The organism is Umezawaea endophytica (assembly GCF_025061645.1).
In the GTDB taxonomy this organism is placed as follows: domain Bacteria; phylum Actinomycetota; class Actinomycetes; order Mycobacteriales; family Pseudonocardiaceae; genus Umezawaea; species Umezawaea endophytica.
On sequence record NZ_JANYMP010000025.1, the window covers coordinates 112,341 to 157,359 of the forward strand.

A 45,019-nucleotide genomic window follows, 5' to 3' on the forward strand; every position below is an offset into this window, starting at 1 on the left:
CGCCGGGTTCGCCGAGGGTGGGGTGGATACGTGCCAGGGGGATTCCGGGGGGCCGTTGGTGGCCGGGGGGAGGCTGGTCGGGGTGACCTCTTGGGGTGAGGGGTGTGCTCGGGCTGGGAAGCCTGGGGTTTATGCGCGGGTGGCGGCATTTGGGGCGGTGCTGGCGCCGGAGTTGGTTGAGGCTGGGTAGAGGGCTCGGGTTTGGGAGGGGAAGGCGGGTTGGAGAGGGGTGGAGGGCGGGGGTCGGTCGTCACCCCGCTCGCTTGATTGTCTCCATGCCCACTTTGGTTTGTCAAAGCGGGAAAGATGCCTTGACAAACCAAAGTGGGCATGAGGGCGCTTCGGATCGGGGTGGCGCCCTGGGTGTGGGTGACTGGTGGGGTGCGTGCGTCCGGTCGGGTTGCGTTGGGGGCGGGTGTTCTAGAGGACCAGTCCTACCGACATGGTCAGGAACACGGCTGCGCACACGGCGTCTAGTGCGGTGGTCACGCCTGGGCGCTTGAGCTTGCCCGCTACGCGGCTTGCGGCGATCACGATGAGCAGTTCCCACAGTGCCGCCAGGCCCAGGAAGACGACGGCGAGCATTGCCAACTGGGCGGTGGGGTGGCCTTGGCCGATGAACTGCGGCAGGAACGCCAGGGAGAAGAGCAGCATCTTCGGGTTGGTGATGTTGGTCAGGAAGCCGCGGCGGAACGGGCGGTCGGCGACGGCCTCCAGTGGTTCGTCCGCGGTGTCGTGGCGGTGCAGGAGGCCGCGGGCGATCGTGAGTGCCAGCCACAGCAGGTAGGCCGCGCCGATCCAGCGGAGGGCGACCAGTGTGACGGGGTAGCGGGCCAGGACCACGCCCAGGCCGGAGATCACCACGCCCACCTGGACGAAGCTGGCCGAGTGGATGCCCGCCAGCGCCCACAGGCCCGCGCGGGTGCCGGAGCGCATCGAGGTGCGCAGCAGCAGGAACGCGTCCACGCCAGGGGTGAGGACGACGACCGCGCAGGCGATCAGGAAGGCCGGTAGTTGACCGAAGTCGAGGAACACGCGTAGACCTCCCAGATTTCCGGACAGACCGTTGTGATCTGTGCGATACGTCGTTAAATCTCCGGCAACATGGAACTCTAACAGGACGATCTGCGGTATTAGTCCCGGCCGCGTGGCTTTCCGGTGGGCCGCTACGGTGGGTAGTCGTTCGTCCACTTGCCGTAGAGGAGTGCTCCATGAGGACCACGACGTCCTTGGTCGCCGCCATCGCGGCCGTGTTCGCGTCCGCCACCCCGGCGCACGCGATCGTCGGCGGCACCGAGGCGCCCGCCACGCCGTGGGCCGTCGCGCTCACGGACGCGAACGGGCAGTTGTTCTGCGGGGGCGCGCTGATCGCGCCGGACCGCGTGGTCACGGCCGCGCACTGCGTGACCGAGCGGTCGGCCGTCGGCGGGCGCGGTCGGGCGCCGGAGTCCATCCGCGTGGTCGCGGGGCGGTCCGACCTCCGCGTCAAGGGCACGTCCGCCAAGGTCGCGAGCGTGTGGCGGCACCCCGCCTTCCGCGACGTGACGGGCGGCGACGACGTGGCGGTGCTCACGTTGAGCGAGCCGCTGCCGCAGGCGCCCGTGCCGCTGGTCGACGCTGACGACACCGCGAGCTACGCGGAAGGCACCGAGGCGACCGTGCTGGGGTGGGGTCGCACGGCGGAGGGCGCGGCGCCGTCGCCGACGTTGCGCCAGGTGAGCGTGCCGATCGAGGCGGATTCCGACTGCGCCAACGAGGTCCAGGGCTTCCGGGCGGACGGGATGGTGTGCGCCGGGTACCCGCAGGGCGGGAAGGACGCGTGCGAAGGCGACTCGGGTGGTCCGATGGTCGTCCGAGGCAAGCTCGTCGGTGTCGTCTCCTACGGCAAGGGCTGCGCGCGTCCGGGCGAGCCGGGGGTCTACACGCGACTGGCCGCGTACCGGTCACGCCTCTGAACCACCCGCCCTGTGATATCCAGGCGGATGTGCGCACATCACCGTTTCACGCCACCCTGCGCAGGCAGTGGGCGGCAGACCTGACCACAGCGCAGCTCTACGCGTTCCTGCGTCTGCGCAGCGAGGTCTTCGTGATCGAGCAGTCCTCCATCTACCGGGACCTCGACGGCCGCGACCTCGAACCCGGCACCCGCCACTTCTGGCTGGAGGTCGACGGCGAACCCGAGCCGTTGGCCTACCTCCGGCTGGTGGAGGAGCCCGACGGCACGTTCCGGATCGGCCGGGTCGTGACTGGACGGGCCGCGCGCGGCCGCGGCTACAGCCGCCGGCTGGTCGAGGCCGCGCTCAGCGAGGTCGGCAGGGTGGACTGCGTGCTGGACGCGCAGACCTACATCGCCGACTTCTACGGCTCGTTCGGGTTCGTGACCGAGGGGGACGAGTTCATCGAGGACGGGATACCGCACCTGCGGATGCGCCGGTCTCGCTGATCACCCGCACCGCGCGGTCGACGTCCGCGTCGGACAGGTCCGCGCGGGCGGTGAGCCGGAGCCGGGACACGCCGTCCGGGACCGACGGCGGGCGGAAGCAGCCAACGACGACGCCGCTGGTGCGGCACGCCTCGGCCCAGGTGAACGCGGCCTCGGCGGACGGCGCCTGCACGGACACGACCGCGGCGGCGGGCGTGCTGGCGCGCAGACCGGCGGCGCGCAGCCGTTCGGCCAGTTCCTGGGCCACGGCGACCACCCGCGCGGGCCGGTCCGGTTCCTCGCGCAGCACCTTCAGCGCGGTCAGCGCCGCGGCGGCGCTGCCGGGGGCGAGGCCGGTGTCGAAGATGAAGCTGCGGGCCGTCTCGACGAGGTGCCGGATGACCCGGCTGGGTCCGAGGACCGCCCCGCCCTGCGCGCCGAGCGACTTCGACAGGGTGACCGTGGTGACGACGTCCGGCGACTTCGCCAGGCCCGCCGCGTGCACCGCGCCCCGCCCGCCGTCGCCGAGCACGCCGAGGCCGTGGGCGTCGTCCACGACCAGCGCCGAGTCGTGCTCGCGGCACGCGGCGACGAGCTGGTTCAGCGGCGCGAGGTCGCCGTCGACGGAGAACACCGAGTCCGTCACGACGAGCGCGCGGCGCTTGCCCCTGGTCGCCAGGGCGTGCGTGACCTGGGGGACGTCGTTGTGGCCCGCGACGACGACGTCGGCCTTGGACAGCCGGCAGCCGTCGATCAGCGAGGCGTGGATGTACTGGTCGGCCACGATCGCGGTGCCCGGCCCGGTCAGCGCCGTGAGCGCGCCGAGGTTCGCCGCGTAGCCGGAGGAGAAGACCAGCGCGGCCTGCGCGCCGCAGAAGTTCGCGAGCTCGTACTCCAGCTCCATGTGCAGCTCGGTGCTGCCCGTGACCAGCCGCGACCCCGTCGAACCCGCGCCCCAGCGCATCGACGCGGCGGCGGCTGCCCCGGTCACGCGCTTGTCCCGCGCCAGTCCGAGGTAATCGTTCCCGGCGAGGTCGAGGTCCGTCGAGGACGCCGGTCGCGGTCGAAGCCTGCGGGTCAGTCCGGCCTTGGCGCGGGCCTCCGCGCGGGTGTCGATCCAGTCGAACACCGAGTCACCTGTGCTCACGCTCACGGCGGCAGTCTCCCACCGGCCGGATACGGTCCTGGCGTGCGGACCTCCCAGCTCGACCTCTTCGGGGCCGACTTCACCGCCGATCCGCACCCGGAGCTGCGCCGCCTGCGGTCGGAGAGCCCGGTGCACCACGACCCGGCGACGGGGTTGTGGCTGGTCAGCCGGTACGCGGACGTGCGGGCCGCGCTCGCGGACCCCGAGGCGTTCCGCCCGGACAACGCGCTGACGGCCGTGACGCCGATCTCCCGTCCGGTGCTGCGCGTGCTGGCTCGGGCCGGGTTCTCCCTGCCGCCGACGCTGGCCAACAACGGCACGGACACCCACACGGGCCTGCGGCGGCTGGTCGCCGGGTTCCTCACGCCCGCGCGGGTCGCCGCGTTCGAGGACCGGATCGCCGAGCTGTGCGAGGAGCGCCTCCGGACGCCCGCCGACCTGCACGCGGAGCTGGCCCGCGACCTGCCGTGCGTGGTGCTGATGGAGGTGCTCGGCATCTCCGACGTCGACGTGCCCGCGCTCAAGGCGTGGAGCACGGCGTCGCTGGAGCTGTTCTGGGGCAACCCGTCGCCGGAGCGGCAGCACGAGCTGGCCGTCGACGCGAGCGCATTCCACCGCTGGCTGACCGCGCGGATCCGGGCCGCGTCGCCCGGCGGCGACGACCTGTTCAGCGCGCTGGTCGCCCACGGCACACCGGTCCGCGAGGCCGCCGGGCTCTGCTACTTCCTGCTGATCGCGGGCCAGGAGACGACGACGCAGCTCCTCAGCACGCTGCTGGACCGGGTGCTCCGGCACCCCGACGTGTGGCTGCGGCTGGCCGACGGCGAACCCGGCCTGGCCGCCGCGTGCGTCGAGGAGGTCCTGCGCCGCGAACCGCCCGTCACGACGTGGCGGCGCGTAACCAGCCGTCCGGTCGCGCTCTCCGGCGTCGACCTGCCCGCGGGCGCGCCGCTGCTGCTGATGCTCGCGGGCACCGGCTCGGACCCCGACGTGTTCGCCGAGCCGGAGTCGTTCTGCCCCGGCCGTCCCGGCGCCCGCAAGCACCTCGCGTTCGGCTACGGCAGGCACTTCTGCCTGGGTGCGGGCCTGGCGCGGCTGGAGGGCGAGGTCGTGCTGCGCACGGTCGCGCGCCGCTTCCCCGACCTCCGCCTCGCCTCGCCCGAACCCCCGCCGATGCTCGGGCTGCTGTCGTTCCGCGCCCCGCTCGGCGTGGCCGTCGTCTAGGGGATCAGGAACGTCTTGCCGGTCGTGGTCCTGGCCTCCAGGGCCCGGTGGGCGGCGGCGGCCTCGGCCAGCGGCCAGGACTCGCCGAGCACGGGGCTGAGTTCGCCGGACGCGCCGAGCGCGAACACGTCGGCCAGCAGCCCGGCGGCGTACGCGGGGTCGCCCGCCAGGTTGCGCAGGCCGATGAGGCCGACGCCCTTGCGCACCAGGTCCTTCACGGCGATGTCGGCGAACGAGCCGGACGCGGTGCCGTAGACGACCATCCGGCCGACGCCGTCGCGCAGCAGGTCGAAGGCGGAGCGGGTGACGGTGCCGCCGACCGAGGACAGCGCCACGTCGACCGGTTCCAGCCCCGAGGTCCAGTCCGGGGTGGAGTAGTCGACGGTCTCGTCGGCGCCGAGTTCCTTGGCGGCGGCCAGTTTCGCGTCGCCGCGCGCCAGTGCCACGGCGGTCGCGCCCGCGCGGGTCACGAGCTGCACCAGGAGGCTGCCGACCCCACCCGCGGCGGCCTCGATCAGCACGCGTTCGCCCGCCTGGATCCGCGCGGCGTCCATGAGGCCCGCCGCGGTGACGCCCTGGAGGAACAGCGCGAGGGCCTGCCGCGCGTCGAGGCCGGGCGGGACGGGGACGGCGCCCGCGGCGGGCAGCACGGCGAGTTCCGCGTAGGCGCCGCGGAGGGCGAAGCCGACGACCTCGGTGCCGACCAGGTCGGTGGACACCTCCGGGCCGACCTCGCGGACCACGCCCGTCACCTCGACGCCGGGGATCACCGGCAGCGCCGGTTCCGGGTACCAGTCGTACAGCTCGCTCGACGCCCTCGACCGCTGGAGCGTCTCGCCGTAGTTCAGGCCGATCGCGGTCACCTCGACCAGCACCTCGCCCTGCCCGGCGACCGGGTCGGGAACCTCGTCGACCCGGAGCACCTCGGGCCCGCCGAACTCGTGGAAACGCACCGCGCGCATGGAAGCCTCCCGCTGTAGCGGACCGTTGGTCCGTTTCTGTCTGCGCTACGATACGGACCAGTAGTCCGGTTCTGTCAAGCCGAGGAGGGCGGGGATGGTCGAACGGGCGGACGCGGCGCGCAACAGGGAGGCGATCCTGGCCGCAGCCATGCGGCTGATCCGGGAGCAGGGGATCGACGCGGTCTGCATGGACGACGTCGCGGTCGCGGCGGGTGTCGGCAAGGGCACGGTGTTCCGGCGCTTCGGCGACCGCGAGGGCCTGGTCGAGGCGCTCGCGCTCCAGGCTGGCGAGAGCTGGCGCGTCTTCGCGACCGACGTGCTGGCCGACGAGTCGACGGACGCGGCCGAACGGGTGGTCACGTTGACGCGGACCCTGTTCGCGCACGTCGTGGAGACGTTGCCGCTGGTGCGGGCGTTCGAGCAGGTCACGCGCAAGCGCGGCTGCGACGGCGGGTTCGAGCCCATCCGCGACGGGCTGATCCGGCTGATCGGGGAGGCCGCGCCGGACCTCGACGCCGAGTTCCACGGCGAGGCGCTGCTGGCGAACTTGCGCGCCGAGCACGTCCACTACCTGGTTGAGCAGTGCGGGATGTCGGTGGAGCGGGTGCGCGCGGGTGTGATCAGACTCGCCGAGGGGTTGGTAGGCGCTCCGCGGGATGCGACGATGCGAACGCTGTAGGGGTGTGCGAGGAAGCCGGTGCGAATCCGGCGCGGTCCCGCCACTGTGACCGGGCAGGAGATCCGGGAGTCAGGAACTCGACCCCCGAGTCACCACCACCGGACACGGGCGTGGACACCCGAGGAAGGACCTCCCCGCATGACCTCGCGCTTCCCCTTCTCCGCCGTCGTCGGGCACGACGACCTGCGACTGGCCCTGCTGCTGAACGCCGTGCACCCCGGTATCGGCGGTGTGCTGGTCAGGGGTGAGAAGGGCACCGCCAAGTCGACGGTCGTGCGCGCGCTCGCCGCGCTGCTGCCCGAGCTGGCCGTCGTGCCGGGCTGCCGGTTCGGCTGCGACCCGCTGGTCGACACCGGGTGCCCGGACGGCCCGCACCCCGGCGACGCGGCCGAACGCCGTCCCGCCAAGCTCGTCGAACTGCCCGTCGGCGCCACCGAGGACCGCCTGGTCGGCTCGCTGGACCTGGAGCGCGCCCTGACCGAGGGCGTCCGCGCCTACCAGCCGGGCCTGCTGGCCGCCGCGCACCGCGGTGTCCTCTACGTCGACGAGGTCAACCTCCTGCACGACCACCTCGTGGACCTGCTGCTGGACGCGGCGGCCATGGGCCGCGCGCACGTGGAGCGCGAAGGCGTCTCGATCTCGCACGCGGCGTCGTTCCTGCTGGTCGGGACGATGAACCCGGAGGAGGGCGAGCTGCGGCCGCAGTTGCTGGACCGCTTCGGCCTCACGGTCGCCGTGCGCGCGTCGCGCGACGTGGCGACGCGCACCGAGGTCATCCGCCGCAGGCTCGCCTACGAGGCCGACCCGGAGGGCTTCGCCGCCCGCTGGGAATCCGTGGACGCCGAACTGGCGGAACGGATCGTGACGGCCCGCGCGGCGCTGCCGACCGTGGTGCTGCCGGACTCCGAGCTGCGCCGGATCGCGGCCGTGTGCGCCGCGTTCGAGGTCGACGGCATGCGCGCCGACTTGGTCGTGGCCCGCACCGCGTCCGCGCACGCCGCGTGGCGGGGCTCGGAGGTCGTGGAGGAGGCCGACGTCGAGGCCGCCGTTCGGCTCGCGCTGCCGCACCGCAAGCGCCGCGACCCGTTCGACGAGCCGGGGTTGGAGGAGGAGCAGCTCTCCGACGCCATGCGGCAGGCGGCCGAGCACGCCGACGAGGAGCCGGACGACGAGCCCGAACCGGACGGTCCACCCGAGCCCGACGGCCCGGACGGCGGCGGTCAGCCCGGGCCGGAGGACGCGCAGAACCCGGAGAACCCCGCGCAGCAGCCCCAGGGCGGGGGAACCGGTTCCGCGGATCGCCCTCCGGCCGTTCCGGCTTCCGCGTTCCGCGCCCGGCTGCTCCAGGTGCCCGGCGTCGGCGAGGGCGCTCCCGGCAGGCGGTCGCGCGCCCGTGCCCGCACCGGCCAGGTCGTCCGCTCGTCCACTGTGGACGGTTCGGGGCTGCACCTGGTGGGGACGCTCGCCGCCGCGGCGCCGCACCAGAACTCCCGTGGCCGCAGCGGTCCGGGACTGCTGCTGAAGGCCGGTGACGTCCGGCTGTCGGTCCGCGAGGGCAAGGAGGGCAACCTCGTCCTCTTCGTCGTGGACGCGTCCGGCTCGATGGCCGCCCGGCAGCGGATGTCCGCCGTCAGCGGCGCGGTGATCTCCCTGCTCCGCGACGCCTACCAGCGGCGGGACAAGGTCGGCGTGGTCACGTTCCGCGGCTCCTCCGCCGAGGTCGCCCTGCCCCCGACGACGTCCGTCGACGCGGCGGCGGCCCGCCTCCGCCGGATGCGCACGGGCGGTCGGACGCCGTTGGCCGACGGTCTGCTCAAGGCCCGCAGGCTGCTGGAGGTCGAACGGCTGCGCGACCCCCGCCGCCGTCCGCTGCTGGTGCTGCTCACCGACGGCCGCGCCACCTCGACCGGCGCGGGCGGCGACCCGATGCGGGACGCGCTGCGCGCGGCGGGACTGCTGGCCGCCGACGGCACCGCGTCCGTCGTCGTCGACTGCGAGCACGGCCCGATCCGGCTCGGCCTGGCCGCCAAGGTCGCCGTCGCGCTCGACGGGGCCTGCCTGCGCCTGGAAGAACTGTCCGCAGACCAGGTCGCGGGCGTCGTCCGCGCGGCCCGCGCCGCCTAGGAGGTCCCGGTGCCCCAAGGACAACCGACGTCGGTGCCGAAGGACGGCCTGACCACCAGGCAGCGGCGCAACCGGCCGCTGCTGATGGTCCACACCGGCGAGATGAAGGGGAAGTCGACCTCGGCGTTCGGCCTCGCGCTGCGCGGCTGGAACCAGGGCTGGTCGATCGGCGTGTTCCAGTTCGTGAAGTCGGCGAAGTGGAAGGTCGGCGAGGAGGAGGCGTTCAAGGCGCTCGGCCGGGTGCACGACGAGACCGGCGCGGGCGGGCCGGTCGAGTGGCACAAGATGGGCGAGGGCTGGTCCTGGACCCGCAAGCAGGGCACGGAGCAGGACCACGCCACTGCGGCGCTCGAAGGCTGGCGGGAGATCTCCCGGCGGATCGCCGACGGCGTCCACGGCCTGTACGTTCTGGATGAGTTCACCTACCCGATGCACTGGGGGTGGGTGGACGTCGACGAGGTGGTGGCCACGCTCAGGGACCGGCCCGGTCACCAGCACGTCGTGATCACCGGCAGGTACGCCCCACCCGCCCTGCTGGACGCCGCCGACCTGGTGGTGGAGATGTCCAAGGTCAAGCACCCCATGGACGACGGGCAGAAGGGCCAGAAGGGGATCGAGTGGTGAATCGGCTGGTGGTCGCCGCCCCCGCGTCGGGCAGCGGCAAGACCACCGTGGCGACCGGGCTGATGGCCGCCCTGCGCCGCTCCGGCAGCAGGGTCGCGCCGTTCAAGGTCGGCCCCGACTACATCGACGCCGGGTACCACGGCATCGCGACCGGCCTGCCCGGCCGCAACCTCGACACCGTGATGGTGGGCGAGCAGAAGGTCGCGAGCCTGTTCGTGCACGGCTCGCGCGGCACGGACATCGCCGTCATCGAGGGCGTGATGGGCCTGTTCGACGGGCGGGTCGACACCGAGGGCGTGGGGTCGACCGCGCACGTCGCGAAGCTGCTGGCCGCGCCCGTGCTGTTCGTGGTCGACGCGCGCGGCCAGTCCCGCAGCCTCGCCGCGCTGCTGCACGGGTTCCGCGGCTACGACCCGACCGTCCGGATCGGCGGCGTGGTCCTCAACCAGGTCGGCTCCGACCGGCACGAGCAGGTGCTGCGCAGCGCGTGCGCCGAGGTCGGCCTGGAGGTCATGGGCGTGCTGCCGCGCGACCCGGCGTTCTCGCTGCCGTCGCGGCACCTCGGGCTGATCACGGCCGTGGAGCACGGCCCGGAGGCGCTGGCCGCCGTGGAGGCCATCGCGGCGGCCGTGGCCAAGCACGTCGACCTGGACGCCGTCCGCAGGCTCGCCGCCGTCGCCCCCGCGATGGCCGTGCCCGCGTGGAACGCGTCGGCCGAGGTGGAGCGGGTGACCGGGGCGCCGGTCGTCGCCGTCGCGGGCGGGGCCGCGTTCACCTTCGGCTACGCCGAGCACGTCGAACTGCTGCGCGCCGCGGGCGCGGACGTGGTGACGGTCGACCCGCTGCGCGACGAGGAACTGCCGGAGGGCACGTCCGGGCTCGTGCTGCCGGGCGGCTTCCCGGAGCAGCACGCGGACCTGCTGTCGCAGAACGCCCCGCTGCGGGCCGCCATCGCCTCGCTCGCCGGGTCCGGCGCGCCGGTGCACGCCGAGTGCGGCGGGCTGCTGTACCTCGCGCGCACGCTCGACGGCCTGCCGATGTGCGGCGTGCTCGACGCGGACGGGTCGATGTCGCCGCGGCTGACGCTGGGGTACCGCGACGCCGTGGCACCGGTCGACTCGGTGCTGGCGCTCGCCGGGCAGCGGATCACCGGGCACGAGTTCCACCGCACGGTGCTCACCCCTTCGAGCAGCGCGCGGCCCGCGTGGCAGTGGCGCGGCCACGACCGCCGTCCGGTCGCCGAGGGGTTCGTGGCGGGAGGTGTGCACGCGTCATACCTGCACACGCACCCGGCCGCGTCACCCGATTCGGTGGTTCGCTTCGTCCGGGCGTGCGCGACGGCGGAAATGCCGTATGAGGCCACTCGATAGTGGAGCGAGCCCGGACGGTACGGTCGGGTCTTCTCCCTGAACACACACTGTCCCCACAGGAGTCACCCGTGATGCCAGGTCGGATCTCGTTCGTGGGCGCCGGACCCGGCGCCGCCGATCTCATCACCCTGAGGGGCGCCAAGCGGATCGCGGAAGCGGACGTCGTCGTGTGGGCGCCGAGCGTGGTCGACGCCGAGTGCGTCCGCGAGCACGCCCGCCCCGAAGCGGAACTGGTCGACTTCTCCCGCGTGCCGGCCGACGAGGTCGTCGACGTCTACCGCCGCGCCGCCGCGGGCAGGCTGAAGGTCGTGCGGCTGCACGCGGGCGACCCGTCGCTGTGGGGCGAGGTCCAGGAGCACCACGACACGTGCGGCAGGCTCGGGCTGGAACTGGAGGTCGTGCCCGGCGTGTCCCAGTTCTCCGCCGCCGCGGCGGTGATCGGCCGCGAGCTGACGACGTCCGACGTGGCCCAGTCGCTCATCCTCACCGGCCCCGAGGGCAGCGAGCACCTCCAGGAGTTCGCGGGCCACGGCACCACGATGGCCGTGTCCCTGTCCGCCGCGCGCACTGGCCAGCTCGTCGAGAAGCTGCGCGCGGGCGGGTACGCCGAGGAGACGCCGATCGTGGTGGCGTACAAGGTTTCCTGGCCGGACGAGACGGTCGTGCACACCACGCTGGCCTGCCTCGAAGCGTCCGTGAAGGAGCACAAGCTCTACCGCACCACGCTGTTCCTCGTCGGGTCCGTGCTCAAGCCGACCAGCCGCGTGCGCGGCGCCGGGTTCCGCAAGTCCGACAGGCTCACCGAGCCGACCGACGAACCCGTGCGCAGGGCCCGGCCGTCGAAGTGGTCGACGCGGGCCGGGCGCTACGGCCGGAGCGCCGCGCGGCCCGAGGTCGTGGACGTGCCCGAGGTCGTGGTCGAGCCCGCGCCGGAGTCGGAGACGTCCGCCGCCGCCTGGTCGGCCGTGCACGACTGGCAGGAGAGCGCGCGCCGCCCCCGTCCGGAACCCGTCGCACCGCCGGTCGCCGCGGTCGAACCGGTCTCGGCGGTCGTGTCCGTCGTCGTTCCCGACGACTCGGAGCCCGCTCCCGACCCGAAGCCGCGCGCCGTCGCGGCCGCCACCCCGATCACCTCGGTCCGGGCCAGCACCACGCCGCGCAAGCCGACGGCGCGGGGCAAGCGGACCAGGCGCACGAGCTGACCCATGGCTGATCTCCAAGCGCTCCAGCGGTTCGTGGCCGAATCAGGCCGGTCGTGGGACAAGACCACCGTCCTCGACGAGGGTTTCCCGGTCGAGCACGCGCTCAACCTGTGCCGCGCCCGCTCGACGGTGTTGGTGCGCAACGCATCCGTCGCCGAACTGGCCCAGGGCCTCGCGGGCTGGCGACGCACCCTCGTGGTGGCGGAGAACCTCGGCGGCCCGACCGAACGGAGGTCCACTGTGGACCCGGCCGACGCGGTCGTCCGCCCGTGGCGCTCGCCGGAGCTGTTGTGCTTGGCGGACACGGAGTTCGCCGTCGAGCCGGAGGGCTGGGCGCTCCCGGACGACCGGTTCGCCAACCGCGACGGCATGGTCGCCACGACCGAGGTCCGCGCGCTGGCGCTGGCTCGGCTGGCACCCCGTCCCGGCGTGCTGGTGTGGGACGTCGGCGCGGGCCCCGGCGCGGTCGGCATCGAGTGCGCCCGCCTGGGCGCCGCCGTGCTCGCCGTCGAGCGCGACCCCGTGCAGGTCGTCCGGATCATCGCGAACGCCGCCGCCCACCACGTGGACGTCCGCATCGTCGAGGAGGAGCTGGCCGCCGTGATCGTCGGCCTGCCCCGGCCGGACGCGATCTTCGTCGGTGGTGGTGGACCCGCCGCCGTGGCCGCGTGCGCGAGGGTCGGCGCCAAGCGGATCGTCGTGGCGATGCCGGAACTGGACCGGGCCGTGCCGTCGCGGGACGTGCTGCGGGACGCCGGTTACACCGTGGAGGGCAGCCTGCTGTCGTCCGCCAGGCTCGTCGGCAGCGTCACGACCGCGACCAACCCGGTGATGGTGCTCTGGGGGACCAAGAGGTGATCGGCCTGTTCGCGGCCACCGAGGCCGGTCGTCGCGACCTGGTGGAGCTGGGGCCCTTCCTCGGCTCGGACACCGTGGTCCCCGACGGCCCGGTGCGCCCGGCCCTGCACCGCCTGTGGCCCCGCCTGGAGGCCGCGGTGATCTTCCTCGGCCCGTCGTCCGCCGTCCGCCTGGTCGCACCCCTGTTGCGGGACAAGCGATCCGATCCCGGCGTCGTGTGCGTGGCCGGGGAGTTCGTCGTGTCGCTCGGCGCGGACGCGTTGGCCGAACGCATCGCCGACGTCCTCGGCCGCACGGCGGTGCTCTCGTCGGAGGGCGAGGACGGGCCGCTGGACGAGCTGATCGAACTGCTGGACGCCACGGCCGACGGGGACCTGGCAGGCTGCTCGGCCGCACTGGCGGCGGGGGAGCACGTCCTGCTGGTGAACCCGCTGGGGTTCCCGCTGCCCGCGCTGCCGGACACGGTGCTGTCGCACGGCGAGGCGGACTGGAAGATCGTGATCGACGACCGTCTCCCGGCGGCCACCAGGGCGGACCACGAGGTGCGCCTGGTGCCCCGCACGCTGGTGGTCGGCGTCGGCTCCGGCAGCGGGGTGTCCACGTCCGCCGTGGCGTCCGCGCTGGCGGAGCTGGAAGCCGGGGGCCTGGACCTCCGCGCGGTCAGGGCGTTCGCCACCGCCGACCGGAAGGCGGGGGAGCAGGGGATCCTGGAGGCCGTGGAGGACTGGGGCTTCTGGCACGGCGACACGTCCGCGCCGCTGCTGACGTTCTCGGCCGAGGTGCTGGCGGCCGTCCCCGTGCCCAACCCCAGCTCGTCGGTCGACTCCCTGGTCGGAACGGCCAGCGTCGCGGAAGCCGCGGCCCTGCGCGGAGCGGCGGACCTCGCCTGCGGCGGTCCCGTCGAGCTGGCGGCGCAGAAGGTCAAGGGGGACAACGTGACCGTGGCCGCCGCGCGGGTGCTGCCCCGTGGCCGACTGGCCCTGATCGGGCTGGGGCCGGGGTCAGCCGACCAGCGGACCCCGCAGGCCGACGCGGAGTTGCGCCGGGCGGCGTTCGTGGTCGGCAGCGCCGACTCGGTGGACCAGGTCAGGCACCTCCTCCGGCCCGGCACCGGGATCCACACGCACGGCGCGGTGGAACTGGCGTCCTCCGGGCTGGCGGTCGCGTGGATCGCTTCGGGCGCGGGCCCCGACGCCCCTCCCGCGGGCCGGGACGTGGAAACGGTTCGCGTACCGGGCGTCGCCGCGAGCTGACCCCCGAACGTCACACCTTCGGGTGAAAGCGAAGCGGACTTCCCCGGCCAAACCGCCTGCGTCGAGCGTCCCAGGTGGTGGATCCCCACCAGTTTTCCTACCTTCGGCTGGTTTTCCGCGTGCGCGCGCCGACTAGCGTCGCTCCGCACACGGCCCGATCCGTTCCGGGTCCCTGCGTTTCTGGAGAGCATCTATGCGCCTGCGTCGCCTAGTCGCCGTGGCCTGTTGTGCCAGTGCGGTATCCCTGTTCGGCGGAGTCGCCCAAGCCGCACCGGAAACCCCCGCCGACCTCCAGCTCGTGGCCACGCGCGACTCGCTGCTGGCCAAGCACTACTGGTACGCGCAGACGTTCGAGGGCAAGCCCGTCCTCGGCGGCTACTACGCGAAGCACGTGGACAAGCGCACCCGCAAGGAGACCGTCCAGGACGGGCGGATCAAGGTCGAGGGCCTGGCGTCGACCACGCCGTCCGTGGCCACCGAGCGCGCCGACGCGACCGTGGACCAGCAGGTGGCGGGCGACCGGGCCGCGACCGAGCTGTCCGTCCTGCCCGGCGCGCAGTCGAAGCTGGTCTACGCGGTCGTGTCGCGCACCGACCGCGGTTCCGTCAGGACGATCGTCGACGCCGCCTCCGGCGAGGTCATCAAGACCGAGGACATCGTGAAGCGGGCCGAGGGCACCGGGAAGGTGTTCTCGCCCAACCCGGTGGCGTCGTTGCAGGACGCGACCCTGACCGACCAGGACGACGCCGACGCCGCGGTGCCGAAGAGGGCGTACAAGTCCGTGCGCCTGTCCGATCTGGACACCTCCGGTTACCTGACGGGCAAGTACGCGAAGGTGGTCGGCCCGACGAACGAGCTGGCGTTCGCGAAGAACCGCAGGTTCGAGTACACCCGCTCGGACGACCGGTTCGAGCAGGTGATGGCGTACCACGGCATCACCGACGCCCAGAGGTACATCCAGCGGCTCGGTTTCCGGGACGTCAACAACGAGGCCCAGGACGTCACGACCATCGGGTTCGAGGAAGACCAGTCGTACTACGACCCGTCGACCGACCAGATCACGTTCGGCACGGGCGGGGTGGACGACGCCGAGGACGCGGAGATCATCTGGCACGAGCTGGGACACGCCATCCAGGACGCGCAGGTGCCGAACTTCGGGCAGAGCCTCGACGGCGGGTCGATCGGCGAGGCCTTCGGCGACTGGTGGGCGATGATCATGTCGGTGCCGGTGCAGAAGGACTCGGCCGCGGCGCCGCTCGCGTGCATCGGCGACTGGGACGCCGTCTCGTACACCGAGGAGGCCCCGCACTGCCTGCGGCGCGTCGACACGGACCTGACGGTCGCCGACCGCGAGGGTGAGGTGCACTTCGACGGCCAGATCTGGTCGCGGGCGCTCTTCGACGTCTACCAGGCCCTCGGTCGCGACGAGTCCGCGCGGATCGTGCTGGAGGCCCAGTTCTCCTACACGCCGGACACGACGTTCGCGCAGGCCGCCGAGACGACCGTCGCCACGGCGAAGGCGCTGTGCGGCGACCGGGTCGCGGCCAAGGTCAAGGCCGCTTTCGTGGCTCGCGGAATTCTGTAGGACATCTGCCCGTAATCAGTCGATTGCGGTGCGTCAACGGTCAAAACGGTCAGCAAAGCCGATCGGGGGTTTCCCCGGTCGGCTTTCTGCCGGTAGCCATTGGAGTTCCTGCACCTTCTGTGGAAGGACTCCAATGGCGAAAACCCTGCATCGCCTGGTGAAGGCCGTCGTCGTGACCGCCATCGCGGCCGTGGTCGGCCTGCTGACCACCGTGCCGTCGTCGGCGGACGTGACCCCGTTCGTCGTGGGCGGCACCCGCGCCACGATCAGCGAGTACCCGTGGACGGTGTACCTCGCGAGCACCAGCGGCTCCCAGTTCTGCGGCGGCACCCTGGTGAAGGGCAACAAGGTCGTCACGGCCGCGCACTGCGTGTCCGGCCGGTCCGCTGCCAGCACGCGCGTCGTGTGGGGCCGTGAGGACAAGCAGAGCACCGCGGGCATCACCGCCAGTGTGACCCGCATCTGGGTGCACCCGTCCTACACCAGCGCCAGCAGCGGTTCCGACGTCGCCGTGCTCACGCTGGACAGGTCCATCACCTCCGCCTACCTCCCGTTGGCCACCCCGTCCGACACGGCGCTGTACGCGGCGGGCACCAGCACCACCATCCTCGGCTGGGGCACGACCTCCTCCGGCGGCTCCGCGTCGCGCTACCTGCTGAAGGCCACCGTCCCGGTCACCTCGGACGCCACCTGCAGGACGGCGTACTCGAACTACAGCAGCACGTCGATGGTGTGCGCGGGCTACCCGCAGGGCGGCACCGACACCTGCCAGGGCGACTCGGGCGGTCCGATCGTCGCGGGCGGCAAGCTCATCGGCGCCACCTCGTGGGGCCGCGGCTGCGCCCTGGCCGGTTACCCCGGCGTCTACGCCAGGGTCGCCACCTACTACGACCTGCTCACCACCCAGATCAACTCCTGATCGGGCACGCCCACGACCGGGTGGTTGACCCGGTCGTGGGCACGGCCGGTGTTCGGTCGAACCATGCCTCAACGACTTCTCGCACTCATCGCCGGATTCGCCCTCGCCGCCGTCCCCACCACGGCCGTCGCCGCGCCGAGCCAGTTGCGCGACTGCGGCACCCAGGTCAAGCAGTCCGTCGGCACCGGTTGGTGCCAGGGCAGCGGCACCTTCACCATCAAAGTCGCCTGTGACGACGGGACAACCGTGACAGGCTCCTGGATCAGGATCTCCAGCGGCTACGGCATCCGCATGCTGTCCTGCTCCAACGAGGCACTGGCGACCAGCGCGGCCATCGTCGAAGCCCCCTAGGAACGCCCGCCACCGGACCGGCGCGAACTCCACGCCGGCCCGGTGGCGTTCCTGGAATTCTGGCGGGTTCATGAATGATGAAGACGCAGGTGGGGGCTGCGATGGCGGCTTCACTTGAGCCTCAAAGACCCGATTGTTCACTGCAAAGAATTACGGCGGGCATTTCTTGACCGTCCGGAAATACACTCGCCCGCATGGATGACCTGGCACCGATGCCCGAGGACTGGACGACCGCGTTGGCGGTCGTGGCGCACCCGGACGACCTGGAGTACGGGGCGTCCGGTGCCGTCGCCCGCTGGACCGCGCAGGGCAAGGCGGTCACGTACCTGCTGGCCACCCGAGGGGAGGCGGGGATCGACTCGACGCCTCCCGAGGAGGCCGGGCCGCTGCGGGAGCGGGAGCAGGTGGCGAGTGCGGCGGTGGTGGGGGTGACGACCGTCGAGTTCCTCGACCACCACGACGGCGAGATCACCTACGGGCTGCCGCTGCGGCGGGACATCGCGGCGGCGATCCGGCGGCACCGGCCGGACGTGGTGATCACCGGGAACCACCACGCGACGTTCGACGGAGGGGGCCTCAACATGGCGGACCACCGGGTCGTCGGGCAGGCGGCGATCGACGCCGTGCGGGACGCGGCGAACAGGTGGGTGTTCCGCGACCTCGACCTCGAACCGTGGGGCGGGGTGCGGTACGTGGCCGTGTCCGGGTCGCCGCGGTCGACGCATGCGGTGGACATCACAGACACCCTGGACCTGTCGGTCGCCTCGCTGCGCGAGCACGCCGTCTACCTGGCCGCATTGAGCGGGGACATGGCTGACGCCGGGGGATTCCTGCGCCGGTTGGCGGAGATGACGGGGCAGCGGTTCGGCGGTCGGCCCGCGGCGGGCTTCGAACTGCTCGCGATGTGAACGCCCGAGTTGGCCGGGGCCGCCCGCATGTGGATGCTGTGACGCATGCACGGTGAACAGCACTACCTCGTGGGCCTCGACCTGACCGGGCGCCGCGTCGTCGTGGTCGGTGGCGGCACGGTCGCGCAGCGGCGCCTGCCGCGCCTGGTGGCGGCGGGAGCCGTCGTGGACCTGATCTCCCCCGAGGTGACCCCCGCGGTCGAGGGCATGGTCGACAGCGGGGAGGTGACCTGGCACGCGCGCGGCTACGCCGACGGCGACCTGGACGGAGCCTGGTACGTCCTGGCGTGCACGTCGGTCACCGAGGTCAACGCCCGGATCGCCGCCGACGCGGAGGAACGCCGGATCTTCTGCGTCCGCGCGGACATCGCGACCCTCGGCACGGCCGTGACGCCCGCCGTGGGCAGGCACGACGGGCTGCTGCTCGGCGTGCTGGCCGGGGGCGAGCACCGGCGGTCGGCGCGGGTGCGCGACAGCCTGGTCTCCGCGCTGCGCGACGGGACCGCGGTGGACGACCACCACGAGCCGCTGGCGGGCGTGGCGCTGGTCGGCGGCGGCCCCGGCGACCCGGACCTGATCACCGTGCGCGGCCGTCGGCTGCTGGCGCGGGCGGACGTCGTGGTGGCGGACCGGCTCGCGCCGCGGGAACTGCTGGATGACCTGCCGCCGCACGTGGAGGTCGTGGACGCGTCGAAGATCCCGTACGGGCGGGCCGCGTCGCAGGACTTCATCAACACCACGCTGGTGGAGAACGCGAAGGCCGGGAAGTTCGTGGTGCGCCTCAAGGGCGGCGACCCGTACGTGTTCGGGCGCGGGTTCGAGGAACTGCTGGCGTGCGCCGAGGCGGGTGTGCCGGTGAGCGTCGTGCCCGGCATCTCCAGCGCGTTCGGCGTGCCCGCGATGGTGGACATCCCGGTGACCCACCGGGGCGTGGCGCACGAGGTCGTCGTGGTGTCCGGGCACGTGGCGCCGGACGACGAACGGTCCCTTGTGGACTGGACCGCGCTGGCGCGGCTGCGCGGGACGCTGGTGATCCTGATGGGCGTGGAGAGGTCGCGGGCGTTCGCGGACGTGCTGATGGCGGGCGGCCGTCCTGTCGACACACCGGTTTCGGTGATCCAGGAGGGGACGACGCGAACTCAGCGGGTGGTGCGGTCCACTCTGGACAAGGTCGCGGACGACATCGTGTCGGAGAACATCCGGCCGCCCGCGATCATCGTGGTGGGCACCGTCGCGGGGCTGGCCACGCACCTCTGAACGGGAGAAGGCCCCCTCCGGCGAACCGGAGGGGGCCTTCTGCGCGTTCGGATCAGTACGAGCGGGCCGGACGGGGCCGACCGGCGCCCGCACCGGCACTCGCGGTGGCGCCACCGCGGTAACCGCCTTCACTGCGACCACCGCTCGCGCCGCGCTCGCTGCGACCGCGACCGCCGCGGAACTCCGAGGTGCGTCCGCCGCCGGAGCCGAAGGGGCCTCCACGACGCGGGCCGCCGCGACGACCGCCGCGCTCGGGGATCACGGGCTCGACGACCGGCTCACCGCTGGGCACGCGAGCGCCCGTGATGCGGATCAGGTCCTCGTTGCCGGGAGCCACGCGGGTCGACTCCGGACGGATGCCCGCGCGGGCCGTCAGGCCCTGCACGGCGCGACGCTGGTCGTGCGTGACCATCGTGACGACCACACCGGACTGCCCGGCGCGCGCCGTGCGACCGGCGCGGTGCAGGTAGTCCTTCGAGTCGGCGGGCGGGTCGACGTGGACCACGAGGCTCACGTCGTCGACGTGGATGCCGCGGGCGGCCACGTCGGTCGCGATCAGCACCGGCGTGGTGCCGTCGCGGAACTCGCCCAGGACCCTGGTGCGGGCGCTCTGCGCCTTGCCGCCGTGCAACGCACCCGCGTGCACGCCGACCGAGCGGAGCTTCTTCGCGAGGCGGTCCACGTGGTGCTTGGTGCGCACGAACATGATCGTGCGCCCCTCGCGGGCCGCCACCTCGGTGATGACGTTCTGCTTGTCATCGGCCGACACGAGCAGCAGGTGGTGCTCCATGGTGGTGACGCTGCCCGTGGGCGGTGCGACCGAGTGGGTCACCGGGTTGTGCAGGTACTGGCGGACCAGCTTGTCCACGTCGCCGTCGAGCGTCGCGGAGAACAGCATGCGCTGGCCGTCCTGCGGGGTCAGGTCGAGGATGGCGCGGACCTGGGGCATGAAGCCCATGTCGGCCATCTGGTCGGCCTCGTCCAACGCGGTGAAGCGCACGTCGGACAGGTCGCAGGTGCCCTGGCGGACGTGGTCCGACAGGCGGCCCGGCGTCGCGATCAGGAGGTCGACACCACGGCGCAGCGCGTCGATCTGACGCGGGAACGACGTGCCGCCGACGACGGTGCGCGCGGACAGGCCGAGCGACCGGGCGAACGGGGTGAGGGCTTCCTCGACCTGCATCGCGAGCTCACGGGTGGGCACCAGGATCAGTGCGCGCGGCATGAGCGGCTTGGCCCGCTGGCCCGCGAGGCGGGACAGCAGCGCCAGACCGAACGCCAGCGTCTTGCCGGAGCCCGTCTGGCCGCGACCGAGCACGTCCCGGCCCGCGAGGGCGTCGGGGAGCGTGGCGGCCTGGATCGGGAAGGGGGCTTCGATGCCCTGCGCGGTCAGCGCGCGGAGCAGCTCATCGGCGAGGCCGAGTTCGGCGAACGTCGGCAGCGGGCCCTCCGGCACGGTGCTCTCGACGTGTTCGGCGACAGTGGAAGGACCGGCCTCAGCGAACTGGGAGCGGCCGTTGCCCTGGCCAGAGCGACGCGGCCGCGGCTTGCGGAACGACGGACGCTCGGAACGGCCCTGGGACGTGGGTGGCAAAACAAACCTCCGGGACATGGCACGTCTCGGGGATGCTCCGCAGTTGTGCAGCGGGTCGCGGCGCCGATCGCAAGGACGAGCCCGACGCGTGTTTGTCGCGCCGATGGTTGTTAGGAGCACCGATGACCGACCCGAGGTGGTCTCGCGAGCACAGGAAGTTGTGCAGGCATTTGCGCGGTGCAAGGACCACTCTAGCTGATCATCGGAAGTGCGCGTCGCGGGTAGGGGGGCTTAGGGGTCGTGTTCTTGCGCACAGGCCCACTCGACCCTTCCGCCGCGAACGGTGTTCTTGCTGGTGGGGACACTTCTCGGGGCGGCTCCCGCCGGGGCCGGAACGAGAACGGCGAACCTGTGCCGGGAGCGCGGGGCTCCACTGTGGCTGATCGCCGGTCGGTCGGTGTCGGTCGACTGGGAAGCGGGATCCACGGTGTCGGGGGCCGTGGCCGCTCGGGCGGTGCCCGCGGAGGTGGGAACGCCGGACGCCCCCGGCGCATTCCCGCCGCCGGGTGGCGGGCTCCGGGCGGGAGCCCGCCACCCGGTCAGTTCAGGCCCGCCGCGTCCACCAGCGTCACCATCAGCTCGTGCGGATCGGTCAGTTCCGGCGCGAGCCCGCGAGCGGTGAACCAGGTGGAGACGTTGCGCACGTCCCGTTCCAGGATGGACTCCGCGAGCGGGTTCGCGACCAGGTCGACCACCTGCGGCAGGTCGATCAGCACCAGCCTGCCCTCGTGCACCATCAGGTTGAACGCCGAGAGGTCGCCGTGCGCGACGCCCTCGGCGGCCAGCATGGTGAGCGTGTCGACCAACTGGGTCCACAGGTCGACCAGTTCGTCCGGGTCCGGCCTGGTCTGCGCCAGGCGTGGAGCGGCCGTGCCGTCCTCGTCGCCGAGGAACTCCAGCAGCAGCTCGGTTCCGCTGCGCTGCACCGGGTACGGCACCGGGGCGCCGAGCGACCACAGCCTGCCGAGCGCGGCGAACTCCGCCACCGCCCACTGCTCCGCGATCAGGTTGCGGCCGAACGAACTCCGGTTGCTCATCGCGCGCATCTCGCGCGACCGCCGCATCCGACGGCCCTCGAGGTAGCCCGCGTCCCGGTGGAACATGCGGTGGTCGCTGCCCCGGTACCGCTTCGCGGCCATCAGGCAGCTCTGCGTCGCGCTCCGGCGTTCGACGAGGAACACGTCGGCTTCCTTGCCGGTCTTGATGATCCCCAGTTCCCGGTCCGCCGCGCCCAGGTCGGTGATGACCCAGTCCGGGCGCGGGGTCGGGCCGTGGTCGGCGTCGTCCCAGGTGGACCACCTGTCAGCGCCCTCGGGTTTGTCGGCCTCGCTCAGCGCGTCCTCGCGCACGCGGGCCAGGGCGGCGCGCTCCTCCTTCGTCAACCGGCCGGTGCGGTCGCGGTCGTCGGTGCGCTTGGCCTTCTTGCCCCGACGCATCCTGGTGTCGACGTCGTCGTAGGCGGATTCGAAATCTGCGAAGTCGTACTCGTGCTCGCGCACTGGTGGGGTTCTCCTTGAGAGAGGGTTGCTTGCACCCCACCTGGGCGCGCGGAAAGCCGCTGCTAGCCGAGGGGGGCGGGTGGACGGGCCGGTGCCACGTCTCGCACAGTCGTCTTCACGGGCACCTCCTCCTGTCCACCGGCGGACCTGCTCCACCGGGTAGCGCGCGTTCAGTGTTCCAAAGCCGGTCGGGCCGTCGCAACCGAATTAACCGGCGAACAGGTCGGCGGTCCGGTCGCCGGTCTTCTCCACCCGCAGACCCGCCGCCGCGGCGACCTTGATCAGGCCGTTGAGGTTCTTGGGCTCCGCCCGCGAGGTCGACAGGGCCCGCGCCAGCAGTCCTTTGTGGGCCTTGTTGAAGTGGCTGATCGCTTTGCGGACGCCCGCGCCGTCCTCGCTGACCACGCGGATCGTGACGGCGTGCGGGATCCTGGCGAGCGTGGCGTAGGGGCCGGACCTGAGGTCCACGACGAAGTCGTCGATGGCGGCCAGTGCCGGTTCCAGCGCCGGGCGCCAGAGGGCGCCGAGCGGGCCGATCGACGGGAGCGCGGAGCCGCCGGACAACCGGTACGCCGGGATGGGGTCGCCTCCCCTGACCACGCCGAAGAGGGCCGAGGCGATGGCCAGGCGGTGGTGGGCGCGGTCCCGTTCCCCCTTCTTCAGCGTGGGGACGTCCAGCGCGTCGTAGAGGACCCCGGTGTAGCGGGACAGCGCGGGCATCGTCGGGGAGTGCCGGAGCTGGGCGTTCCTGGCGACCTCGTCGGCCTGGCGCTCGGACAGCGCCAGCGCGGCCAGGCTGCCGGGCACGTCGGCCGCCAGCTCGACCAGCGCGTGCGCGATCTTCTCCCGGACCGGGTTGAGGTCCGGGCAGGTCAGCGCGGTGTGGTCGAGCGGCGCGCCCGCTCCGCCGATGGCCTTGGTCTCCGAGGGGGGTAGCAGCACCAGCACGTGCTGAGGGTAGGTCAGGGGTGGTGCTCCAGGACGTGCCGGGGGAGCAGCAGCGGCGTCGAATCCCTGAGTTCGCTGGCGCTGGCAGTCCTGCGTGACTGGGACAGGAACAACGGATTCGATCTGCGGTCGTGAAAGTCGGGTGTCCGCTACTCCCTTGGTGAGTACCGTGTGGCGGGCTGTCCGGCGGTTCGGTCTTGTTCTCGATGATTGATTGGTCATGATGAAGATCATTCTCGACACCAACATCTGGTCCTCGATCGGGGATGAAGGAGTAGTCCACGAGTTCAACGACCTCATGCGATCGTGTTCGCTCCAGGTGTTGATGCCACCTAGCACCCTCGTGGAAGTTGTTCGGATTCCCGCAGCCGAAGTGCGCCAGCGCATTGTCCACGCGCTGGTGAAGGGGTCGAAGAATAGGCTGCCGACTGAAGCGGAGTCGGAGTCGAACGAGGTGGTCGACACAATCCGGAAGTTTCGCCCGCAGTGGATGAGGAGGATGCCGGACACCGCGAAAGTCGCGTCGCTGAACGGCTTCTGGACCAAGAGGATCTGGCGGGCGGCGCTGGAGGACTCCACGCCGCTGTACAACTACCAGCTTCGGCACCCTGGCGCTCAGGACTACATGGTTTCGCAGCAGAAAGCGCAGCGGAAGACGTTGCTGCGCGACCAGTTCCAGGTCAGGCCGCTGACGGCGTTGCTGGCGACAGCGCTGCCGGAAGCTCCGGAGTCATATATCGCAGGCTGGTCCGGCTCCGCCGTCGAGCCTTGGCGGATCGAGTCGCGAGACATCTCCTGGCATGAACTGGTCGACGTTGCCGGTCCGGCGATGGTGACCAAGGAAGACGCGACCGTCGCTGATTGGGTTGGTGCGTACGTCGACCTGTCCCAGCTTCGTTCCGACCGCGCGGACTTCACCCGGCTCTGGGTGGAGGACGCCCAGATCGAGTTCATGCGGAGGCAGTGGACCCGGTGGGCCGTGCGCACCATGCAGACCGACCGCAAGGTCACCAACGGCAATCCCGCTGATGAACAGCACAGCTCGTACCTGGTCGATTGCGACCTCTTCCTTTCCGCCGACGCCAGTTACATCGCCGTCTTGAACGCGGTGCGCGAGGATGCTCCGTTTCCATTCGTGGAGGCTCGACTCGTCTCAGGCGACCGGACTGTTCCTGTCCTCGAGCGGATTGCTGCCGTGCTCTGATTTCTTGATATCGGGGTGCAACCGTCGTTCGACGGCCAAGCGGGCGCAGAGGTCGGCCGAAATCCTGGTGGGTGGCTGGCGTGCCCACCAGCCACCAGCCACCTGCCCCGGCATCTCGCGTGGATTGGCACATCCTTGGGCGCCCGACCCGCGCAGGGTGGGCGCGGAGCTGGACCCGGTGTCCGGCGACTCCTCGACCGTGGCCGTGGAGTCCGCGTGTTCGCGGCCACGGCGGCTTCGGGCGGAAACCTCACGTGCCCAGGGCCGACCGGCCACCGGGGCGGTGGGGTCAGCCGGGTTGGCCGACGCAGAACTGGTTGCCGTCCGGGTCGGCCAGGACCGTCCAGGTGAGGCCGGGGACGGTGTGCTCGGCTACCTCCGAGGCGCCCAGGTCGACCAGGCGGGCGACCTCGGCCGCGCGGTCGGCGGCGTGCATGTCGAAGTGGACCCGGTTCTTGCCGGGGGCGACGGTGTCGACCCGTTGCAGGCCGAGCTGGATCGAGCCCTCTGGCGCGAGCACGAGGAATTCGCCCCAGTCGTGCTGGACCGTCGTGCGGAGCGCCTTGGTCCAGAACTCCGCGAGCTTGTGCGGGTCGCTCGTGTCGATCGTGACCATTCCGATGGTGAGAGTCATGGCGCAGACGGTAGGCGCGGGGTCCGACAATTTCCGTCGCCCCGACCGCGACCTGCGTGGACAGGGGGCCGCCCGACTCCCGTCGACCGCGGCGGGCGCGAAACCGGCGCCACGCGTTACCCGTTGGAACTGGGCGGACGGTCTTCACTACTCTGTTCGGACACCGTTCTCCACGAGGAGTACCCATCGTGATCACCAGGATGTCGTCGCTGTTCCTCCGCACCTTGCGCGAGGATCCGGCCGACGCCGAAGTACCCAGCCACAAGCTGCTGGTCCGCGCCGGCTACGTCCGCCGCGTCGCACCGGGCGGGTACACCTGGCTGCCGCTGGGTCTGCGCGTGCTGCGCAACATCGAGCAGATCGTGCGCGAGGAGATGGACGCGTTCGGCGCGCAGGAGATCCAGTTCCCCGCGCTGCTGCCGAAGGAGCCCTACGAGGCGACGAACAGGTGGACCGAGTACGGGCCGAACCTGTTCCGCCTCAAGGACCGCAAGGGCGCGGACTACCTGCTCGGGCCGACGCACGAGGAGCTGTTCGCCCTCACCGTGAAGGGCGAGTACAACTCGTACAAGGACTACCCGGTCACGCTCTACCAGATCCAGACGAAGTACCGGGACGAGGCGCGCCCCCGCGCGGGCATCCTGCGTGGCCGCGAGTTCCTGATGAAGGACTCGTACTCGTTCGACCTCACCGACGAGGGCCTGTCGGCGTCGTACCAGGCGCACCGCGCGGCGTACATCAAGATCTTCGAGCGCCTCGGCATGGAGTACGTCATCGTGTCGGCGACGTCCGGCGCGATGGGCGGCTCGGCGTCCGAGGAGTTCCTCGCGGTCGCGGAGACCGGCGAGGACACGTTCGTGCGCAGCACGGAGTCCGGCTACGCGGCGAACGTCGAGGCTGTCACGACGCCCGCGCCGCCGGAGCAGTCCGTCGAGGACAAGCCCGAGTCGCAGGTGCACCACACGCCCGCCACGCCGACCATCCAGACGCTGGTCGACCACCTCAACGGTGCCGACCTGGGCCGGACGTTCACGGCCGCGGACACGTTGAAGAACGTGCTCGTGAAGACCCGCAAGCCGGGCGAGAAGGACTGGTCGCTGCTCGCGATCGGCCTGCCCGGTGACCGGGAGGTCGACTTCAAGCGCCTCGAGGCGGCGCTGGAGCCCGCCGAGGTGGCCCTGCTCGAAGAGGCCGACTTCGCCCGCAACGGCTTCCTGGTCAAGGGGTACATCGGTCCCGGCGCGCTGCTCGCGAACGGCGTCCGCTTCCTGGTCGACCCGCGCGTCGTGCGCGGCACGGCCTGGGTGACCGGCGCGGACAAGTCCGACCACCACGTCGTCGACCTGGTCGCGGGCCGCGACTTCACCCCGGACGGCGTCATCGACGTCGCCGAGGTCCGCGCGGGCGACCCGTCGCCAGACGGCCACGGCGTGCTGGAGTCCGCGCGCGGCATCGAGATCGGCCACATCTTCCAGCTCGGCCGCAAGTACGCGGACGCGTTCTCGCTCGACGCGCTCGACGCGAACAACAAGCCGATCCGGATCACCATGGGGTCCTACGGCATCGGCGTGTCGCGGCTGGTGGCGGCCATCGTCGAGCAGAGCTACGACGACAAGGGCATCATCTGGCCCCGCAACGTCGCCCCCGCCGACGTGCACCTCGTCGTCGCGGGCAAGGACGAGGCGCTGCTCGCCGGTGGCGAGAAGCTGGCCGGTGAACTGCACGCCGCCGGACTGACGGTGCTGCTCGACGACCGCCCCAAGGTGAGCCCCGGCGTGAAGTTCAAGGACGCCGAGCTGATCGGCGTGCCGACGATCCTGGTCGTCGGCCGCGGCCTGGCGGACGGGGTCGTCGAGGTGAAGGACCGCCGCTCGGGCGACCGGACGGACGTGTCCGTCGACGCCGTCGTGCAGCACCTGGTGGAGTTGGCGCGTAGCTGATCGCCGGGTCCGCCCCGCCCGGTCGCGGGTGGGGCGGACCCGACTCCCCGTCGGCTACGGGGCCTGCTTGGTCCGCGCCACGGCCATCTGGGTCAGGTAGCGCTTGGTGATGCTGCCGCCGTGGCTGTCGATCATGTCGCCGATGCACCTGAGCAGCCCGGCCTGGCGGTCCGGGCGCAGGGCGCGGTGGTTCGAGTAGGTGAGCAGCAGGTCGAGGTACTGGTCCCTGCTGTAGGTCTGCTCCCACACGTAGTCGTGGAAGGTGACCGGGGTGAAGCGGCCCGAGGCGTCGAACTCCGCCGTGTCCCTGGGGATGTCGGACGCCTCCTGCTGGCGCAGGTTCGGCGGCGTGTCGGGGTCGAAGCGCTCGTAGCAGCGCTGGACGTCCACGAAGAGCCGCGTCGTGCCGCCCAGGACGTGGTGGGTCGAGATGACGGCCAGCGCGCCGCCGGGGCGCAGGGCGTCGGCTGACTTCCGCATGCGCACGGCCGGGTCGATCCAGTGGAACGCCGTGGCCGACAGGACCAGGTCGAACGGTTCCGGGGGCAGGGGCCAGTCCTCGAAAGCGGCGACGACGACCTCGGCGTTGGGGTGGTCGGCCAGGTTGCGGGCTGCCACGGCGGCCATGGTGGGGCTCAGTTCCACGGCCGTGACGGCGCGGCCCAGGCGGGCCAGCGGGAGTGTGGCCTGGCCGGTGCCGGGGCCGATCTCCAGGACCCGCGGACCCGGCGCGAGGTCGGTGAACAGCTCCGGCGGGTAGGTGGGTCTGATGCGGTCGTAGCGCTCCGGATCTTCACCGAACGTGTGGCGCAGGTCTTCCCGGTTCGATTGCGTCATGACCCGAGGATGGCGGCCAGCACGGCCTCGGTGTCGGACAGATCGGCGAGCACGGCCCGCGCGCCCGCCGCCTCCAGTTCCTCGACGGTGAAGCGGCCCGTGGCCACGCCGATCCCGATGGCGCCGTGGTGCGTCGCGGCGGTGATGTCGTGCGGTGTGTCGCCCAGGACGACGACCGAGTCGACGGGGAAGTCGTGGCCGTGCTTCTCGGTGGCCAGGCGGATCGCCTCGACGACCAGGGCCTCGCGCTGGTCCGAGATGGAGCCGTAGCCGCCGATGTCGAGGTCGACGTGCGAGTCGAGGCCGTACGCCGCGAGCTTGTGCCTGGCGATCTCCACCAGGTTGCCGGTGACGACGCTCTGCACCACGTCCTCCCTGCGCGCCAACGCCTCCAGCACCTCCGCCGCGCCCGCGAGCGCCTGGCCGCGGGTGGCGAGGAGCGGGTGCTCGCGCTCGGCCACGGCGACGAGCTCGCGGTGCAGGGCGGCGATCAGCTCGTCCGTGGCTTCGAGGTCGTGCAGCGTCAGGAGTTCGCGGGAGATCGCCATCTCGGTGCGACCGGGGAAGCTCGGGACGTGGCGCAGCCGCACACCGGTCGCGGCGTGCAGCGCGACCTGGTACCAGGTGTGGCCGAGCCCCATGGCGTTGATGAGGGTCTGGTCGATGTCCCACAGCACCAGCGTTTTCACGCTCACCCCCGGAGTGGCTTGACGGAGTCGACCATGGCCTGGAGATCGGCGTCGGGGACCGGCTTCGGCGCGCTCGCGGGCCCGCCCTCCAGGTCGCCGTTCGTCATGAACAGGTGCAGACCGTTGTCGCCCCGCAGCACGAGGACCTTGATGGCGCCCTTCGACGCCAGGCACTCGTTGCCGGTCGTGGTGATCACCGAGTCGACCTGGACGCCCGTCACCTTCGTGCCGGGGACCGTCACGTCGCGCGGTTCGCCGACCGCGACGGTGGCGGTCCCGGACTTGTAGTACTGGGCCGACAGCTTCGCGGCGACGTCCTTCGCCAGCGCGCCCGCGTCGTCCTGCTTCACGACGGCGCCGCCGGTGTTGCCGCGGTTGTACCCCTTGCCGCCGCAGTCGTACTCGCCGTACGTCGCGACGCCGGTCAGCCTCAGGTCCGGCAGGCCCTCGACCAGACCGGTCGCCTTCGAGGCCTTCCACGCCTCCGGGGTGTCGTAGCTGTACGACAGCGCGGGCACGGGCAGGCACGTCCACCCGGTCGCGTGCGGCTCGCACGTCTGGGCGGCCTTGGAGGACGAGGTGGGCGCGCTCGACGTCGGGGGAGCGGACTTCGACGTGGACGTGGTCACGGCCTGGTCGTCGGACTCCCTGGTGAGGAAGTACGTCGTCGCGCCACCCGCGGCCAGCACGAGCACGACGACGGCGACGATGATCGGCCACCGGGGGCGCTTCGGTTGCTCGGGCGGGCCGCCGGAGTACACGCCGAGCCCGCCGTACTGCGACTGCTGCGCCGGGAAGCCGCCGGTCGGCGGGTACTGGGGTTGCTGGGCCGGGAAGTCACCGGTCGGCGGGTACTGGGGTTGCTGCGCGGGGAAACCGCCGGTCGGCGGGTACTGGGGCTGACCCCAGCCACCCTGCTGGCCTCCCCAACCGCCCTGCCCGTCCCCTGGATGAGTCACGTCCCGAACCTACCTTGCGGCACCGACAGCCACGGAATTCATCCCGCGTTGACTTCGGTGGGCGCCACCACCCCTACCCGGCCAGGAAGCTGAACCGGACCCTGCGGACGGGGTTGTCGACGTTCGTGTCGACGAGGCAGATCGACTGCCAGGTGCCGAGCGCCAGCACACCGCCGAGCACCGGGATCGTCGCGAACGGCGGCACCAGCGCGGGCAGCACGTGGTCGCGGCCGTGGCCGGGGCTGCCGTGCCGGTGCCGCCAGCGGCCGTCCGCGGGGAGGATCTGCCGCAACGCCGCCAGCAGGTCGTCGTCGCTGCCCGCCCCGGTCTCCAGCACGGCCAGGCCCGCGGTCGCGTGCGGCACCCACACGTGCAGCAGGCCGTCGCCGTCCACGTCCGCGAGGAACCGCTCGGCCGCGCTGGTCAGGTCGTGCACGACCTCGTCCGACCCGGTCCTGATCTCGATCTCTTCGCTGCGCACCCGTCCACGGTAGGGAACTCGGGTGCGGTGGGCACTTCCGTGGGGCACGATCGCCCGCATGATCCACACCGCCGTCGTCACCGGGGCGAACCAGGGCATCGGGGCCGCCACCGCGAAAGCGCTGGCCAAGCAGGGCGTGAACGTCCTCATCGGGTTCCTGCGCTTCGAGCCGGAACCCGACCCGAGCGTCCCCGAGGCCTACTTCACCAGCCGCGGCTCCGGCGCCGACGAGGTCGTCGAGGCGATCACCGCGCTGGGCGGCCGCGCGCACGCCGTGGAGGCCGACCTGTCCCGGCCGGAGACCGCGGCCGAGTTGTTCGACGAGGCCGAACGGGTCTTCGGGCCCGTCGACGTGCTGGTCAACAACGCGTCGAGCTGGGTGCAGGACACCTTCCTCACCGAGGACACCGACCAGTTCGGCCGGGTCCAGCACCCGGTCACCGGCGGCACGTTCGACGCGCAGTTCGCCGTCGACGCCCGCGCCACGGCCCTGCTGATCGCCGAGTTCGCCCGGCGGCACATCGCCCGCGGCGGCAACTGGGGCCGGATCGTCAGCCTCACGTCCGGCGACCCGCTGGGCTTCCCCGGCGAGGTGTCCTACGGCGCGGCCAAGGCGGCGCTGGAGAACTACGCCATGTCCGCCGCCGCCGAGCTCCAGGGCCACGGCATCACGTCCAACGTCGTGCACCCGCCCGTCACCGACACGGGCTGGATCAACGACGAGGTGCGGGCCCGGTTCAGCGTGGCCGAGGCGGGCGAGGTGGCCGAGGTCATCGCGTTCCTCTGCTCGGACGCGGCCCAACGGGTGACGCGCAACGTGCTGAGGATGTCGTGAGCGGCGTGGGTAGCGTCGGAGCCATGCGCAGCGCTTTCGGTGGCGAGTTCGACGTCCCGCTCGGGTACCTGAACACCGCGAGCATCGGGATCCCGCCGAAGGCGGTGGCCGACGCCGTGGGGGAGGCGGTGCGGCGGTGGGCGTCCGGGGCCGACCAGCCGCCGTCGTTCGACGCGGCCGTGGCGACCGGGCGGGAGGCGTTCGGACGGCTGGTGGGGGCACCGACCGAGCAGGTGGCCATCGGGACGTCGGTGTCGCAGCTCGTGGCGATCGTGGCGGCGAGCCTGCCGAAGGGCTCGCGGGTGCTGACCGTGCGCGGGGAGTTCACCAGCGTGACGTTCCCGTTCGCCGCGCTCGGCCACGTGGTCACCGAGGTCGGGCCGGACGAGCTGGTGGACGCCGCGAGCGGGCACGACCTGGTGGCGGTCAGCGTCGTGCAGTCCGCCGACGGGCGCGTCGCCGACCTCGACGGACTGCGCGCGACGGGCGTCCCGGTGCTGCTGGACGCCACGCAGGCGCTCGGCTGGCTCCCGCTGGACGTCGGGTGGGCGGACTGGGTGGTCGCCGCGGGCTACAAGTGGCTGCTGTCGCCGCGCGGCTCGGCGTGGCTGGCCGCGCGGCCCGAGGCGCTCGCGACCGCCGTCCCGGTCACGGCGAACTGGTACGCGGGGGAGGACCCGTGGGCGTCGGTCTACGGGCTGCCGCTCCGGCTGGCGTCGTCCGCGCGGGCGCTCGACACGTCACCTGTCTGGTTGGCGCACGTCGGTGCGTCCGTCGCCCTTCCGTGGCTGGCGTCACTGGACCTGGCGGCCGTCCGGGACCACAACATCGGGATCGCGAACGAACTCCTCGCCGGTCTCGACCTGCCCCCGTCGAACTCCGCGATCGTCTCCGTCGACCGGCCCGACGCGCCGGAACGCCTGGTCGCGGCGGGTGTGAAGGCGAGTGTCCGTGCCGGGAAGGTCCGGCTCGCGTGCCACCTCTACACCACCCGCGACGACGTCGCCCTCGTGCTCAAAGCGCTGTCGTGACCGTCGTCGGATACCGTTTCGTCCTGTGTCGGCCCCCAAGGAGTCACCCGAAGAGGTGACGCAGCAGCTTCCCCGGATTCACCCTCCAGGGGTGACGGACACCGCTCCGCTGTGGCGTTCGGAGATCGGCAAGCTGGACTCGCTGATGACCACGAACGTCATCGGCACCCAGCCCCCGCCGCCACCGCGGCCACCCGCCCAGCGCGCACTGCCGGTGAAGGCGCTCGGCCTGGTCGCCGTCGCGCTGGCGGCCGCGCTGGTGTGGCTGCTGATCGACGCCATGGGCAGCGAGAACAAGACGACCCCCGCCGCGACCACGTCCACCGCGCCGAAGGGCGAGTTCGAGTTCGCCAAGTCCGAGCAGGTCCCGGTACCCCTGAAGGTGACCGGGTGCGCCGAGCACGCCTACGGCGCGACCAAGGAGTTCCTCACCTCGAACCCGTGCGAGAAGCTGGTCCGCCAGCTCTACACGACCACCCTGGACGACGGCCGCACCGCGTACACCTCGGTGTCCGTGGTGACCCTGCGCAACACCCAGGACGCGGCCAAGTTCAAGGAGCTGACCAGCACCGACGGCACGGGCAACGTGAACGACCTGGTCCGCGAGGGCGCGGCGAAGGTGCCCGAGCTGAAGACCCTCGCGTCCGGCGGCTTCGCCTCGAAGCTCCAGGACCGCGAGGTCGTCATCGTCGAGTCGGACACCGTCAAGCACGGGCCGGACGAGGCCGAGCACAACAAGCTCATGAAGCGGATCAGCACGGACGCCTTCCGCCTCGCCGCCGAACTCGCGGGCTAGCGCGCTAGCCGACCGCGGTGCCGGGCATCGCCAGACCGGCGGGCAGCAGGCCCGCGGTCTTGCGCCACCGGGTCGCCCGCACGGCGCAGCCGGTCAGCGCGTCCAGCGCGGTGCGCCGCAGGTCGGCGTCCTCGGTCCGCTCCAGCACCCCGCGCCACGCGACGCACGCGTCGATCTCCACCGCGACCATCGCGGCGATGGCCGACGTCGCGTCGGTCACCGGCGCGGGCGGCAGGTAGGCGGGCGCGGGCGGCACCGGCTCGGCCGACGCGTCGCGCAGCAGCCGCTCGGTCGCGTCCCGCCGGGCCCGGTGCGCCGCCGCGCCCTCCGCGGTCCTCGGCCCCTGCTCCACGAACGCGGTGACCAGGCCGTAGGTCCACACGGCGGCGTGCTCGGCCGCCAGCGCGTCCTGCACGGCCTGCACGGCGTCCCCGGTGGGCTTCCCGCCGGACGGGGCGATGGCCGACGAGGGCTGGCCCATGGCCGAACGGTTCACGACATGACCTCCACCAGGCTGGCGCAGCCCGCGACGACGGACCCGAGCAGACCCGCCCGGTGTGGGGGCACGGTCGCCAACAGTTCCGTGCCCGCCTTCTGAGCGGCTTGCAGCGCTTCCACGACCTGCTCCGGCGTGCCGCTCGACGGCGGGGGCGCGGCGGACGTGCCGGGAGGGGCGGAGGCGGACGACGACGGGCCGCTGGGCCGGGCGCGGTCCACCTCGGCCTGGATGAGCTTCGCGTGCTCGGTGCGGGCCGCGGCCACCTCTTCGAGCCCCGCGGCCGTCGCCAGGGCCGCGTCCGCGCGCGCTTGGACCGCCAAGTCGGCTAACGGGTCGGGCGGCAGGGGAGCGGGCGGCGGTGTGGTGCACGCGACTGCCAACGGCGCGGAAGCTGCGGCGAGCAGCACCCGGCGTCGGCTGAGCAGCGGACCACGGGATTCGGCGATCACGTCTAGCGATCCTGCCAGAGACGCCGTGATCGGCGGTGGCCGTGGAAGGTCTCCGAACGAGATAGTCTGGGCGACCACGACCGGCGAGTGCAGCGTCGGCCGGGGTTCCCATGCCCGTGTACTGCACCTGAGACTTGTGGGAGTAACCAAATGTCCAGCCCGCCGCGCGGAGACCTCGCCGCGCAGCTAGAACCCGTCGTGCAGGAGGCGGTCGCGGCCATCGGCTTCGACCTCGAACTGCTCGACGTGCATCAGGCTGGGCGTCGCAGGCTGGTCAAGGTGGTCGTTGACGCCGAGCACGGCATCGGACTGGACGAGGTGGCCCAGGCCAGCCGCGCCGTCGCCGCCGCCCTCGACGAAGTCGACCACCTGATGGCAGGTCCGTACACGCTCGAAGTCACGTCGCCAGGCGCCGACCGCCCGTTGACGAAGCCCCGCCACTGGCGGCGGGCGAAGCTCCGGCTCGTCAAGGTCAAGCAGCCCGACTCGGTCGAGTGGTTCGGCCGCGTCGGCCAGTCCGACGACGACGGCGTCGTGCTGCTGGTCAAGGGCGAGCTGCGCCGCGTCGAGTACCGCACGATCGAGCGCGCCGTCGTGGAGATCGAGTTCAAGCCCGCACCCGTCGCCGAGCTGTCCCTCCTCGAACCGGGGCAGCACGACGGCGGCAGCGACGACACCGCCAACGACCCCGCAGGACCGACTACACCGAAGGAGGAGTCGAGGTGAACGTCGACATCGCTGCTCTCCGCGCGATCGAACGGGACAAGGACATCCCCTTCGAGGTCGTGCTGGAAGCCATCGAGACCGCGCTCCTGACGGCCTACAAGCACACCGAGGGCCACCACGCCCACTCGCGCGTGGAGATCGACAAGAAGACCGGCGCGGTCCGCGTGCTGGCCCAGGACCTCGCTCCCGACGGCACCGTCGCCGAGGAGTGGGACGACACCCCGGAGGGCTTCGGCCGGATCGCCGCGACCACGGCCCGGCAGGTCATCCTCCAGCGCCTGCGCGACGCCGAGCACGAGCGCACCTTCGGCGAGTTCTCCGCGAAGGAGGGCGAGATCATCGGCGGCGTCGTCCAGCGCGACGCGCGGGCCAACGCCCGCGGCATGGTCGTCGTCCAGGTGGGGGACACCGAGGGCGTGCTGCCGCCCGCCGAGCAGGTGTCCGGCGAGACCTACGAGCACGGCGCACGGCTCAAGTGCTACGTCGTCGGCGTCTCGCGCGGCGCGCGCGGCCCGCAGATCACCCTGTCCCGGACGCACCCGAACCTCGTGCGCAGGCTGTTCGCGCTGGAGGTCCCGGAGATCGCGGACGGCACCGTGGAGATCCCCGCGGTGGCACGTGAGGCGGGTCACCGTTCGAAGATCGCGGTGAAGTCGACGGTGTCCGGAGTCAACGCCAAGGGCGCCTGCATCGGGCCCATGGGAGCGCGCGTCCGCAACGTCATGAGCGAGCTGGCCGGTGAGAAGATCGACATCATCGACCACTCGGACGACCCGGCCACCTTCGTCGGGAATGCCTTGTCACCGGCCAAGGTTGTGTCTGTCACGGTGCTCGACGAACGCGCCAAGACGGCGCGCGTCGTGGTGCCGGACTTCCAGTTGTCACTCGCCATCGGCAAGGAAGGTCAGAACGCGCGGCTCGCCGCGAGGCTGACCGGATGGCGCATCGACATCCGCAGCGATGCGGAAGCGGCGGGTGCCGCACCGGCCGGAGCGACCGCATCCGGTTCGGCTGAATGAGGCGCAGGGGATAGACTACTCAGTGGTTGAACGTCGGGGATCGGTTGCAACGCACATCGGCCCAGCTCGTACGTGCATTGGATGCCGCGCTCGGACGTCGCCCTCCGAGCTGCTGCGCGTGGTGGTGGCGGACGGGACTCTCGTCCCGGACACCCGCCGCCGGTTGCCGGGTCGGGGCGCTTGGTTGCACCTTGATCTCGATTGCCTCACGAACGCCGAACGACGACGAGCGTTCCCCAGGGCCCTCAGGGTCCAGGGGTCGCTCGCCGTCGATCACGTGCGTGATCACGTCGAGCAGCATGTGAAGACGGTCGTGGGATCGCCCCACGACCAGCAGGAGTAGGGAAGCAGGTCGACCCGTCATGAGTCAGCCGTGAAGCTGAAGACATGAACGCGCGACGTTAAGACGAGGTCGACGGGACTGCCGCCGGCCTCATCACCAGAGGAGTGCAGTGGCAGGGAAGGCCCGTGTGCACGAGCTCGCGAAAGAGCTCGGCGTCACCAGCAAGGAAGTACTCACGAAGCTCGCCGACCAGGGCGAGTACGTGAAGTCCGCGTCCTCCACGGTCGAGGCCCCGGTGGCCCGCCGTCTGAGGGACGCCTACTCGAAGACCGATGCGAAGCCGAAGCCGGCAGGCCGTCCCGGCCCGCCGAAGCCCGCGGCCCCCGCGCCGGCCCCGTCCGTCCAGTCGACGTCCGACACCAGGTCCGACGCCAAGCCCGCCGTGACCGGTCGCCCCGGTCCGGTCCCCGGCCGTCCAGGCCCGATGCCCGGCCCGAAGCCGCCCGCCCCGAAGCCCGCGCCGCAGCAGCAGCCCGCTGCCGCTGCCCCCGCGCCCGCTCCGGTCGCCCCCGCGGCCAAGGTCCAGCAGCCCCAGGCCCCGGTGGCTCCCGCAGCCGCCGCGGCCCCGTCGGCGCCCGCGCCGACCTCGCAGCCGCAGCGCCCCGCCGGTCCCCGTCCGGGCCCGCGCGTCGTGCCGCAGCAGCAACAGCCCGCACAGCCCGCGGCCCAGCAGAGTCCGTCCGTGGTTCCGCCGAAGCCGCAGTCGCCGAAGCCCGCCGGACCTCGTCCGCCGCGGCCCGGCAACAACCCCTTCGGTGTCGGCGGTGGCGCTCCCGCGCCGCGTCCGTCCGGCCCGCGTCCCGGCGGCCAGCCCGGTGGTGGCCAGCCCGGTGGCGGCGGCAACCAGGGTGAGCGCGATGGCGGCGGCGACCGCCGTCCGTCGTCCAAGCCCGGTGACAGCCGTCCGGCCGGTCCCCGTCCCGGCGGTTCCGCCGGTTCCGGTGGCCCGCGCCCGAACCCCGGCTCGATGCCCCCTCGTCCGAACCCCGGCATGATGCCCGGTCGTCCGGCCCCCGCTCCCCGTCCCGGTGGTAGCGGCGGTCGTCCCGGCCCCGGTGGCGGCGGTGGCCGTCCCGGTGGCGGTGGCGGCGGTGGCGGTCGTCCCGGCGGCGGTGGCGGCGGTGCCGGTGGCGGCTTCCGCCCCGGTGGCGGCGGTGGCGGCGGCGGTGGCTTCCGTCCCGGCGGCGCTGGTGGCGGCGGTGGCGGTGGCGGCGGTGGCGGCTTCCGCCCCGGCGGTGGCGGCGGTGCCCCGGCCGGTGGTGGCGGCGGTTTCCGCGGTCGTCCCGGTGGCGGCGGCGCAGGCCGCGGTGGCACGGCGGGCGCCTTCGGTCGCCCCGGTGGCCCCGCGCGTCGTGGACGCAAGTCCAAGCGCCAGAAGCGCCAGGAGTACATGGACAACATGCAGGCCCCCTCGGTCGGCGGCGTTCGCCTGCCGAAGGGTTCCGGCGAGGTCGTCCGACTGCCCCGCGGTGCCTCGCTGACCGACTTCGCCGACAAGATCAACGCCAACCCGGCCTCGCTGGTGCAGGTGCTGTTCCACCTCGGTGAGATGGTCACGGCCACGCAGTCCGTGTCGGACGAGATCCTGGAGCTGCTCGGCTCCGAGATGAACTACCAGGTCCAGGTCGTCTCCCCCGAGGAAGAGGACCGCGACCTGCTGGGCACGTTCGACATCACCTACGGCGACGACGCCGGTGGCGAGGAGGACCTGGTCATCCGACCGCCGGTCGTCACCGTCATGGGTCACGTCGACCACGGCAAGACGCGCCTCCTCGACACCATCCGCAAGACGAAGGTGCACGAGGGCGAGGCCGGTGGCATCACGCAGCACATCGGCGCGTACCAGGTGCAGACCGAGCTCGAGGGCAACGAGCGCCTGATCACCTTCATCGACACCCCCGGTCACGAGGCGTTCACCGCCATGCGTGCCCGTGGCGCGACGTCCACGGACATCGCGGTCATCGTGGTCGCGGCCGACGACGGCGTCATGCCGCAGACGGTCGAGGCGATCAACCACGCCCAGGCGGCGAACGCGCCGATCGTGGTCGCGGTGAACAAGATCGACAAGGAGGGCGCGAACCCGGACAAGATCCGGCAGCAGCTCACCGAGTACAACCTGGTGGCCGAGGAATACGGTGGCGACACCATGTTCGTCGACATCTCGGCGAAGCAGGGCATCAACATCGACGGTCTCCTGGAGGCCATCCTGTTGACCGCCGACGCCTCGCTCGACCTGCGGGCCAACCCGGACATGGAAGCTCAGGGCGTCGCCATCGAGGCGCACCTCGACCGCGGCCGCGGCCCGGTGGCGACCGTCCTGGTCCAGCGCGGCACGCTCCGCGTCGGCGACTCGATCGTCGCCGGTGGCGCCTACGGCCGTGTCCGTCGGATGGTCGACGAGCACAACGTGGACGTCATCGAGGCGACCCCGTCCCGCCCGGTGCAGGTCATCGGCCTCACCTCGGTGCCCGGCGCCGGTGACACGTTCCTCGTCGTGGACGAGGACCGGGTCGCCCGCCAGATCGCCGAGCGCCGCCAGGCACGTCAGCGCAACGCCATGAACGCCTCCAAGCGCAAGCGGGTCAGCCTGGAGGACCTGGACGCGGCTCTGAAGGAGACGAACCAGCTCAACCTGATCATCAAGGGCGACAACTCGGGTACCGTCGAGGCACTCGAGGACGCGCTCATGAAGATCGAGGTCGGCGACGACGTCGAGCTGCGGGTCATCCACCGCGGCGTCGGTGGCGTCACCGAGGGCGACATCAACCTCGCCATCGCCGACAACGTCATCGTGTTGGGCTTCAACGTCCGTGCGGAGGGCAAGGCCACCGAGCTGGCCAACCGCGAGGGCATCGACGTCCGGTACTACACGGTGATCTACCAGGCGATCGACGAGATCGAAGCGGCCCTCAAGGGCATGCTCAAGCCGGAGTACGAAGAGGTCCAGCTCGGCCGCGCAGAGGTGCGCGACGTGTTCAAGTCCTCCAAGGTCGGCACGATCGCGGGTTGCATGGTCCTCTCGGGCGAGATGCGTCGCAACGCGCGGGCTCGCCTGCTGCGCGACAACAACGTCATTCAGGAGAACCTGCCGATCAGCTCGCTGCGGCGGTTCAAGGACGACGCGACCGAGGTCCGCGAGGGCTTCGAGTGTGGTCTGACGCTGGGCAACTACAGCGACTTGAAGGTCGGCGACATCGTCGAGACCTTCGAGATGCGCGAGAAGCCCCGCGCCTGATAGTCCAGGGTGCAGGTGCGGGGCCGTCCTTCCGGGCGGCCCCGCACCTTTGCCCGTGACCTGTGTGGTGACCCTGTGTTCGTAGGTTCTCTCGAGCTGGACCTGTTGCTGGGCGACGTCCACTCGTTGAAGGAGAAGCGCTCCGTGGTCCGCCCGGTCGTGGCGGAGCTGAAGCGCAAGTTCGAGGTCTCCGCGGCCGAAGCCGGTCATCTCGACCTGCACCGCCGCGCGTTGATCGGGGTGGCGGCCGTCGCGGCGGACGCCTCCCATGTCAGGGATCTGCTGGCCTCCTGCGAACGACTGGTGGCCGGTCGACCCGAGGTTGAACTGCTCTCCGCCAAGCACCGGTTGCTTGGACCGGAGGACGAGTAAAAGAGGAGAACGCCGTGGCCGATCAGGCACGGGCTCGCAAGCTCGCCAAGCGGATCTCGCAGATCGTCGCGTCGGCGATCGAACACGAGGTCAAGGACCCGCGGCTCGCTCGGGTGACGATCACCGACACGAAGGTGACCGGGGATCTGCACGACGCCGTCGTGTACTACACGGTTCTCGGGGAGAAGCTGGACTCGGAACCGGACTACGCCGGGGCCGCCATGGCGCTGGAGAGCGCCAAGGGCGTGCTGCGGAGCATGGTCGGAGCGCAGACCGGGGTTCGGTTCACGCCCACGTTGGCGTTCATGACGGACACGGTGCCGGATGAGGCACGGCGGATGGAAGAGCTGCTGGCTCGGGCTCGGCACCGGGACGAGAAGGTCGCGAAGATCGCGATCGGGGCTGAGCCCGCCGGGGAGGCGGATCCTTACAAGGCGCCTCGTGAGGATGTTGATGATGAGGGTGAGAGCGAGTCGTTGAAGGATTGATGGTGGTGACGGGCCGGTCCCTTGGGGGGTCGGCCCGTTTGTTTGGTGGGGCCGGTGGAGTGGGTGGCTGCGGGTTCCAGGGTGGTCGGCGGGTGCGGGTCGCGTTCCAGCGTGGTGTGGCCGATTTGACTTGGGGCCCCTAGATTCGACCCTTCGCCGGGCACTAAGGGCGGAGGGTGAAGCTGCCGCCCGGCGAAAGTTTAAGGGTCGAATCCCCCAAGTAAAATCGGCCACGGTTCTAGGGCGGTGGGTGCCGGTCTCGTAGTGGGCCACCTGGTTGGTCTGCCGGTCTCGTAGTGGGTCACCCGGTTGGTCTGCCGGTTCTGTAGTGGGTCACCCTTCCCCAGGCGGGCTGGTGGGCTGGTGGTGGCTCTTCGTGTGTTGGGTTGAGGTGACCGCCTGCACAGTTTTTTGGAGCGCTGACCTGGTCGGCGGAGTTAACGTGTCGCAGTGCCCCAAGACTTGACTGCTGAGTTGGCCGCTGCTGCTGCCGTTCTCGCTACCGCTACCGATGTCACGCTGCTTGCCCACGTGAACCCCGACGCTGATGCGTTGGGTAGTGCGTTGGCGCTCGGGTTGGCCCTGCATCGTCGTGGTGTGGTGGTGCGGGTGTCCTTCGGGGCGCCTGCTGAGGTGCCGGAGACTTTGCGGGGGCTGGACGTCGCTGGGTTGTTGGTGCCTGCTGGTGAGGTTCCTGCTGTGCCGTCTGTGTTGGTGGCGTTGGACGCCGGCAGTGTTGGGCGGCTTGGGGCGTTGGGGGATCGGGTTGCCTCCACCATCGAGGCTGGTGGGCAGGTCGTGGTGTTGGACCACCACGTGTCGAACCCTGGTTTTGGCACCGTGAACGTCGTGGATGATCGGGCTGAGGCGACGGCCTTGGTGGTGCTGCGGCTGTTGGACGTTCTTGGTGTGGAGATCGATGAGCCGATTGCTCGTTGTGTCTACGCGGGGCTCGTTACTGATACGCGTTCTTTTCGCCATGCCGGCTCTGATACCCATCGGGTGGCTGCTCGGTTGATCGATGCTGGTGTGGACGCTGAGGCTGTGGCGCGGCCGTTGATGGATAGTCACCCGTTCGGGTACTTGAACATGCTTGCTTCCGTTCTTGGGCGTGCTGTGCTGGATCGGGAGGCTGCCAATGGTCTTGGGCTGGTGCACGCCGTGGTGACGTTGGAGGACGCCAAGGGGCTGCGGCCGGAAGAGGTGGAGAGTGTTGTCGACCTCATCCGCACTGCGCAGGAGGCGGAGGTGGCGGCTGTGTTGAAGGAGTTGCGTCCGTCTACCTGGTCGGTGTCGTTGCGTTCGGTCAGTGCTGTTGATGTGCGTGAGGTGGCTCAGTTGTTGGGCGGTGGTGGGCATCGGCGGGCTGCCGGGTTTACCGCGAAAGGGCCTGCTGAGCAGGTTTTGGCCTCGATCGTGGAAGCGCTCGGGCGTTCGTGAGCGGTGACCGGGTTCCGCCTCGGAGGGTTCTCGGGCTGGCTGTTCCGGCTCTTGGGGTGTTGGCCGCCGAGCCTCTTTACGTGCTGGTGGACACCGCTGTGGTCGGGCACCTGGGCGCGTTGCCGCTCGCGGGGTTGGCGTTGGGTGGGGTGTTGCTGTCGCAGGTGGCGGCGCAGCTCACGTTCCTCGCCTACGGCACCACATCCCGTGCTGCTCGGTTGCACGGTGCCGGACGTCGTCCGGAGGCCGTTGCCGAGGGGGTTCAGGCCACCTGGTTGGCGTTGGGCGTCGGTGTGCTGCTGGTGGGGCTGGGGCAGTTGTTCGCGGGGCCGCTGGCGCGGTTGCTCGCGGGGGACGGTGAGGTTGCCGACGCGGCGGTGAGTTGGATTCGGATCGCCTTGTTCGGGGCGCCGTTCATCCTGGTGACGTTGGCTGGCAACGGGTGGATGCGGGGTGTGCAGGAGACCGCGCGGCCGTTGCGGTACGTGTTGCTCGGCAACGGGTTGTCCGCTGTCCTCTGCCCGGTGCTCGTGTACCCCGCCGGTCTCGGCCTGGAGGGGTCGGCGATGGCGAACGTCGTCGCGCAGGTGGTGTCCGCGTGCCTGTTCTTCCGCGCCCTGTTCGCCGAGGACGTGGCGCTGCGGCCGGTGCCCGCGCTCATGCGCGCCCAACTGGGGCTCGGGCGTGACCTGATCGTCCGCAGCCTCGCGTTCCAGGCCTGCTTCGTGTCCGCCGCCTCGGTGGCCGCCCGGACGTCGATTGCGGCCGTTGGCGCGCACCAGGTCGTGCTCCAGCTCTGGATGTTCCTGGCGCTGGTGCTGGACTCGTTGGCCATCGCCGCGCAGGCCATCGTCGGGGCCGCGCTCGGGGCGGGGGAGCGGGTCAAGGCGCGTCGGTTCGCGTGGCAGATCACCGGGTACGGGCTGGTCTTCGGCATCGGTCTCGGCATCGTGTTCGCGGCGGTCGCGGGGGTGCTGCCGAAGGTGTTCACCGCCGACCCCGGTGTGCTGGCCGAGATCCCGCACGCCTGGTGGTTCTTCGTGGCGCTGCAACCCGTCGCGGGTGTCGTGTTCGCGCTGGACGGGGTGCTGCTCGGGGCGGGTGACGCGGCGTTCCTGCGCACGGCGACGCTGCTGTCGGCGGGGATCGGGTTCCTGCCGTTGATCTGGGCGTCGCTGGCGTTCGGCTGGGGCCTGGTCGGGATCTGGACCGGGCTGTCGCTGTTCATGGTGCTGCGGCTGGTCACGCTCGTCCTGCGCACCCGTTCGGAGCACTGGTCGGTGGTGGGCGCGGTCCGATAGGTGGGATGTGTCCGGAAGCACCACGCCAAATCGTTACCATTGGGCAAGTTTCTTCGATGTACTGGGTGAAACCCACTACCGAGGAGCGTGCCTTGCCGGTCGATCGCGCCACGAAGCAAGCGTGGCTGATCTGGACCACCGCCATCGTCGTCTACGTCGCCGCACTGTTCCACCGCACGTCGCTCGGCGTCGCGGGCCTGGAAGCGAGCGAGCGGTTCGGGGTCGGCCCCGCCGCACTGGGCACCTTCACGGTGCTCCAGATCGGGCTCTACGCCCTGATGCAGATCCCCACCGGGCTCCTCGTGGACCGCTTCGGCCCGCGCCGTGTCCTCACCGCCGCCGCCCTCCTGATGGGCACCGGCCAGGTCCTGTTCGCCATCGCCGACTCGTACCCGCTCGGCCTCGCGTCCCGCGCCGTGCTCGGCGTCGGCGACGCCATGACGTGGGTCAGCCTGCTGCGCCTCGCGGCGGCCCACTTCCCGGCCCGCCGCTTCCCGGTGATCGTCTCCATCTCCGCCGCGCTCGGCGGAGCGGGCAACCTGGCGGCCACCGTCCCGCTCACCCTGCTGCTCGGCGGCGCGGGCTGGACGTGGACGTTCCTCGTCGCGGGCCTGGCGACCGCCGCGTACGCCCTGGTGGCGTTCTGGCGGCTGCGCGACGTCCCCGCCGGGGTGGTGGTGCCGGTGCTGCAACCCGAGCCGCTGAACACCGTCCTGCGCAAGGTCGCGCACGCCTGGCGCGTCCCCGGCACCCGCCTCGGGTTCTGGACGCACTTCTCCACCATGTCCACGCCCGCCGTCCTCGGCCTGCTGTGGGGCTTCCCGTACCTCGTCGAGGCGCAGGGCATGTCCCGCTCCGCGGCCAGCTCCACGCTCAGCCTGCTGGTCATCGGCGCCATCACGTCGGGTCCCGTGCTCGGCTCGGTCATCGCCCGCAAACCGGAGCTGCGCATGCCGATCGCGGGCTGGTTCCTGGGCGGGGCGCTGGTCGTCTGGACGGTGCTGCTCGCCTGGCCCGGTGGTGTCGTGCCCGCGCCGATCGTGCTGACGGCGTTCCTGGTGCTGTCGCTGGGCGGTCCGATCTCCGGCATCGCCTTCGCGCTGGCCCGCGACTACAACCCCATGCACCGGGTCAGCACGGCCACCGGCGTCGTCAACGTCGGCGGCTTCGCGGCCGTCACCGGTTCGGCGCTGGCGGTGGGCGTCCTGCTCGACCTGTTCGACTGGCTGCCACCCGCTCAGGCGTACCGGATCGCGTTCCTCGCGCTCGCGGTCATGCTGGTCATCGGCGTCTGGCGCACCGCGGTCTGGTGGCGTCGGGCCCGCACGGCGGTCTTCGAGGCGGAGGCGCGCGGGGAGGACGTACCGGTCCAGTTGCGGCGCAGGCGTTGGGACGCCTACACCGCAGCCTAAGATCCTCGCTCGTGTCCGCAACTCCTCGCCAGCCCCGCCCCTCCGTCCCGCCCGGTCTCGTCGTCATCGACAAGCCGGACGGCATGACCTCCCACGACGTGGTGGCCCGCGTCCGTCGGATCCTCGGCACCCGCAAGGTCGGCCACGCGGGCACGCTGGACCCGATGGCCACCGGCGTCCTCGTGCTCGGCATCGAGCGCGCCACCAAGCTCCTCGGCCACCTCGCCCTGGACAGCAAGGCCTACCTGTCCACGATCAGCCTCGGCTCGTCGACCACCACCGACGACGCCGAGGGCGAGGTCCTGTCCACTGTGGACGCCTCCGGGGTGTCCGAGGACGCCGTCCGCGCCGGTGTCGCGAAGCTGACCGGCCCGATCCAGCAGGTCCCCAGCGCGGTGAGCGCGGTCAAGGTCGACGGCAAGCGCGCCTACGCCAGGGTCCGCGACGGCGAACAGGTCGACCTGCCCCCGCGCCCGGTCACCGTCCACCGCTTCGACATCCTCTCGATCCGCCGTGAGGGCACCAAGACCGAGTTGGACGTCATGGTGGAGTGCTCCTCCGGCACGTACGTCCGCGCGCTGGCCCGTGACCTGGGGGCTGATCTGGGGGTTGGTGGTCACCTGGCCGCGCTGCGTCGTACTCGGGTTGGGCCGTTCGACCTGCGGGTGGCCCGGACGTTGGAGAAGTTGGAGGCCGATCCCGGACTTTCGCTGGACCTGGACTCCGCCGTCGCCACGGCGTTCCCGCGGCGGGAGATCGAGCCTGCCGAGGTCGTCGCTCTGTCCCACGGGCAGAGGTTGTCCGCTGGGGGGTTCGACGGTACGTACGGTGTATTCGGGCCGGATGGGCATGTGGTGGCGTTGGCGAAGGACGAGGACGGTGTCGCCAGGTCGGTGGTAGTCCTTTCCCCTGTCGGGTAGCTACCGTTGCTCCCCATGGCGAGATGGGTTTGGCCAACAGCGGCCGGAGTGGTGACGTCGGCGACGGGAGTCGCCGTGAACGTGGCCACGGATTTGATGACGGAGCCCTGGGCGTGGGTGGGGGTGGTCGCGCTCACCGGGTTGGGGGTGGTGTTGGCGTTGAAGGTGCAAGCCGGGGCGCCGCAGGTCTTACCCCCGGCTGTGCCGTCGGTCGCGCAGGAGGAGGGGCCGTCGGAGGGGTCGGCGGTGGTGCCTACGCCGCCGGTTTCGCATGGGGGAGTGCATAACAGTGTGAGTGGGACGGTTCATGGGCCGGTTATTCAGGCTGGGTCCATTGGGGCTTATCACAACCGGTCGGTGAACCAGTCTGCGGTGGCTTCGGAGAACAGTACGATTCATCAGGCTGGGCGGGATATTCGGTCGGATGATTCGGGGGCTTGAGGGTTCGGGTGGTCCGAATGTCTTGGTGCGGTGGGTGGTCGA

At 71.6% G+C, this 45,019-nt stretch carries 44 protein-coding genes and 1 riboswitch (1 of these 45 running past the window's edge); of the genes, 31 read left to right on the top strand and 13 right to left on the bottom strand.

Features of this window, described 5'->3' with window-relative positions; translation table 11 throughout:
- Positions 1 to 190, top strand: the 3' portion of a protein-coding gene (locus NZH93_RS37955; protein WP_259628123.1) for a S1 family peptidase. Its footprint begins 587 nt before the window's first position; 190 of the gene's 777 nt are visible here — the last part of the coding sequence; the start codon falls outside the window, past its left edge; the stop codon is at positions 188 to 190.
- 230 nt (positions 191 to 420) lie between these two features.
- Here the strand turns inward: NZH93_RS37955 and NZH93_RS37960 are convergent, their stop codons facing one another.
- Positions 421 to 1,035 carry a LysE family translocator gene (locus NZH93_RS37960; RefSeq protein WP_259628124.1) on the bottom strand — a complete coding sequence of 205 codons (615 nt, stop codon included), beginning with the start codon at positions 1,033 to 1,035 and terminating at the stop codon, positions 421 to 423.
- Between the two features lie 176 nt (positions 1,036 to 1,211).
- On the opposite strand from NZH93_RS37960, the gene NZH93_RS37965 reads away from it, so the two are divergent.
- Complete coding sequence (locus tag NZH93_RS37965) at positions 1,212 to 1,955, top strand: serine protease (RefSeq protein ID WP_259628125.1); 744 nt, start codon at positions 1,212 to 1,214, stop codon at positions 1,953 to 1,955.
- Positions 1,956 to 1,984: 29 nt separating this feature from the next.
- The gene (locus NZH93_RS37970) at positions 1,985 to 2,443 is read left to right on the top strand and encodes a GNAT family N-acetyltransferase (protein ID WP_259628126.1); all 459 of its coding nucleotides are present in this window, start codon (positions 1,985 to 1,987) and stop codon (positions 2,441 to 2,443) included.
- Here NZH93_RS37970 and NZH93_RS37975 read toward each other — a convergent pair.
- The gene (locus NZH93_RS37975) at positions 2,397 to 3,575 is read right to left on the bottom strand and encodes an 8-amino-7-oxononanoate synthase (RefSeq protein ID WP_259628127.1); all 1,179 of its coding nucleotides are present in this window, start codon (positions 3,573 to 3,575) and stop codon (positions 2,397 to 2,399) included. The genes NZH93_RS37970 and NZH93_RS37975 overlap by 47 nt on opposite strands.
- Positions 3,576 to 3,611: 36 nt before the next feature.
- Here NZH93_RS37975 and NZH93_RS51000 point away from each other — a divergent pair, with 36 nt between their 5' ends.
- On the top strand, positions 3,612 to 4,793 hold the full coding sequence (locus NZH93_RS51000) for a cytochrome P450 (RefSeq protein ID WP_308214290.1): 1,182 nt from the start codon (positions 3,612 to 3,614) through the stop codon (positions 4,791 to 4,793).
- Here the strand turns inward: NZH93_RS51000 and NZH93_RS37985 are convergent.
- Entirely contained in the window at positions 4,790 to 5,755 is a 966-nt protein-coding gene (locus NZH93_RS37985; RefSeq protein WP_259628128.1) for a quinone oxidoreductase family protein, read from the bottom strand. The genes NZH93_RS51000 and NZH93_RS37985 overlap by 4 nt on opposite strands.
- A 94-nt stretch (positions 5,756 to 5,849) precedes the next feature.
- Here NZH93_RS37985 and NZH93_RS37990 point away from each other — a divergent pair, with 94 nt between their 5' ends.
- The 12 genes from NZH93_RS37990 (at position 5,850) to cobA (ending at position 18,885) form a co-directional block, all read left to right on the top strand.
- Entirely contained in the window at positions 5,850 to 6,434 is a 585-nt protein-coding gene (locus NZH93_RS37990; RefSeq protein ID WP_259628129.1) for a TetR/AcrR family transcriptional regulator, read from the top strand.
- A riboswitch (cobalamin riboswitch) is annotated at positions 6,393 to 6,533 on the top strand. Its footprint overlaps the gene before it by 42 nt.
- 39 nt (positions 6,534 to 6,572) lie before the next feature.
- The gene (locus tag NZH93_RS37995; protein WP_259628130.1) at positions 6,573 to 8,558 is read left to right on the top strand and encodes a putative cobaltochelatase; all 1,986 of its coding nucleotides are present in this window, start codon (positions 6,573 to 6,575) and stop codon (positions 8,556 to 8,558) included.
- Positions 8,559 to 8,567: 9 nt separating this feature from the next.
- A complete protein-coding gene (cobO, locus tag NZH93_RS38000; protein ID WP_259628131.1) occupies positions 8,568 to 9,182 on the top strand; it encodes a cob(I)yrinic acid a,c-diamide adenosyltransferase in 615 nt (204 codons plus the stop codon).
- Entirely contained in the window at positions 9,179 to 10,552 is a 1,374-nt protein-coding gene (locus NZH93_RS38005; RefSeq protein ID WP_259628132.1) for a cobyrinic acid a,c-diamide synthase CobB, read from the top strand. The genes cobO and NZH93_RS38005 overlap by 4 nt, the downstream gene beginning before the upstream one ends.
- A 71-nt stretch (positions 10,553 to 10,623) precedes the next feature.
- The gene (locus NZH93_RS38010; protein WP_259628133.1) at positions 10,624 to 11,754 is read left to right on the top strand and encodes a cobalt-precorrin-4/precorrin-4 C(11)-methyltransferase; all 1,131 of its coding nucleotides are present in this window, start codon (positions 10,624 to 10,626) and stop codon (positions 11,752 to 11,754) included.
- 3 nt (positions 11,755 to 11,757) lie between these two features.
- Positions 11,758 to 12,612 carry a hypothetical protein gene (locus NZH93_RS38015; protein WP_259628134.1) on the top strand — a complete coding sequence of 285 codons (855 nt, stop codon included), beginning with the start codon at positions 11,758 to 11,760 and terminating at the stop codon, positions 12,610 to 12,612.
- Complete coding sequence (locus tag NZH93_RS38020; protein WP_259628135.1) at positions 12,609 to 13,865, top strand: cobalamin biosynthesis protein; 1,257 nt, start codon at positions 12,609 to 12,611, stop codon at positions 13,863 to 13,865. Before NZH93_RS38015 ends, NZH93_RS38020 begins: the two co-directional genes overlap by 4 nt.
- 193 nt (positions 13,866 to 14,058) lie before the next feature.
- The gene (locus NZH93_RS38025; protein ID WP_259628136.1) at positions 14,059 to 15,450 is read left to right on the top strand and encodes a M4 family metallopeptidase; all 1,392 of its coding nucleotides are present in this window, start codon (positions 14,059 to 14,061) and stop codon (positions 15,448 to 15,450) included.
- A gap of 133 nt (positions 15,451 to 15,583) precedes the next feature.
- Complete coding sequence (locus tag NZH93_RS38030) at positions 15,584 to 16,369, top strand: S1 family peptidase (protein ID WP_259628137.1); 786 nt, start codon at positions 15,584 to 15,586, stop codon at positions 16,367 to 16,369.
- A gap of 63 nt (positions 16,370 to 16,432) precedes the next feature.
- Positions 16,433 to 16,720, top strand: a complete 288-nt coding sequence (locus NZH93_RS38035; RefSeq protein ID WP_259628138.1) for a hypothetical protein — start codon at positions 16,433 to 16,435, stop codon at positions 16,718 to 16,720.
- 194 nt (positions 16,721 to 16,914) lie between these two features.
- The gene (locus NZH93_RS38040) at positions 16,915 to 17,628 is read left to right on the top strand and encodes a PIG-L deacetylase family protein (RefSeq protein WP_259628139.1); all 714 of its coding nucleotides are present in this window, start codon (positions 16,915 to 16,917) and stop codon (positions 17,626 to 17,628) included.
- 45 nt (positions 17,629 to 17,673) lie between these two features.
- Positions 17,674 to 18,885, top strand: a complete 1,212-nt coding sequence (gene cobA / locus NZH93_RS38045; protein ID WP_259628140.1) for a uroporphyrinogen-III C-methyltransferase — start codon at positions 17,674 to 17,676, stop codon at positions 18,883 to 18,885.
- Positions 18,886 to 18,937: 52 nt separating this feature from the next.
- Here cobA and NZH93_RS38050 read toward each other — a convergent pair whose 3' ends face one another.
- The 3 genes from NZH93_RS38050 to yaaA all read right to left on the bottom strand — a co-directional run bounded on the left by NZH93_RS38050 (position 18,938) and on the right by yaaA (position 22,926).
- Positions 18,938 to 20,479 (bottom strand): DEAD/DEAH box helicase, encoded by a 1,542-nt coding sequence (locus NZH93_RS38050; RefSeq protein WP_259628141.1) that lies wholly within the window; start codon positions 20,477 to 20,479, stop codon positions 18,938 to 18,940.
- 539 nt (positions 20,480 to 21,018) lie between these two features.
- A complete protein-coding gene (locus NZH93_RS38055) occupies positions 21,019 to 21,978 on the bottom strand; it encodes a serine protein kinase RIO (RefSeq protein ID WP_259628142.1) in 960 nt (319 codons plus the stop codon).
- Between the two features lie 207 nt (positions 21,979 to 22,185).
- Complete coding sequence (gene yaaA, locus NZH93_RS38060) at positions 22,186 to 22,926, bottom strand: peroxide stress protein YaaA (RefSeq protein WP_259628143.1); 741 nt, start codon at positions 22,924 to 22,926, stop codon at positions 22,186 to 22,188.
- A gap of 223 nt (positions 22,927 to 23,149) precedes the next feature.
- Here yaaA and NZH93_RS38065 point away from each other — a divergent pair, with 223 nt between their 5' ends.
- Positions 23,150 to 24,130, top strand: coding sequence for a hypothetical protein (locus NZH93_RS38065; RefSeq protein WP_259628144.1), 981 nt, complete (start codon positions 23,150 to 23,152; stop codon positions 24,128 to 24,130).
- A 289-nt stretch (positions 24,131 to 24,419) separates the two neighbouring features.
- Here the strand turns inward: NZH93_RS38065 and NZH93_RS38070 are convergent, their stop codons facing one another.
- Complete coding sequence (locus NZH93_RS38070; RefSeq protein WP_259628145.1) at positions 24,420 to 24,764, bottom strand: VOC family protein; 345 nt, start codon at positions 24,762 to 24,764, stop codon at positions 24,420 to 24,422.
- A 188-nt stretch (positions 24,765 to 24,952) separates the two neighbouring features.
- Here NZH93_RS38070 and NZH93_RS38075 point away from each other — a divergent pair, with 188 nt between their 5' ends.
- Complete coding sequence (locus tag NZH93_RS38075; protein WP_259628146.1) at positions 24,953 to 26,704, top strand: proline--tRNA ligase; 1,752 nt, start codon at positions 24,953 to 24,955, stop codon at positions 26,702 to 26,704.
- Positions 26,705 to 26,758: 54 nt separating this feature from the next.
- Here the strand turns inward: NZH93_RS38075 and NZH93_RS38080 are convergent, their stop codons facing one another.
- The 4 genes from NZH93_RS38080 to NZH93_RS38095 form a co-directional block, all read right to left on the bottom strand.
- Positions 26,759 to 27,541 (bottom strand): class I SAM-dependent methyltransferase, encoded by a 783-nt coding sequence (locus NZH93_RS38080; protein WP_259628147.1) that lies wholly within the window; start codon positions 27,539 to 27,541, stop codon positions 26,759 to 26,761.
- Positions 27,538 to 28,236 carry an HAD family hydrolase gene (locus tag NZH93_RS38085; RefSeq protein WP_259628148.1) on the bottom strand — a complete coding sequence of 233 codons (699 nt, stop codon included), beginning with the start codon at positions 28,234 to 28,236 and terminating at the stop codon, positions 27,538 to 27,540. The genes NZH93_RS38080 and NZH93_RS38085 overlap by 4 nt, the downstream gene beginning before the upstream one ends.
- On the bottom strand, positions 28,233 to 29,189 hold the full coding sequence (locus NZH93_RS38090; protein WP_259628149.1) for a DUF8017 domain-containing protein: 957 nt from the start codon (positions 29,187 to 29,189) through the stop codon (positions 28,233 to 28,235). The genes NZH93_RS38085 and NZH93_RS38090 overlap by 4 nt, the downstream gene beginning before the upstream one ends.
- Positions 29,190 to 29,262: 73 nt before the next feature.
- Entirely contained in the window at positions 29,263 to 29,670 is a 408-nt protein-coding gene (locus NZH93_RS38095) for a YjbQ family protein (RefSeq protein ID WP_259628150.1), read from the bottom strand.
- 58 nt (positions 29,671 to 29,728) lie between these two features.
- Between NZH93_RS38095 and NZH93_RS38100 the strand changes: the two genes are divergently transcribed.
- The 3 genes from NZH93_RS38100 (at position 29,729) to NZH93_RS38110 (ending at position 32,332) form a co-directional block, all read left to right on the top strand.
- The gene (locus NZH93_RS38100) at positions 29,729 to 30,505 is read left to right on the top strand and encodes an SDR family NAD(P)-dependent oxidoreductase (protein ID WP_259628151.1); all 777 of its coding nucleotides are present in this window, start codon (positions 29,729 to 29,731) and stop codon (positions 30,503 to 30,505) included.
- A gap of 23 nt (positions 30,506 to 30,528) precedes the next feature.
- Positions 30,529 to 31,536: an aminotransferase class V-fold PLP-dependent enzyme gene (locus NZH93_RS38105; RefSeq protein WP_259628152.1), complete on the top strand. Its 1,008-nt coding sequence runs from the start codon at positions 30,529 to 30,531 to the stop codon at positions 31,534 to 31,536.
- A 91-nt stretch (positions 31,537 to 31,627) separates the two neighbouring features.
- The gene (locus NZH93_RS38110) at positions 31,628 to 32,332 is read left to right on the top strand and encodes a hypothetical protein (protein ID WP_259628153.1); all 705 of its coding nucleotides are present in this window, start codon (positions 31,628 to 31,630) and stop codon (positions 32,330 to 32,332) included.
- 4 nt (positions 32,333 to 32,336) lie between these two features.
- Here NZH93_RS38110 and NZH93_RS38115 read toward each other — a convergent pair whose 3' ends face one another.
- Together NZH93_RS38115 and NZH93_RS38120 are read right to left on the bottom strand one after the other, a co-directional pair.
- A complete protein-coding gene (locus tag NZH93_RS38115; protein WP_259628154.1) occupies positions 32,337 to 32,828 on the bottom strand; it encodes a ferritin-like domain-containing protein in 492 nt (163 codons plus the stop codon).
- A complete protein-coding gene (locus NZH93_RS38120; protein ID WP_259628155.1) occupies positions 32,825 to 33,280 on the bottom strand; it encodes a hypothetical protein in 456 nt (151 codons plus the stop codon). Before NZH93_RS38120 ends, NZH93_RS38115 begins: the two co-directional genes overlap by 4 nt.
- A gap of 150 nt (positions 33,281 to 33,430) precedes the next feature.
- Between NZH93_RS38120 and rimP the strand changes: the two genes are divergently transcribed.
- The 10 genes from rimP (at position 33,431) to truB (ending at position 44,536) form a co-directional block, all read left to right on the top strand.
- Positions 33,431 to 34,006, top strand: coding sequence for a ribosome maturation factor RimP (rimP, locus tag NZH93_RS38125; protein ID WP_259628156.1), 576 nt, complete (start codon positions 33,431 to 33,433; stop codon positions 34,004 to 34,006).
- Complete coding sequence (gene nusA / locus NZH93_RS38130) at positions 34,003 to 35,025, top strand: transcription termination factor NusA (RefSeq protein ID WP_259628157.1); 1,023 nt, start codon at positions 34,003 to 34,005, stop codon at positions 35,023 to 35,025. The genes rimP and nusA overlap by 4 nt, the downstream gene beginning before the upstream one ends.
- Positions 34,967 to 35,368 carry a YlxR family protein gene (locus NZH93_RS38135; RefSeq protein ID WP_259628158.1) on the top strand — a complete coding sequence of 134 codons (402 nt, stop codon included), beginning with the start codon at positions 34,967 to 34,969 and terminating at the stop codon, positions 35,366 to 35,368. Before nusA ends, NZH93_RS38135 begins: the two co-directional genes overlap by 59 nt.
- Before the next feature lie 109 nt (positions 35,369 to 35,477).
- Positions 35,478 to 38,603, top strand: a complete 3,126-nt coding sequence (gene infB, locus NZH93_RS38140) for a translation initiation factor IF-2 (RefSeq protein ID WP_259628159.1) — start codon at positions 35,478 to 35,480, stop codon at positions 38,601 to 38,603.
- Between the two features lie 75 nt (positions 38,604 to 38,678).
- A complete protein-coding gene (locus NZH93_RS38145; protein ID WP_259628160.1) occupies positions 38,679 to 38,975 on the top strand; it encodes a DUF503 domain-containing protein in 297 nt (98 codons plus the stop codon).
- Positions 38,976 to 38,989: 14 nt separating this feature from the next.
- Positions 38,990 to 39,463 carry a 30S ribosome-binding factor RbfA gene (gene rbfA, locus NZH93_RS38150; protein WP_259628161.1) on the top strand — a complete coding sequence of 158 codons (474 nt, stop codon included), beginning with the start codon at positions 38,990 to 38,992 and terminating at the stop codon, positions 39,461 to 39,463.
- Between the two features lie 450 nt (positions 39,464 to 39,913).
- Complete coding sequence (locus tag NZH93_RS38155; RefSeq protein WP_259628162.1) at positions 39,914 to 40,903, top strand: DHH family phosphoesterase; 990 nt, start codon at positions 39,914 to 39,916, stop codon at positions 40,901 to 40,903.
- The gene (locus tag NZH93_RS38160) at positions 40,900 to 42,204 is read left to right on the top strand and encodes an MATE family efflux transporter (RefSeq protein ID WP_259628163.1); all 1,305 of its coding nucleotides are present in this window, start codon (positions 40,900 to 40,902) and stop codon (positions 42,202 to 42,204) included. Before NZH93_RS38155 ends, NZH93_RS38160 begins: the two co-directional genes overlap by 4 nt.
- A 92-nt stretch (positions 42,205 to 42,296) precedes the next feature.
- The gene (locus NZH93_RS38165) at positions 42,297 to 43,616 is read left to right on the top strand and encodes an MFS transporter (RefSeq protein WP_443742686.1); all 1,320 of its coding nucleotides are present in this window, start codon (positions 42,297 to 42,299) and stop codon (positions 43,614 to 43,616) included.
- 11 nt (positions 43,617 to 43,627) lie between these two features.
- Positions 43,628 to 44,536: a tRNA pseudouridine(55) synthase TruB gene (truB, locus tag NZH93_RS38170; RefSeq protein ID WP_259628165.1), complete on the top strand. Its 909-nt coding sequence runs from the start codon at positions 43,628 to 43,630 to the stop codon at positions 44,534 to 44,536.
- Positions 44,537 to 45,019 lie beyond the last annotated feature (483 nt).

What these genes read in the sequence shown, in the direction of transcription:
- NZH93_RS37965 (WP_259628125.1), top strand. Translation starts at nt 1,212, where the DNA reads ATGAGGACCACGACGTCCTTGGTCGCCGCCATCGCGGCCGTGTTCGCG.
- NZH93_RS37985 (WP_259628128.1), bottom strand. Translation starts at nt 5,755, where the DNA reads ATGCGCGCGGTGCGTTTCCACGAGTTCGGCGGGCCCGAGGTGCTCCGG.
- NZH93_RS37990 (WP_259628129.1), top strand. Translation starts at nt 5,850, where the DNA reads ATGGTCGAACGGGCGGACGCGGCGCGCAACAGGGAGGCGATCCTGGCC.
- NZH93_RS37995 (WP_259628130.1), top strand. Translation starts at nt 6,573, where the DNA reads ATGACCTCGCGCTTCCCCTTCTCCGCCGTCGTCGGGCACGACGACCTG.
- NZH93_RS38010 (WP_259628133.1), top strand. Translation starts at nt 10,624, where the DNA reads ATGCCAGGTCGGATCTCGTTCGTGGGCGCCGGACCCGGCGCCGCCGAT.
- NZH93_RS38015 (WP_259628134.1), top strand. Translation starts at nt 11,758, where the DNA reads ATGGCTGATCTCCAAGCGCTCCAGCGGTTCGTGGCCGAATCAGGCCGG.
- NZH93_RS38025 (WP_259628136.1), top strand. Translation starts at nt 14,059, where the DNA reads ATGCGCCTGCGTCGCCTAGTCGCCGTGGCCTGTTGTGCCAGTGCGGTA.
- NZH93_RS38030 (WP_259628137.1), top strand. Translation starts at nt 15,584, where the DNA reads ATGGCGAAAACCCTGCATCGCCTGGTGAAGGCCGTCGTCGTGACCGCC.
- NZH93_RS38035 (WP_259628138.1), top strand. Translation starts at nt 16,433, where the DNA reads ATGCCTCAACGACTTCTCGCACTCATCGCCGGATTCGCCCTCGCCGCC.
- NZH93_RS38040 (WP_259628139.1), top strand. Translation starts at nt 16,915, where the DNA reads ATGGATGACCTGGCACCGATGCCCGAGGACTGGACGACCGCGTTGGCG.
- cobA (WP_259628140.1), top strand. Translation starts at nt 17,674, where the DNA reads ATGCACGGTGAACAGCACTACCTCGTGGGCCTCGACCTGACCGGGCGC.
- NZH93_RS38065 (WP_259628144.1), top strand. Translation starts at nt 23,150, where the DNA reads ATGAAGATCATTCTCGACACCAACATCTGGTCCTCGATCGGGGATGAA.
- NZH93_RS38070 (WP_259628145.1), bottom strand. Translation starts at nt 24,764, where the DNA reads ATGACTCTCACCATCGGAATGGTCACGATCGACACGAGCGACCCGCAC.
- NZH93_RS38080 (WP_259628147.1), bottom strand. Translation starts at nt 27,541, where the DNA reads ATGACGCAATCGAACCGGGAAGACCTGCGCCACACGTTCGGTGAAGAT.
- NZH93_RS38100 (WP_259628151.1), top strand. Translation starts at nt 29,729, where the DNA reads ATGATCCACACCGCCGTCGTCACCGGGGCGAACCAGGGCATCGGGGCC.
- NZH93_RS38105 (WP_259628152.1), top strand. Translation starts at nt 30,529, where the DNA reads ATGCGCAGCGCTTTCGGTGGCGAGTTCGACGTCCCGCTCGGGTACCTG.
- rimP (WP_259628156.1), top strand. Translation starts at nt 33,431, where the DNA reads ATGTCCAGCCCGCCGCGCGGAGACCTCGCCGCGCAGCTAGAACCCGTC.
- NZH93_RS38135 (WP_259628158.1), top strand. Translation starts at nt 34,967, where the DNA reads ATGCGGAAGCGGCGGGTGCCGCACCGGCCGGAGCGACCGCATCCGGTT.